At 73.1% G+C, this 56437-nt stretch carries 52 protein-coding genes (2 of these 52 only partly in view); 18 read left to right on the plus strand and 34 right to left on the minus strand.

Going from position 1 to position 56437, the window contains the following annotated elements; translation table 11 throughout:
- Window positions 1–1147, plus strand: partial view of a hypothetical protein gene (locus ACN27F_RS00430; RefSeq protein WP_421430543.1) — the 3' portion only. The gene continues 59 nt to the left of window position 1, outside the view; 1147 of the gene's 1206 nt are visible here — the last part of the coding sequence; its start codon lies off the left edge, out of view; it ends in the stop codon at window positions 1145–1147.
- Between the two features lie 925 nt (window positions 1148–2072).
- On the opposite strand, the gene ACN27F_RS00435 is transcribed toward ACN27F_RS00430, so the two are convergent.
- Window positions 2073–3032: a helix-turn-helix domain-containing protein gene (locus ACN27F_RS00435; protein ID WP_421430544.1), complete on the minus strand. Its 960-nt coding sequence runs from the start codon at window positions 3030–3032 to the stop codon at window positions 2073–2075.
- 240 nt (window positions 3033–3272) lie between these two features.
- Between ACN27F_RS00435 and ACN27F_RS00440 the strand changes: the two genes are divergently transcribed.
- The 12 genes from ACN27F_RS00440 to ACN27F_RS00495 all read left to right on the plus strand — a co-directional run bounded on the left by ACN27F_RS00440 (window position 3273) and on the right by ACN27F_RS00495 (window position 12337).
- Window positions 3273–4082 carry an AfsR/SARP family transcriptional regulator gene (locus tag ACN27F_RS00440; protein ID WP_421430545.1) on the plus strand — a complete coding sequence of 270 codons (810 nt, stop codon included), beginning with the start codon at window positions 3273–3275 and terminating at the stop codon, window positions 4080–4082.
- A gap of 108 nt (window positions 4083–4190) precedes the next feature.
- Window positions 4191–4370 (plus strand): hypothetical protein, encoded by a 180-nt coding sequence (locus ACN27F_RS00445; protein ID WP_421430546.1) that lies wholly within the window; start codon window positions 4191–4193, stop codon window positions 4368–4370.
- Window positions 4371–4460: 90 nt separating this feature from the next.
- Window positions 4461–5312 (plus strand): phosphotransferase family protein, encoded by an 852-nt coding sequence (locus tag ACN27F_RS00450; protein WP_421430547.1) that lies wholly within the window; start codon window positions 4461–4463, stop codon window positions 5310–5312.
- Entirely contained in the window at window positions 5296–6216 is a 921-nt protein-coding gene (locus ACN27F_RS00455) for a T3SS effector HopA1 family protein (RefSeq protein ID WP_421430548.1), read from the plus strand. The genes ACN27F_RS00450 and ACN27F_RS00455 overlap by 17 nt, the downstream gene beginning before the upstream one ends.
- Window positions 6206–6823 carry a flavoprotein gene (locus tag ACN27F_RS00460; protein WP_421430549.1) on the plus strand — a complete coding sequence of 206 codons (618 nt, stop codon included), beginning with the start codon at window positions 6206–6208 and terminating at the stop codon, window positions 6821–6823. Before ACN27F_RS00455 ends, ACN27F_RS00460 begins: the two co-directional genes overlap by 11 nt.
- 33 nt (window positions 6824–6856) lie before the next feature.
- Entirely contained in the window at window positions 6857–7504 is a 648-nt protein-coding gene (locus ACN27F_RS00465; protein ID WP_421430550.1) for a GNAT family N-acetyltransferase, read from the plus strand.
- Complete coding sequence (locus tag ACN27F_RS00470; RefSeq protein WP_421430551.1) at window positions 7501–7965, plus strand: nuclear transport factor 2 family protein; 465 nt, start codon at window positions 7501–7503, stop codon at window positions 7963–7965. Before ACN27F_RS00465 ends, ACN27F_RS00470 begins: the two co-directional genes overlap by 4 nt.
- A gap of 39 nt (window positions 7966–8004) precedes the next feature.
- Window positions 8005–8829 carry a class I SAM-dependent methyltransferase gene (locus tag ACN27F_RS00475; protein WP_421430552.1) on the plus strand — a complete coding sequence of 275 codons (825 nt, stop codon included), beginning with the start codon at window positions 8005–8007 and terminating at the stop codon, window positions 8827–8829.
- Window positions 8826–9407, plus strand: a complete 582-nt coding sequence (locus tag ACN27F_RS00480) for a DUF6624 domain-containing protein (RefSeq protein ID WP_421430553.1) — start codon at window positions 8826–8828, stop codon at window positions 9405–9407. Before ACN27F_RS00475 ends, ACN27F_RS00480 begins: the two co-directional genes overlap by 4 nt.
- A complete protein-coding gene (locus ACN27F_RS00485) occupies window positions 9404–10786 on the plus strand; it encodes a YcaO-like family protein (RefSeq protein ID WP_421430554.1) in 1383 nt (460 codons plus the stop codon). Before ACN27F_RS00480 ends, ACN27F_RS00485 begins: the two co-directional genes overlap by 4 nt.
- Window positions 10783–11526 (plus strand): TfuA-like protein, encoded by a 744-nt coding sequence (locus ACN27F_RS00490; RefSeq protein ID WP_421430555.1) that lies wholly within the window; start codon window positions 10783–10785, stop codon window positions 11524–11526. Before ACN27F_RS00485 ends, ACN27F_RS00490 begins: the two co-directional genes overlap by 4 nt.
- Entirely contained in the window at window positions 11486–12337 is an 852-nt protein-coding gene (locus ACN27F_RS00495; RefSeq protein WP_421430556.1) for a metallophosphoesterase family protein, read from the plus strand. Before ACN27F_RS00490 ends, ACN27F_RS00495 begins: the two co-directional genes overlap by 41 nt.
- 37 nt (window positions 12338–12374) lie before the next feature.
- Here the strand turns inward: ACN27F_RS00495 and meaB are convergent, their stop codons facing one another.
- From meaB to ACN27F_RS00610, 23 genes are all read right to left on the minus strand, one after another.
- Window positions 12375–13433, minus strand: a complete 1059-nt coding sequence (gene meaB / locus ACN27F_RS00500; RefSeq protein WP_421430557.1) for a methylmalonyl Co-A mutase-associated GTPase MeaB — start codon at window positions 13431–13433, stop codon at window positions 12375–12377.
- The gene (gene scpA, locus ACN27F_RS00505) at window positions 13430–15676 is read right to left on the minus strand and encodes a methylmalonyl-CoA mutase (RefSeq protein WP_421430558.1); all 2247 of its coding nucleotides are present in this window, start codon (window positions 15674–15676) and stop codon (window positions 13430–13432) included. Before scpA ends, meaB begins: the two co-directional genes overlap by 4 nt.
- On the minus strand, window positions 15673–17565 hold the full coding sequence (locus tag ACN27F_RS00510; RefSeq protein ID WP_421430559.1) for a methylmalonyl-CoA mutase subunit beta: 1893 nt from the start codon (window positions 17563–17565) through the stop codon (window positions 15673–15675). The genes scpA and ACN27F_RS00510 overlap by 4 nt, the downstream gene beginning before the upstream one ends.
- A 131-nt stretch (window positions 17566–17696) precedes the next feature.
- Window positions 17697–18575: an oxygenase MpaB family protein gene (locus ACN27F_RS00515; protein ID WP_421430560.1), complete on the minus strand. Its 879-nt coding sequence runs from the start codon at window positions 18573–18575 to the stop codon at window positions 17697–17699.
- Window positions 18569–19777: an MAB_1171c family putative transporter gene (locus ACN27F_RS00520; protein WP_421430561.1), complete on the minus strand. Its 1209-nt coding sequence runs from the start codon at window positions 19775–19777 to the stop codon at window positions 18569–18571. The genes ACN27F_RS00515 and ACN27F_RS00520 overlap by 7 nt, the downstream gene beginning before the upstream one ends.
- A gap of 5 nt (window positions 19778–19782) precedes the next feature.
- On the minus strand, window positions 19783–20334 hold the full coding sequence (locus tag ACN27F_RS00525) for a hypothetical protein (protein WP_421430562.1): 552 nt from the start codon (window positions 20332–20334) through the stop codon (window positions 19783–19785).
- 47 nt (window positions 20335–20381) lie between these two features.
- On the minus strand, window positions 20382–20855 hold the full coding sequence (locus tag ACN27F_RS00530) for an XRE family transcriptional regulator (RefSeq protein WP_421430563.1): 474 nt from the start codon (window positions 20853–20855) through the stop codon (window positions 20382–20384).
- A gap of 727 nt (window positions 20856–21582) precedes the next feature.
- A complete protein-coding gene (locus ACN27F_RS00535) occupies window positions 21583–23274 on the minus strand; it encodes a SulP family inorganic anion transporter (RefSeq protein WP_421430564.1) in 1692 nt (563 codons plus the stop codon).
- Window positions 23271–23612 carry an ArsR/SmtB family transcription factor gene (locus ACN27F_RS00540; protein WP_421430565.1) on the minus strand — a complete coding sequence of 114 codons (342 nt, stop codon included), beginning with the start codon at window positions 23610–23612 and terminating at the stop codon, window positions 23271–23273. The genes ACN27F_RS00535 and ACN27F_RS00540 overlap by 4 nt, the downstream gene beginning before the upstream one ends.
- 155 nt (window positions 23613–23767) lie before the next feature.
- Window positions 23768–24514, minus strand: a complete 747-nt coding sequence (locus tag ACN27F_RS00545; protein WP_421430566.1) for an SDR family NAD(P)-dependent oxidoreductase — start codon at window positions 24512–24514, stop codon at window positions 23768–23770.
- The gene (locus ACN27F_RS00550; RefSeq protein ID WP_421430567.1) at window positions 24511–25539 is read right to left on the minus strand and encodes an alcohol dehydrogenase catalytic domain-containing protein; all 1029 of its coding nucleotides are present in this window, start codon (window positions 25537–25539) and stop codon (window positions 24511–24513) included. The genes ACN27F_RS00545 and ACN27F_RS00550 overlap by 4 nt, the downstream gene beginning before the upstream one ends.
- A 20-nt stretch (window positions 25540–25559) precedes the next feature.
- Window positions 25560–26654, minus strand: a complete 1095-nt coding sequence (locus ACN27F_RS00555) for an alcohol dehydrogenase catalytic domain-containing protein (protein ID WP_421430568.1) — start codon at window positions 26652–26654, stop codon at window positions 25560–25562.
- Entirely contained in the window at window positions 26654–27778 is a 1125-nt protein-coding gene (locus ACN27F_RS00560; RefSeq protein ID WP_421430569.1) for a zinc-dependent alcohol dehydrogenase, read from the minus strand. Before ACN27F_RS00560 ends, ACN27F_RS00555 begins: the two co-directional genes overlap by 1 nt.
- Complete coding sequence (locus tag ACN27F_RS00565) at window positions 27771–28799, minus strand: SMP-30/gluconolactonase/LRE family protein (RefSeq protein WP_421430570.1); 1029 nt, start codon at window positions 28797–28799, stop codon at window positions 27771–27773. The genes ACN27F_RS00560 and ACN27F_RS00565 overlap by 8 nt, the downstream gene beginning before the upstream one ends.
- A complete protein-coding gene (locus tag ACN27F_RS00570) occupies window positions 28796–29887 on the minus strand; it encodes a class I mannose-6-phosphate isomerase (protein ID WP_421430571.1) in 1092 nt (363 codons plus the stop codon). Before ACN27F_RS00570 ends, ACN27F_RS00565 begins: the two co-directional genes overlap by 4 nt.
- Window positions 29887–31401, minus strand: a complete 1515-nt coding sequence (locus ACN27F_RS00575; protein ID WP_421430572.1) for a M81 family metallopeptidase — start codon at window positions 31399–31401, stop codon at window positions 29887–29889. The genes ACN27F_RS00570 and ACN27F_RS00575 overlap by 1 nt, the downstream gene beginning before the upstream one ends.
- Window positions 31386–32186 (minus strand): SDR family NAD(P)-dependent oxidoreductase, encoded by an 801-nt coding sequence (locus ACN27F_RS00580; RefSeq protein WP_421430573.1) that lies wholly within the window; start codon window positions 32184–32186, stop codon window positions 31386–31388. Before ACN27F_RS00580 ends, ACN27F_RS00575 begins: the two co-directional genes overlap by 16 nt.
- Window positions 32186–33394, minus strand: a complete 1209-nt coding sequence (locus ACN27F_RS00585; protein WP_421430574.1) for an enolase C-terminal domain-like protein — start codon at window positions 33392–33394, stop codon at window positions 32186–32188. The genes ACN27F_RS00580 and ACN27F_RS00585 overlap by 1 nt, the downstream gene beginning before the upstream one ends.
- Window positions 33391–34701: an aspartate aminotransferase family protein gene (locus tag ACN27F_RS00590; RefSeq protein WP_421430575.1), complete on the minus strand. Its 1311-nt coding sequence runs from the start codon at window positions 34699–34701 to the stop codon at window positions 33391–33393. The genes ACN27F_RS00585 and ACN27F_RS00590 overlap by 4 nt, the downstream gene beginning before the upstream one ends.
- A gap of 67 nt (window positions 34702–34768) precedes the next feature.
- Window positions 34769–35542 (minus strand): SDR family NAD(P)-dependent oxidoreductase, encoded by a 774-nt coding sequence (locus tag ACN27F_RS00595; RefSeq protein WP_421430576.1) that lies wholly within the window; start codon window positions 35540–35542, stop codon window positions 34769–34771.
- Window position 35543: 1 nt separating this feature from the next.
- Entirely contained in the window at window positions 35544–37499 is a 1956-nt protein-coding gene (locus tag ACN27F_RS00600) for an ABC transporter permease subunit (protein WP_421430577.1), read from the minus strand.
- Window positions 37500–37574: 75 nt separating this feature from the next.
- Window positions 37575–38762, minus strand: a complete 1188-nt coding sequence (locus ACN27F_RS00605; protein ID WP_421430578.1) for a sugar ABC transporter substrate-binding protein — start codon at window positions 38760–38762, stop codon at window positions 37575–37577.
- Window positions 38763–38920: 158 nt separating this feature from the next.
- Entirely contained in the window at window positions 38921–40420 is a 1500-nt protein-coding gene (locus ACN27F_RS00610) for a M81 family metallopeptidase (protein WP_421430579.1), read from the minus strand.
- 233 nt (window positions 40421–40653) lie between these two features.
- On the opposite strand from ACN27F_RS00610, the gene ACN27F_RS00615 reads away from it, so the two are divergent.
- The 4 genes from ACN27F_RS00615 (at window position 40654) to ACN27F_RS00630 (ending at window position 45537) form a co-directional block, all read left to right on the plus strand.
- A complete protein-coding gene (locus ACN27F_RS00615; RefSeq protein WP_421430580.1) occupies window positions 40654–41418 on the plus strand; it encodes an IclR family transcriptional regulator in 765 nt (254 codons plus the stop codon).
- Between the two features lie 22 nt (window positions 41419–41440).
- Window positions 41441–43036 carry an N-acyl-D-amino-acid deacylase family protein gene (locus ACN27F_RS00620; RefSeq protein ID WP_421430581.1) on the plus strand — a complete coding sequence of 532 codons (1596 nt, stop codon included), beginning with the start codon at window positions 41441–41443 and terminating at the stop codon, window positions 43034–43036.
- Window positions 43026–44360, plus strand: coding sequence for an alanine racemase (locus tag ACN27F_RS00625; RefSeq protein WP_421430582.1), 1335 nt, complete (start codon window positions 43026–43028; stop codon window positions 44358–44360). The genes ACN27F_RS00620 and ACN27F_RS00625 overlap by 11 nt, the downstream gene beginning before the upstream one ends.
- A 79-nt stretch (window positions 44361–44439) precedes the next feature.
- On the plus strand, window positions 44440–45537 hold the full coding sequence (locus ACN27F_RS00630; RefSeq protein ID WP_421430583.1) for a Gfo/Idh/MocA family oxidoreductase: 1098 nt from the start codon (window positions 44440–44442) through the stop codon (window positions 45535–45537).
- Between the two features lie 63 nt (window positions 45538–45600).
- Here ACN27F_RS00630 and ptsP read toward each other — a convergent pair whose 3' ends face one another.
- The 10 genes from ptsP to ACN27F_RS00680 all read right to left on the minus strand — a co-directional run bounded on the left by ptsP (window position 45601) and on the right by ACN27F_RS00680 (window position 55614).
- Window positions 45601–47244, minus strand: a complete 1644-nt coding sequence (ptsP, locus tag ACN27F_RS00635) for a phosphoenolpyruvate--protein phosphotransferase (RefSeq protein ID WP_421430584.1) — start codon at window positions 47242–47244, stop codon at window positions 45601–45603.
- Complete coding sequence (locus ACN27F_RS00640) at window positions 47237–47563, minus strand: HPr family phosphocarrier protein (RefSeq protein ID WP_421430585.1); 327 nt, start codon at window positions 47561–47563, stop codon at window positions 47237–47239. Before ACN27F_RS00640 ends, ptsP begins: the two co-directional genes overlap by 8 nt.
- A gap of 26 nt (window positions 47564–47589) precedes the next feature.
- Window positions 47590–48630, minus strand: coding sequence for a zinc-dependent dehydrogenase (locus tag ACN27F_RS00645; RefSeq protein WP_421430586.1), 1041 nt, complete (start codon window positions 48628–48630; stop codon window positions 47590–47592).
- Complete coding sequence (locus ACN27F_RS00650) at window positions 48627–49094, minus strand: PTS sugar transporter subunit IIA (protein ID WP_421430587.1); 468 nt, start codon at window positions 49092–49094, stop codon at window positions 48627–48629. Before ACN27F_RS00650 ends, ACN27F_RS00645 begins: the two co-directional genes overlap by 4 nt.
- Complete coding sequence (locus ACN27F_RS00655; protein WP_421430588.1) at window positions 49087–49395, minus strand: PTS lactose transporter subunit IIB; 309 nt, start codon at window positions 49393–49395, stop codon at window positions 49087–49089. The genes ACN27F_RS00650 and ACN27F_RS00655 overlap by 8 nt, the downstream gene beginning before the upstream one ends.
- Window positions 49396–49398: 3 nt before the next feature.
- Window positions 49399–50568, minus strand: a complete 1170-nt coding sequence (gene mtlA, locus ACN27F_RS00660) for a mannitol-specific PTS transporter subunit IIC (RefSeq protein ID WP_421430589.1) — start codon at window positions 50566–50568, stop codon at window positions 49399–49401.
- A gap of 69 nt (window positions 50569–50637) precedes the next feature.
- Complete coding sequence (gene pfkB / locus ACN27F_RS00665) at window positions 50638–51582, minus strand: 1-phosphofructokinase (RefSeq protein ID WP_421430590.1); 945 nt, start codon at window positions 51580–51582, stop codon at window positions 50638–50640.
- Window positions 51579–52340 (minus strand): DeoR/GlpR family DNA-binding transcription regulator, encoded by a 762-nt coding sequence (locus tag ACN27F_RS00670; RefSeq protein WP_421430591.1) that lies wholly within the window; start codon window positions 52338–52340, stop codon window positions 51579–51581. Before ACN27F_RS00670 ends, pfkB begins: the two co-directional genes overlap by 4 nt.
- A 263-nt stretch (window positions 52341–52603) precedes the next feature.
- Window positions 52604–53254 (minus strand): response regulator, encoded by a 651-nt coding sequence (locus ACN27F_RS00675; protein WP_421430592.1) that lies wholly within the window; start codon window positions 53252–53254, stop codon window positions 52604–52606.
- Window positions 53254–55614: a histidine kinase gene (locus ACN27F_RS00680; protein WP_421430593.1), complete on the minus strand. Its 2361-nt coding sequence runs from the start codon at window positions 55612–55614 to the stop codon at window positions 53254–53256. The genes ACN27F_RS00675 and ACN27F_RS00680 overlap by 1 nt, the downstream gene beginning before the upstream one ends.
- Before the next feature lie 160 nt (window positions 55615–55774).
- On the opposite strand from ACN27F_RS00680, the gene ACN27F_RS00685 reads away from it, so the two are divergent.
- A protein-coding gene (locus ACN27F_RS00685; RefSeq protein ID WP_421430594.1) for a CPBP family intramembrane glutamic endopeptidase crosses the window boundary here: on the plus strand, window positions 55775–56437 show its 5' portion. The gene runs 390 nt beyond the window's last position; 663 of the gene's 1053 nt are visible here — the first part of the coding sequence; its start codon is at window positions 55775–55777; the stop codon falls past the right edge of the window.

A 56437-nucleotide genomic window follows, 5' to 3' on the forward strand; every position in this document is an offset into this window, starting at 1 on the left:
GCTCGCTGCCGGATGCCAGTCGGCGCCGGCCGACGATCCGGTGCAGCCGCAGCGGGCCAGCTGGCAGTCCGTTTCGATTCCGGGCCGGGCCGACGGCGCGGCCCGGCCGGCGGTCCGCGACCTCACCTGGTGCGCCGGGCACTGGTACGCGGTCGGTGCCGACATCAGCGCGGCCGGCGAGACCAGCCCGGCCGCCTGGCACAGCCGCGACGGCGTCGACTGGCAGCGGATCGCTACCGCGCCGCGGTCGCACTACGGGCGGCTGAACATCCTCGACGCCGCTGCCTGCCGTGACGGCCGACTGGCCGCCGTCGGCGCGATGGCCGGTGGGGCGCACGGCAACCCCCGGACCAGCAGTTGGTGGCAGCGACCGGACGGCACCCTGGCCGAGGTGGCGGCCGGATTCGAACTGTACGGCGGCCCGGCCGCGGTCAGCGTGGGGCGGATCGCGGCCGGGCCGGCGGGTTGGCTCATCGTCGGCAACCGGATCAGCGGCGCGGCAGTGTGGATCTCCACCGATGCCGCCGGATTCGAAATCATCGAGGCCGAGCCTGCCCTGGCCAGCGACGAGCAGGGCAGGACCTGGGCGTACGACGCGGTCGCCGACGCCGACGCCGACGGCTGGCTGGCGGCCGGCACCCTGACCCGACCTGGGCGCATCGACCGCGACCCCGTGCTGTGGCGATCGTCGGACGGGCGTACCTGGCGGCGGATTCCGCTCGCGGCCGGACCGGACAACGAGGAGACTCAGCGACTGGCGTTGGCCGGTTCGGTGCCGATCGCCGTCGGCGTACGCGGCGACGTCTTCGGCGCGTGGCGCGGCGACGACGTCGGCCGTGGCGGCCGCGACGACGCGGACCACTGGCCGGCGACCGGCACGTTCGGCAGCACCGTGGGCACCGGCGTACCGCTGGTGCGTTCGCTGGCCGCCAGCGGCGACCTGGTCGTCGCGGTGACCACGACCGGGGCCGAACACCAGCTGTGGTGTTCGACGGACATGACCCGATCGTGGCGGCGGCTCGCGGCACCCGCCAGCCTGCCGGCCGGTGCCGACCGGGCGGCCGTCGTCGCTGCCGGCGACGGACAGGTGCTGCTGCTCGCCGATGACGGGACCGGCGTCCGGGGCTGGCGTTGGGTCGCGGAATGACCTGACTTGGGTCATGTGGTGCGTACGATGATCGGTGCGGCGTTTCCGCTGAAGGAGCACCTTCGCACTGGATAGCGGCGCGTCGGCTTGACGGATACTTCACGGCAGGTCGCCGCGCCGAGATCGGAAGGTGATCGTGGCCCGGGTCGGGGTTCACCATGCCGTCGCCGTGCTCGGCTGCCGGCTTACCCGTTGCCTGCCGCCGCTGAGCCCGTTGTGTCCGGCTGGACGGCGGCTGACCGTCGGTGGATGAGCCGGCGTAATCACGCACGGTCACGAATGTGATGTCACCTCCTGCTCATTTCGGGCACTGCGTCGTGCTGCCTCCGTCCAGCCATCGTCATGTCCGCGGCGAGTGGAGCCAGACTGACGTCATCCCTGGCTTTTGAGGTGTGCCAGAGTCCAGTCGCGATGGAGATCCCGTGGTTACCCGGGCCGGCTCCAACTCCCTGGTCACCGTGAGTGACCCGACTGGGGTCATGTGGTGCGTACGACGATCGGTGCGGCTTTTCCGCTGGTGGCAGCGGTGCCGCCCGTTGAGCGCCCCGGCTGGAGGAGCGCCTTCGCACGGGATGGTGGCGTGTCGGCGTGGGCGGATACCTGGCATCCGCCGGCGTGGGTCCTGGTGGGCACGTCGTGGTCGGCGACCTTGCGGCTCTTCCGGTAGGCTTGATCATCCACATCGGATGCTCGCGTCTCTTCCGGGGCGTAGGGAAGTCGCCAAGATGGAACATCGTGCCGAGGTCAGGGTGTCGGTTAGTGCGCAGATTTCGACACGGTCGCGAGCAACACGGCAGGTCACAGCGCCGAGATCAGAAAATGATCTTCAACGTGACCCAACTCGGGGCGACGGGCAGGTGCTGCTGCTCGCCGATGACGGGACCGGCGTCCGGGGCTGGCGTTGGGTCGCGGGGTGACCGTCGGTTCAGCCGGCCTCCCGTACCCGGCCACGCAGGCAGGCGGTCTGGGTGGCCACGGCGTCCGGGTCCTCCGGCATCTCGATGCGCACCTCGGCCCGTACGCAGTCTTTTGCGCTGTGTAACAGATTGCCGAAGATCCCGGTGCCCGCGAAATCCGCGCGGAAGCTCGCCGTCGCGCCGTCCGTCGGCCGGTGCACGTCGACGTGCACCGGCGTGCCGAACGGGATCCGCTCCGCGGTGTAGGGCAGAAAACGTGGCCAACTGACACCGCAGCGCGGCGAGTAGCGCAGCTCTATCCGGCCGAGGGCCTGCCGCTGCAGGTTGACCTCGACGGCGTCGACGGTCTGTACGTCCGGATCCTCGGCGCACCCGCTGTCCTTCGGGTCGGCGCCGTCGGCGATGGCGCTCATCGGCGACGGGCCCGGGAACGCGTCCGGGAGGTCCGGTGACCGGGTGTCGGTCACGGCGTGTACCGTGCCGGCCAGCGCGGCCAGCCCGGTCGCCGCGGCGGTGGCGATCCAGGACAGGGTCCGTCCGCGTCGCCTACGGGTCGACCCGCTGCGCCGTGGCCGGGCGATATCGGCGTCCGACGCGACGACGTCGACGGCCGGGGCGCTGTCGTGGGCGGTGGTCCGCCCGCCGGTCGGGTGGGCCGGGGTCGTAACCAGCTCGTCGGTGCCGGCGACCGCCGCCGCCACCCGCTCCCAGCGGCTGCGCCACGCGTCGAGGTCCCCGTCGCAGCCGGAGACGAACGCGGCCACCGTCTCCCACGTCGGGAACCGCCGTCCGCCGGCGGCTTCCGACAGGGCGGTCTGTGACCGGCCGGTACGGCGGGCGAGTGCGGCGTACTTCGGCCGGCCGGCGGCCTCGCGGAGCGCCCGGAGCTCGGCTGCGAACGCCTGCACCGGACCCGCGTCACCGTTGATCTGCCGTTCTGGTCGCCCCAACGTGGACTCCTTCAGCACCTGATTGATTATCCATGTTGATTCTTGCCCTGGTTGCGGTGCCGGACAACTCCGGTCCTCGGTAGAACGGGCACAGATGCAGGACCGCGAGCACATTTCCTGCGCTGGCGAGAAAGGAATTGCCATGGAAGTCGCGAGAGCCTCATGGCCGACTTATGGTCCTTTGTCAAGCTCACGTGGTGCGGCACCGTGCCCAGGCTCCAATGCGAATCGTCCGGTCCGGGGACCTGAGGGGGTGGCATGAGAGTCGACGTTCTTGGTTGGGTTTCCATCCAATCGGACGAGGGCGTACGAATCGCTCTCGCCGGTGAGAAGACCCGGTTGCTGCTCGCTCTGTTGGCCTGCCGGGCGAACCAGAAAACCTGCGTCGACATGGTCGTGGACGCGCTATGGGGTGCCCGGCCGCCTAAATCGAGTACAGCAAATATCCAGACCTATATATGGCGGATCCGACGGGCGCTCGGCGCCGCCGAACCAGGTGCGGACAACCGGTTGTCCTACCAGTCCGGCGGATACGGTCTCTGCCTCGCCCCCGGGGAAAGCGACATCCAGGAGATCCAGGCCCTCACCTCGGCCCCGCACCCGCATGGCGGGCGGGCCGACCCGGATCTCGCCGCCGAGTCCCTGCGTCGGGCCTACGCCCTGTGGCGCGGTCGGCCCTTTTCCGCCGACGCGGCCGGCCGTTCGCACGTCGTCGCCGGCGAGCTGTACCGGTGCGAGGAGCTCTACCTGCAAGTCTGCGAGGCGTACGCGGTCAGCGCCCTGGCCGCCGGAGCGCCCGGCGCGGTGCTGCCGGTGATGCGCCGTCTGATCGCCGAGTTCCCGATCCGGGAGCGCCTCTACGCCATGGCGATCCGCAGCCTCACCGCGATCGGGGACGGCGGTGCCGCCCTCGGTCTGTACCACCAGGCCCGTACCGTGCTCGGCCAGGAACTCGGCGCCGAACCCGGTGGCGAACTGCGTGCGCTGCACCGCAGCCTGCTGCGCGGGGAGCCGCTGCCGTCCGGTGCCGACGCGGGCGCGGCGGCCGACACGGCCGCAGCCGTGTAGTCGACGCGTAGCCGCCGCCGAGCCGCTGCGTAGCCGGCATGCAGAGCGCACCGACACCCTGAGACACGCCGGGACACCCGGCGTGAATCCCGCGAGGAGGGAGAGGCGATGCAGACGACCGTGGACAACACCGCCCAGGACGTGGCGGTCGAGATCGACGACGAGGTGCTGGCGTCACTGCTCGGTGACGACGAGTCGGTCGGCCAGCTGATCGAGGAGCAGGCGGACACCTCGATGCTGCCGTCGGCGGCCTCGGTGATCGTGCTCAGCATCGTGGTGAAGTGCTAAGCCAGACCACTGACCAGCCGGGCGGCCGTCACTGACGGCCGCCCGGCCCGGCCGGCCGACAGCCGGCCGACGTCACCAGCAGGAGGGGACGTGACCATCTCGGCGGAGTTGATCGCCGTCCGGCAGGCCGCGGCAGGCCCGGCCGCCGCTCTCGCGCCGCCCGTCGCCGGACAGCACGGTTCGCGGCCGCGGTTGCGCCGGATTCCCGGCCCTCGCCTCGACGACCGGGTCCTTACCGCCGGCCCGACGTCGAACGCGGCGTCGCGCACCGCCGGCGCGCTGCTGCGCCGCGCCGGCGCCCTGCTGGCCGCCCTGCATCAGCGCCGGTGCCCGGTCCCGACGTCGGCCGCCGGCCTCGGCTATCCATGGTCGTCGGTGCAGATCCAGACCTGGCTGGGACTGTCGTCCGGGCAACGACGACTCGCCGCCCAGTTCGCCGCCGACCCGCAGTTGTGCCATCGCGCGCAGCGGTTGGCCGACGGGCTGGCCGAGGGCCGGCACTGGCTGCACGGTGACGCACGGGCGGACAACATCTGCGTGACGTCCGACGGCCTGCCGTTGCTGATCGACTGGGAGTTCACCGGCACCGGCCGGCCCGAACGTGACCTTGGCACCCTCACCGCCAGCCTGATCGCGATCGCGGTGACCTCGACCTGCGTCACCAACGGCGACCCGGCGGCGGCCCGGGCCGAGTTGCGAAGCGGCATCGCCTGGGCCCGCCGACTGGTCAGCGCCGTCACCGGTGGCTACCGCCAGGACCAGCCGATCGACCTCGACCCGGCGCTGCTCGCCGGCGCCGCCGGACTCGCCCTGATCACCACCGCATGGGCCCGCTGTGCGCAGTTGTCGCTCGACCGCCGGAACCAGGCGTTGGTCCTGATCGGCACCGGGCTGGTGGACCACCCCGAACGCTGGAGACTGTTCGATGACGACGGTTGTTGACCTGACCACGGCAGCCCTGTCCCGGCTGCATCACCGGGCCGACCTGGTGCTCGGCGGCGTCGACGAGCCACGACCGGACGCGATCGACCCGTTGGCCCGGCAGATGTTCCTGACCGCGCACTGCGGGGTCGACGACGAGGGATACGCCGATCGGGCCGACGTCGACGCACTGGTCGACCGCTGCCGCGCCGAGCTGGGCGACCTGGCCGAACCGATCACGGGGTGGCGGCCGTTGGAGCGCCTGACGAGTGATCCGGACGCAGCGGTACCGATGCTGGCACCCGACGGGGTACGCGTCCTGGTGCCGGCCAGCTCGGCCACACCGGGGGCAACCGTCGGTACCGGCTGGACGGTCGCCACGCCGCTGCTGGCGACGCCGACCGACGGTCGCTGGCTGTACTGGTTTTCCGGCCAGCAGCACCCCGTGTACCAGTCCCGGCTCTACCTTCACCTGCCGGCGTCGACCGCGGTCGACGACTGGCTGCGGTTGATCCGCGAACTGGCCCGGTCCGGCCTTACCTGTCAAACCAAGATCAGCACCAGGCTCGCCAGCCGGCCACGGCTGGACGGAGTCGTCGTCTACCTCGTGGATCACGCCGCCACCCGCCGCGCCGTCGAGGTGGTCACCGAGCTGATCCCGGTGACCCGGCGGGGCACCGAGACCGCCGGATTCGCGCTGCCGCTCGCGCCGGGCGTCGCCCTGGCCGCCCGACCGGTCGCCGAACACCTGCGCGGGCTGCTCAGCGGCGCTGCCGACTTCGACCTGAGCTGGGGGTTCTGGTGGGCCCGGCGGCTGGCGGAGATCGCCGGGCACACCGACCGGGCCAGCCGGCTCGATCACGAGATCGGCCTGCTGGCCGACGCCTGGGTGCGTACCGAGCGGTGGTGGCGTCATGGCCGTTGACCGCAGCGCCGCCACCGAGTTGCCCGCTGACCTGCCGGTCCGGCGGATTCTGGTGATCGGCACCGGCGCGATCGGCGTGGCGTTCCTGCCCGCACTGGTGAGCACCCTCGTCTGGCAGTACCAGGCGCAGGTCCGGGTGGTGCTGACCCGGGCCGCGACCGACCTGGTCTCCGCGCAGAGTCTGGCCGCGATCAGTCGTCACCCGGTCGAGGGACCGGACTGGCTGGCTGACCCGTCGCCCGGACCCGCCCACGTACGGCTCGCCGACTGGGCCGAGCTGGTTCTGGCCTGGCCGGCCACGCTCTCCTTCTGTGCCCGGTGCGCGTACGGCATGACCAGCGACCTGGCCAGCGCGACGCTGGTCGCGGCCGACGCGCCGGTACTGGTCGCTCCCTCACTGGCCCGGTCGGTGGCCGGCGGCCCCACGTACCGCCGGATCCGCGCCCTGCTGACCGAAGCCGGGGTCACCGTGGTGGGGCCGACCACCGGGCGCGCGGTGGCCGACGACGTGGCCGGCCCCGGTGCCTGTGTCAGCGTCGCCGAATTGCTGCGCGCCACCGCGACCGTCACGGCGACCGCCATGGGCCGACCGGTGGCCTCCGAATGACCATGTCCCGCCCACCCGCACGGAAGGACGCCGATGAACCAGCGATTCACCGTACGCCCGAGTGACCTGACCGCCCGCGACCTGCCGCAGGTCGACCGGCAGGTGCTCGACGAACTGGTCGGACCCGCCCGGATGGCCACCATGGCACAGGCGGGGATGGCGATGGGCAACCCCGACGCGATGCCGATCGACGCTCTCATCGGCGCCGTCGAGGCCGGCATCTGCCGATCCTGGATCATGTACGCGCAGGACCCGCTGGCGCCCGGTCAGGACCAGGCGGTGGCGTTCATCATGTACGCGCCGTTCAGCATCCCCGGCGTGTGGGCTGGCGAGGTCATCCGTACCGGGGCAGCGCCACACCTGCGCGGGGTCGGCTTCGCGGCGATGGCCTACGCCCTCGACCTGATCTTCGCCGACCCGGCCGCCCGCCGGGTGATCGGGTTCGTGTCGGTACGCAACGAGGCGTCGGTGGCGATGGTCGACCGACTCGGCTACCACCGGGAAGGGCTGGCGCGGCGACTGATGTCCGTGCCTGATCCACAGGCCCCCGGCGGTGTCGCCGACGAGGTGGACGCCTGGCTCTACCGGATGCACCGCGACGACTGGGCGGGCGCGGCCACCCTCGAAGCCCGCGACTGGCCGGGCGCCGGCCTGGTCGCCGCGTCCCGAGGGCACGGATGACCGACACCGGCGCGGTCGCCACGTCCGCAGCGGGGACCACCCGCCTGCGGGCCTTCGTACAGACGGTCTGGTGCGGCGGGAACCTGGCCGAGCTGCCGCGCTTCGTCCATCCGGATGTCGTGGTCCGGGCCGGAACCGACGGGCCGTGCATCCGCGGCCTGCCGGCGATGGCCGGCGCGATCCGGCAGGCCCGGGAGCCGTTCGACCACTACGAGATGAGCCTTGTCGAGGCAGTGGAGCAGGGGTCGGTGGTCGCCACCAGGTGGACGGTACGCGCCCGGCTGCGCGATCCCGGGCTGCTGGGCGAGCACCTGCGGGCGCTCGCCGGCGAACTGACCGATCTGTTGTGGCTCGGCTTCGGCGGGATGAGTTTCACCACCTTCCGGGACGGGCTGATCGTGCAGGAACAGACCGAGAGCAACCCCGCGACCGCCCGGGCGCAGCTCGGACTGCCCGGCTGACCCGCAGCCCGCCGCGCGTGCACAGGCAGGAGACGACTGATGAGTGGATCGACCTTCTTCGGGCCGTTCAGCGTGCTGGCCCGGTTGCCGGACCTGCGGGTGGAGATGGAGCTGCCGTTCCAGGGGTTCTCCGGGGCGGTGTACCACCGCATCGTGGAACGCGGCGGTGGGGACGAATCCTGGTATCTGCGGCAGGTGCCGGCGGCCGGGCGGATGCTCGACCTGTGCTGTGGCGCCGGTCGGCATCTGCGGGCCTTTGCCCAGGCGGGCTGGTCCGCGACCGGGGTGGAGCTGGCGGGTAGCGCCCTCGACCGGGCGTACCAGCTGCGGGCCGCGCTGCCCGCGGCCACCGCGGCCCGGATCCGCCTGCACCGCGCCGACGCCCGGCACGCCAGTCTCGGGGAGCTTGTCGACTGTGTTCTGATCGGCGGGCTTTCGTTCGGGTTGTTCGGTCGTTCCGACCGGCAGGCGCTGCTGCGCACCGCCCGCTCCCACCTGCGTCCCGGTGGGGTCCTGCTGCTGGACTTCTCACCACGTCAGGAACAGGTCGACGACCAGCAGGACGTCGTCGGTGTCCCGCTACGGGGTGCGGCCGGCACCGGCTTCGCGTGGATCGGCTGGCGGCGCAGCGACCAGGCGGGAGTGCAGCACACCAACATCTACGGCGAGTTGGTCCGGCCACCCGCGCCGACCCGGCGGTACCTGTCCACCGTCACGATGGAACTGATCGACGAGGTCGAGTTGACCACCGATCTGGACGGATCCGGCTTTCGGATCGCGGACCGGTCCGACCGGACCATCGCCGCGGGCGCCGAGACCATGGCCATGCCGGTGCACATGCTGGCGTGCGAGGCGCTGCGATGACCGGGCCGGCCGTCCACCGGCCTGCCGCCGGTCGGCCCGCCAGCGGACCGTCCGGCCCGGCACTCGCTGCCGAACTCCTCGCCCGCGCGGCGCGCGACCAGCAGGTCCGCGGCCGCCTCGACAAGAGCCCACCGGACTACCAGCGCTGGCGCGAGGTGGACGCCGACAACCTCGCCTGGCTCAAGCGCCACGTCGCCGACCACGGGTGGCCCGGGCCGGCCCGGGTGGGCGAGCTGGCGGCCAGCGCGGCCTGGCTGCTGGTGCAGCACGCCGACCACGACTGGCAGTTCCAGCGGGACTGCCTGCGGCTGCTGCGCGACGGCATGGCGCGCCAGGCGGTTCCGGTCTGGCAGGTGGTCTTCCTCGCCGACCGGGTCTTCGCCAGCGCGGGCGCTGCCCAGCCGTTCGGCACGCAACGCGAGACGGCGGCTCCCGGGCCGGCGGGTTCCGGGCCGGCGGGTTCCGGGCCGGCGGGTTCCGGGCCGCGACACGGCGCGCGGGCGGACCGGCAACCCTGGTGGGATCAGGCGACGCCGGCGCTCACGGCCCTGCGCGCGGCGCTGGCGGACCGGTCATGAGGCTGCGCAGCACAGTCGCCAAAGCCGATCCGGGCGGTGTCCACCGGGAGACGTCGGCGATGGACACGTACCGGCGTATCGAGCCGCATCTGCGTCGGATCGGCCTGACCCGGATCGCGGACATCACCGGCCTCGACCGGATCGGCATTCCCGTGTTCAACGCGATCTGCCCTCGGGCCAACGACACCGTTTCGGTGTACAGCGGCAAGGGGACCAGCCCCACCGACGCTCGGACCTCGGCGGTGATGGAGGCGGTGGAGCGCTTCTGCGCCGGTCTGCCGCTGCGACCCGAGGCGGTGGACAGCTACACCGACCTGCGTCGGCAGGGCCGCCCTGCGGTGCCGCCGGCGGAGTTTCTCATCGAACGTTCGCCCGGCTACCACGACGGGCAGGTGATCTCCTGGGTGTCCGGGTACGACCTGGTCGCCGACGCTGCGGTGCTGGTGCCCGCGCACGCCTTGGCCTACGGTGCCGCCGGGTTCCACGAGCCCGGCTGCTTCGCCTACACCACGACCAACGGCCTGGCCGCGGGCAACAGCCTGGAGGAGGCGATCTGCCACGCGCTGACCGAGGTGATCGAGCGTGACGCGTACACCCTGGCCGAGGTGGTGGACCGGCAGTTGCCGGTGGTGCTGCGACGCCGGCTCGGTGCCGAGGCCGGCCGGCGGATAGCGGCCAGGCTGCCCGGACGTCCGCCGCTCGACCCGGGCAGCCTGCCCGCCGCCGCGACCGATCTGGTCGAGCGGTTCACCGCAGCGGGCGTCGCCATCCACCTGACCGACATCACGTCCGACCTGGGCATCCCGACGTTCCGGGCGATCAGCGTGGAGGATCTCGGGTCGCGGACCTCGGCCGGGCACCATGGCGTCGGCACCCATCCGGACGCACAGGTCGCGCTGGTGCGGGCGCTGACCGAGTGCGCCCAGTCGCGTGCCGTGGACATTCAGGCCATGCGTGAAGACATCCACCAGCCGGGCGCCGACGTTCCGGACACCCTGCTGCACGTGCGCCGGGCCACCCCACGGGAACTGGCCGACCACCTTCCGCCACCGGGCGGCGAGCCACGCCGGTTCGACGAGATCCGTTCGTATCGGCACGACGACCTGATGGCGGACATCGGGTTGCTGCTCGAACGGCTGTGCCGGGCGGGCTGTCGCCAGGTCGTCGCGGTCGACGTGAGCGCGCCCGACCTGCCCGCGACCGTGGTGCGGGTGCTGGTCCCCGGCGCGGAGTCGTGGGGCATCGACCGGGGCCGGCTCGGCCGGCGGGCGGCGCGGGCCTGGCGTACCGCCCTCGCGGGGATCACCGGGCAGCCCGGCGACGTCGCCCCGACCGCGGCTGTCGTGCTGGTCGAGCCGGCCGTGGAGGCACTGCGGTGACCGGGCGGCAGGCACCCGGGCAGGCCGTCGTCTTCGCCGGTCCCAGTGTCGACCGGGCCACCCGGCGGATCCTGCCCGCGCAGTACCGCCCACCGGTGGTACGCGGGGACATCGACGAGCTGCTACGTCGGCCGGTGCGGCCCCGGATGATCGGGGTGATCGACGGGAAGTTCCTGCAAAGCATGGCGATCTCTCCGAAGGAGATACTGCGGGCGCTGGACGTCGGCGTCGCCGTCTACGGGTCGTCCAGTATGGGGGCACTGCGGGCGGTCGAGTGCGAACCGTGGGGGATGATCGGAGTCGGCCGAGTCTTCGCGGCCTACCGTACCGGCACGGTCGACGCCGACGACGAGGTGGCCATGGTCTACGACGATGACGACCGGCCGCTGTCCGAACCGCTGATCAACCTGCGGCTGGCGCTGGCCGACGGGATCGCCGCCGGCGAGGTCGAGCCGGACCACGCGCGGGCCTTCCTGGACGCCGGTCGGCGGCTGTACTTCCCGCACCGTAGCGTCCGGGCGATCCTGCGGATGCTGCGCGAGGATCTGGCCGACACCGACGTGGCCCGGCTGGCCGACTACCTGACCTGCCGAGGCGCCGACGCCAAGCGCGAGGACGCCCGGGAGTTGCTGTTTCGGATGCGTGCGGATCTGTCCGGCGGGCTACCGCGGCGGGCGGTGGTGACGCATGATCGGACAGGTGGCGGACCGGACCCAGCCCACCTTGTGGGCGATCAGTGACCTGCACATCGCGTACCCGCAGAACCGGCAGATCGTGGCCGACCTGGCGGCTCCGTCCCCTGACGACTGGCTGATCGTGGCCGGCGACGTGGCGGAGACCGTCGTCGACATCCTGTGGGCGCTCGGCACGCTGCGCGAGCGGTTCGCCGCGGTGATCTGGGTGCCGGGCAACCATGAACTGTGGACCACCGCGAACGACCCAATCCAGTTGCGCGGCGAGTCGCGCTACACCTACCTGGTCGAGCGGTGCCGGTCACTCGACGTGCGAACGCCGGAGGACCCCTACCTGGTGTGGTCCGGTGCCGGCGGCCCGGCGACCGTCGTACCGTTGTTCACCCTGTACGACTACAGCTTCCTGCCGCCGGGCACCGGCAACAAGACCGAAGGCATGGCGTACGCGCAGCAGACCGGGATCATCTGCACCGATGAGATGATGCTGCACCCGGACCCGTATCAGAGCCGGGAACAGTGGTGCTGGCAACGGTTGGCCTACACCGAGCAGCGGCTCGCCGCCACCGAGCCGCAGCTGCCGACCGTTCTGATCAACCACTATCCGCTGGTCCGCACCCCGATGGACGTGTTGCGCTATCCGGAGTTCGCGATGTGGTGCGGCACCACCCGGACGGCCGACTGGCACCTGAGACACCGGGCCGCGGTGATGGTCTACGGGCACCTGCACATTCCGCGTACGACGTACTACGACGGGGTGCGCTTCGAGGAGGTCTCGGTCGGCTACCCACGCGAGTGGCAGCGCCGCCCGGCACCGCCTGGCCAGCTGCGGCGCGTCCTGCCCGCACCGGCACGGCCCTGATCGGGGCCGGACCGGTGCCGGGCGGGATCCGACCGGCTCAACCGTTGCCGTCCTCGCCGACGGTGCCGGCACCGAACGCGTCCAGCAGTCGCGTCGCGGCCTGGGCCGCGGTGATCTCCCCGGTGAGTACCCGGGCTTCGACGTCGGCGCTCACCGCGGCTACCGCGGGGTGGGTCCGCAACCGGTCGAGCAGCGTGTCCTGCACCATCGACCAGACCCAGCGCAGCTGCTGGCGCTGCCGCCGGCGGTGCAGCTCGCCGTCGGTCCGGATTCGGTCCTGGTGGGCGGTGACCTGTTGCCAGACCTCGGACAGGCCGACGTCGTCGCGGCCGCTGGCGGTGAGTACCGGGGTGGTCCAGCCGCTGTCCGCCCCGCGCAGCATCCGTAGCGCTCCGGCCAGTTCCCGGGCGGCGGCCCGGGCCTCGGCGGCGTGCTCGCCGTCGGCCTTGTTGACCACGATGACGTCGGCGAGCTCCAGCACGCCCTTCTTGATGCCCTGCAGCTGGTCACCGGTGCGGGCCAGGCTGAGGAGCAGGAAGGTGTCCACCATGTCGGCGACGGTGGTCTCCGACTGGCCCACCCCGACGGTCTCCACCAGCACGACGTCGAACCCGGCGGCCTCCACCACCACCATCGCCTCCCGGGTGGCGCGGGCCACGCCACCGAGCGTCCCGGCGGTGGGGGAGGGACGTACGTAGGCTGCCGGATCGACGGCGAGTCGGGCCATGCGCGTCTTGTCGCCGAGGATGCTGCCGCCGCTACGCGCCGACGACGGGTCCACGGCGAGCACCGCCACCCGGTGCCCGGCGGCGGTGAGCCGCGAGCCGAGTGCGTCGATGAAGGTCGACTTGCCGACCCCGGGGACGCCGGTGATCCCTACCCGGCGAGCGGCCCCGGTGTGCGGCGACAACGCCACCAGCAGTCGCTGGGCCAGCTCACGGTGGTCGGCCCGGGTGGACTCGACCAGGGTGATCGCCCGCGCGATCCAGGCCGGTGCCCCGGCCCGCACTCCGGTGACGTACTCGTCGATGTCGGGCGCTCGGCGGCGTGCACCACCGGTGGCGGGCGCCTCGGCGGCGCGCCGGCCGGCGGTCATCCGGCCCCGGCCCTGGCCACGTCGTGACCAAGCCGGTGGGACAGCTCGGCCAGCAGGCCGCAGGCGGCGTCGGCGAGGACCGTCCCCGGCGGGAAGATCGCCGCCGCGCCGGCGGCCCGTAGCGCGTCGAAGTCCTGCGGCGGCACCACCCCGCCGACGACGATCATGATGTCGTCGCGGCCGAGGGCCGCCAGCTCGTCGCGCAGCGCCGGCACCAGGGTGAGGTGACCCGCGGCCAGGGAGTTGACCCCGACCAGGTGCACGTCGGCGTCGACCGCCTGGCGGGCGACCTCGCCCGGGGTCTGGAACAGCGGGCCGACGTCGACGTCGAATCCCAGATCGGCGAAGGCGGTGGCGACCACCTTCTGGCCCCGGTCGTGACCGTCCTGCCCGATCTTGGCGACCAGGATTCGCGGCCGGCGCCCTTCGGCCTCGGCGAAGGCGGTGGACGCCGCCCGGGCCCGGTCGATGGCGGCCACCGCGCCGGCCTCCTGTCGGTACACCCCGCTGATGGTACGGATCTGCGCCGCGTGCCGGCCGTACACCCGCTCGAGCGCGGCCGAGATCTCACCGACGGTGGCCTTCGCCCGGGCCGCGTCGACCGCCCGGGCGAGCAGGTTCCCGGACAGGTCGCCACCACCGGGCGACGTCTCGGTCGCGGCGCGGGTCAGCGCAGCCAGGGCGTCCGCCCAGGCCGCTTCGTCCCGGTCGGCGCGCAGCCGGCGCAGCTTCTCCACCTGGGCCGCGCGCACCGCCGTGTTGTCCACCTTGAGCACTTCGATCGGCTCGTCGGCGTCGGGCCGGAACCGGTTGACCCCGATCACCGGCTGGCGACCCGAGTCGATCCGGGCCTGGGTGCGGGCGGCGGCCTCCTCGATCCGCAGCTTCGGCAGACCTTCGTCGATCGCCCGGGCCATCCCGCCGGCGGCCTCGACCTCGCGCAGGTGTGTCCAGGCGCGCCGGGCCAGGTCGTGGGTGAGCCGCTCCAGGTAGTAGCTACCGCCCCACGGGTCGATCACCCGGTTGGTGCCGGACTCCTGGGCGAGGAACAACTGGGTGTTGCGGGCGATCCGGGCCGAGAAGTCGGTCGGCAGGGCGAGCGCCTCGTCCAGGGCGTTGGTGTGCAGCGACTGGGTGTGCCCCTGGGTGGCGGCCATCGCCTCCACGCAGGTGCGGACCACGTTGTTGAACACGTCCTGTGCGGTCAACGACCAGCCGGAGGTCTGGCTGTGCGTGCGCAGGCTCAGCGACTTCGGGTTGCGGGCCCCGGCGTCGCGGACCAGTCGGGCCCACAACAGCCGGGCCGCGCGCAGCTTCGCCACCTCCATGAAGAAGTTCATGCCGATCGCCCAGAAGAACGACAGCCGTGGCGCGAAGGCGTCGATGTCCAGCCCGGCGGCCTGCCCGGCCCGCAGGTACTCCACGCCGTCGGCGAGGGTGTAGGCCAGTTCCAGGTCGGCGGTGGCGCCGGCCTCCTGGATGTGGTAGCCGGAGATCGAGATCGAGTTGAACTTCGGCATCCTGGCGGAGGTGTACGCGAAGATGTCGGAGATGATCCGCATCGACGGCCCGGGCGGATAGATGTAGGTGTTGCGGACCATGAACTCCTTGAGGATGTCGTTCTGGATGGTCCCGGCCAACTGCTCGGGCGTCACCCGCTGCTCCTCGGCGGCCACGATGTAGAGCGCGAGCACAGGTAGCACCGCGCCGTTCATGGTCATCGACACGCTCATCCGGTCCAGCGGGATGCCGTCGAACAGCTGCCGCATGTCGAGGATGGAGTCGACGGCGACGCCGGCCATTCCGACGTCACCGGCGACCCGGGGATGGTCCGAGTCGTAGCCACGGTGGGTGGCCAGGTCGAACGCGATGGACAGGCCCTTCTGCCCGGCGGCCAGGTTGCGCCGGTAGAACGCGTTGGACTCCTGCGCGGTGGAGAACCCGGCGTACTGGCGGATCGTCCATGGCTGGGTGGTGTACATCGTCGGGTAAGGCCCGCGCAGGTACGGCGCGATGCCCGGCCAGGTGTCGAGGAAGTCCAGTCCCGCCGTGTCCGCCGCGGTGTACAGCGGTGCCACCGGGATGCCTTCCGGTGTCTCCCAGGCCAGCTCCCCGGCCGACCGGCCGGTCTCGGTCAGTAGCGCCGCCGCCCAGGTCGCCGCGTCATCGCCACGGTGCGCGCCGACGCTGTCACCGGTGGCATCGGTTGCCACCAGGCTCGCCTGTGCGAAGTCCGGGATCATCGGGGTGCCCCCAGGTCGTCGAGTACGGTGTCGAGCGCAGTCAGCGCGTCGCAACCGTTGTATATGTATCCATCGATATCCGGATAATCGGCCGGCCGGCCCGCCAGCCAGATCCGTCGGGCCCCGGCGCGGGTCAGCGCCGCGGCGAGTGGTCCCGCCACCGTGGCGTACGCCTGGTCGGTGCCACAGATGCAGGCCACCGTGGCCGGGTCGACGGCGAACGTCGCGGCGATCGCCGCCGGGTCGTCGTCGGGCGCGCCACCGCGGGTGGTGGTGATGCCGCCGGCGGCGAACAGGTTCGCGGCGAAACCGGCGCGGGCGCTGTGCGCGGCGAGCGGCCCCAGCGTGGCCAGGAACACCGCTGGACGGGCGCCGGTGGCCCGCATCTGGGCGTCGGCGCGGTCCCGGCGGGCCTCGAATCCGGCGGCGTAGTGGCGCCGGGGCAGCCCACCGCCGGGCGGCGGCGGGGCCGGCGTACGCGACGGTAGCTGCTCGTCCAGCAGCGGGAACTCGCTCACCCCGGTGACCGGATCGTGCCGGTTCGCCAGGTTGGCCGCGCGGCGTTGCCAGGTGGTCTCGATCCGGTGTGCGACGAGTCCGCTGTCCAGTGCGGCGCCCGCCCCGCCGGCCCGCTCGATCTCGGTGAACCAGTCCCAGGCCGCGGCGGCCAGGTCCGCGGTCAGCTGCTCGACGTACCAGGAACCGCCGGCCGGATCGAGCACCCGGCCCAGGTGCGCCTCGGCCAGCAGTACCGACTGGGTGTTGCGGGCGATCCGGCGGGCGAATCCGGCGGGCAGTCCGAGCCGGGCGTCGAACGGTGCGACGGTGATCGCGTCGGCGCCGCCCACACCGGCGGCGAAGCAGGCCACCGTGGTCCGCAGCATGTTGACCCACGGGTCGCGGGTGGTCATCATCGCCGCCGAGGTGACCGCGTGCTGGCGTTGCCGGCCGGCCTGCGGCACCCCGCACAGCTGCGCCACCCGGGCCCAGGCCTGCCGGGCCGCGCGAAACTTGGCGATGGTCAGGAACTGGTCCGCGGTCGCCGCGTAGCGGAACTCCAACTGACCGAAGGCGGCCGGCGGGTCCAGCCCGGCGTCGGTGAGCGCGCGCAGGTAGGCGACGCCGGTGGCCAGCGCGCAGCCGATCTCCTGCGCGTCGCTGCCGCCGGCGTCGTGGTAGACGGTGGCATCCACGGTGACCGTCCGCAGCCTCGGCGAGCCGGTGACCCGTCGGGCCAGGCGGCCGAGCACGGTCAGGTCGGCCGGTGCCGCCGTACGGGCCCGCCAGCCGAGCGGGTCGGCACCGAGGTTGCCGGCCAGCTCGGCCCGGTCGGTGCCCCGCTCGGCGGCCAGCGCCAGCAACGCCTGCACCGCGTCGTCGTACGCCCCACCGGGGTCGAGCACGATCGGTGCCAGATCGAGGAACACCCCGTCGAGCGCTTCCGGCAGGTCGCCCGGGGCCAACCCGCTCGTACCGAGGTCGAGCCAGACCGAGGTGGCCCCGCCCGCCAGGTCGGCGAGCACCGCCTCGCGGGTGGCCTTGGCGTCCGGCTCGACGTACCGCTGCCGGACGTCCCAGCCGGCGACGGTCTCGGCCGGTGTCGTCGCGCCGGCCCCGCCGCCGTCGCGCGCTGTTCGGGCGCCACGGATGAACGGTGCGGATCCCGGCACACCGAGCCGCGGCGGCGCCGCCGGGCGGGTGTGTAGCGGCGCGATCCGGATGCCGTCGTAGGTTTCGACGGCGAGCAGTTCGTCGGGTGTCTCGGCAGGCGGATTCCGGTCGGCGATGCCCGACTTGCGTAGCACGCCGAGGACGAGTTGTCGCCAGCCGTCCGCTGACGCCGGTTGGAAGCCGGCCGCCAGGGACAGCGTTTCGGGTGGCTCCGTCATAGCCGGATGGTACGGCCGGTCGCGGTGCCGACGGGAATCGGCCGGCACCTGTGACGTGGGTCCACCGACCGGGCGACGCCGGCCGCGGTAGCGCGGGCGGGCACGGGCGACGCGGGCCGCCACGGCGCCGGTCAGCGATCGGCGGGGCCGAGCCGGGAGATCTGGTAGCCGTCCGGGTAGGTCCGGGTGCGGATCCCGTCGGCGAAGATCGGGGTACGGCGTGGCCGGGCCGCCAGGCGCAGCAGGTGCGCCCGTAACCGGAGCCCGGTGTGCAGGCCCCAGCGGATCGCCAGCGGGGGTGTGGGGACCCCGCTCGCCGCCCGCAGCCGTTCGTCGTACATCGCCCCGACCAGGGCGTCGGCGAGCGGGCTGAGCAGCCGTGGGACCCGGCCCCGCAGCAGGGTCCGGGTGGCGCGTTCGATCGCCGCCGCGTCCGGGCTGAACCGGAGGTGGGTACGGTCGTACTCGTCGAACCAGGTGGCGAGGTCCTGATAGGAGCCGGGAATGTCCCGGATGCCCATGCGCAGACCCAGTTCCCGGTAGTAGTGGTAGGTGGCGGCTCGCTCGTGACAGCAGGGCCGGCGCCAGCCGTAGCGGTGCAGCCACCGCATCGGCACGACCACCAGACAACCGAGTACGTATCGATAGTCGTCCTCGGCGATGTCGTACTGCCGGTGGATCTGGTTGGTCCGGCGTACCGCCGCCCGGCCTTTCGGATGTTCGAAGCCGTGCAGCAGCATCTCGTACATCAGCAGTCCGGTGTCGTCGATCCGCTTGCGGGTGTGTCGCAGCAGCTCGCCGGTGCGGGTATGCAGGGCGGCGATACGCGGCAGTGAGAACGACCGGTTGAACGCCAGGTTCAGGCCGAGCTTGCTGTCCCACGGAAACTCGTAGCGCACCATCGTCTGGTATATGTCCAGATAGTCGCGTTGTGGATCGAGGGTGCGGATGCGTCGCAGGTTGGCGTAGCGGTCGGTCGCGCCGACCGGCCGGCGAATACGGGTCAACATGGTGGCGCCGCCTCGGCCGACGCCTCGTGTACGGCCTGCTCGACCAGCTCGCGCCGGGCGTACCAGTGGGCCACCCGGCTCAGCCACGCGACCTCGCCCGGATAGCCGCCGGGCGGATCGTGCGGTTCGGTGAAGTCCGGCTGCCTCGCCGGCGCACCGGCCCGGGCCTGCCGACTGCCGGCGGCGATCATCGTCGCCTCCACCAGCGCGGTCCGGCTGTCGCCGACCAGGCCGGCGGTGGCGGCCAGGCGGCCGGCCGCCGCGGCGACCCGCTCGTCGATGTACGGGCGTAGCGCAAGCCGACCGTCCCTGATCTCGGTGATCCGCCGGTGCAGCGCGTAGTCGATGTCGCGAAACGCGACGATGCGGTGGTGGGCGCGCTCGTCGAGTACCAGGTGCGGCGCCGCGACGGCGACCGCGTGCCACAGCGGGGCCAACCGCCGCCACGACCGCTGCCGTTGCACCCAGACCCGCCCGCGGTCCACCGCAGGTCCCCAGGTGGGTAGCGTGAAACCGGCGAGCATGGCGAGTGCGCTGGTGGTGACCAGCACGGCGGCGATCTCCTGTTCTCCGCCGGGGCGTCGCCCCAGCCAGTAGGCCAGCAGGTAGCCGGCCTTGACGGCACAGTACAGCAGCCCGGTGACCGCGCCCACGGCGGCGACCCGCAATCCGCGGCGCAGCCAGCGCCTCGGCGTGACGTGGGAGAAGTGCCAGCAGAGCCGGGCCACATCAGCGCAGTAGTAGACGAACACGCCCAGATACACCAGCAGATAGCTGGCGACCGTCGGATGCCGGGCGTCCTCGACCGCCAGCCGCACCGGCTGCGAGGATCCGAGGGTGGCTGTCCACAACGCGGTGAGCAGGCCGAACGCCAGGACCGAGGCGAACACCCGTCGTCGGGCCCGACCGGCCGCGACCCCTGGCGGCCTGGCGAGGAACAGCAGCAGGATCTGCGAGTTCGCGGCGATCCCCATGACTCCGGCGTGTGCCGCCAGCTTGGCCAGGTTGGCCAGGCCGGTCGCCCGATCGACCGCCTCCGCGACCGGTCCGACGGCGAAGGTGACCCCCGCGGCGAAGGCGAAGAACGCGTACACCATGGCCCGCAACACCCGGTTGTCCCGATCCCGGCGCAGGTCGATCAGCTTGTAGCCGAAGGCCAGCCAGCCGGCGGCCGCACACAGCGCGTACAGCGGCGTGTCCACGACGGTCAGCGCGGCGGTGGTTCGAGGCCCTGCCGGAGCCTGGCCTCCAGGGCCGCGTCGGCGACGCGGGTCGTCGGCTCAGGTCCGGTCGGACCGCCGAGTTCGTCACGACTGGCCGACTCCAGCAGGATGGTCGCCATCATCTCGGCCTCCTGCTCCTCACCTCGGCTGTAGACACCGGTGCGGTTGAGTACCCGGTGCACCAGCGTCGAACGCAGCGCGGGAAGCAGCAGCTCACTGGCGTGCCGGTCGTCGAGGGCGAGCGCGCGGTGCCCCAGCAGGACGTGGCTGAGTTCGTGGGCGATGATGTGGTCGCGGTGCACCCGGCTGGTGCGCTGTTCGTACGCGATGACGTGGCCGGTGTCGGTGAAGAAGGTCATCCCGAACGGGGCACCGGGCGGCATCGGCATGCCGACGAGAGCGATGTCCCGGCCGAGGACGTCGCTGGCCTGCCGGCACAGCGCGACCGCGTCGAACGGTTGGGGCAACCGCAGGCCGCGTGCCATCAGCTGATCCAGCCGGGCCAGGCAGGTCTGGCGCAACGGGGATGGCTTCATGTCGGTGTGCCCCTCGGCATTGTCCGTCCGTCGCCACTGCATGACGATCACGGCGTCGGCTGTTCGTCGATGCCGGCACCGACGCCGGTGCCGCTGGCTTGGGCCTGTAGCGCCTGTACCACCCGGTCGAGGATGTCGCCGACCGCGTCGAGTTGCTCCTCCGGCAGTGCACTGAGCCGGGTCGCCACCGCCCGCACCTTCAAGTTGCGCATGGCACGCAGGGCATGCAGGTCCCGTTCGATCTCGCCGGAGCGTCGCCGGTCGAAGAAGAACGCCGGATCGACGTCGAAGAAGTCGGCGAGCGCTTCCAGGTGCTCCTTCGTGGGGTTGGTACGCCGGCCGGTGCGCAACTGCCAGATGTAGACGTCCGAGATGGAGCCACCACGGTCACGGATGGCGTCGGCGACCTCACGTGAGGTGTAGGCGTCGCGTCCGGCTGGGCGTACTGTCCCGAAGAGCAGGTTGAGCTTGTCGGCCAGGGTCGATCCCGGTCCGGCAGGGGGAGTGGTGCCGCCCGTCACGGCCACCTCCGTCGATCTACAGCTGTCGGATGTGCAGCCGAAGTTAGCGCTCGTCCTGCGTCGGTTAATATCAGTTGACGGCAGTACGCGCCGTCAGTATACGATCACCACACGAGGTTGACCAAGCTGCCGACCGCTCGAACCGTCGGGCCGGCCGTGTTCCCGGCCCGACGCACCGTCAGCCTTCGTGCCACCGGTGGGGTGAGGGGCGCGGAACGGGGGCGCCCCTCACCCCACCGGCCTTCGTCGCCAGTGCCTTGTCGTCCAGGGTGCGCCGGGCGGGTGGCCGCGGGCGGGCCGGGCCACCCCGCACGCCATGACCGCAGCGCCGTCAACTGGCGGGCGTGGGTGGCTCGTCGGCGCTGCCGCTCGCTGCGTGCCCAGAGCTCTGGCGCGAGAGCTGTCCGTTGCAGGAACGCAGCGCTGATCGAGAAGGTCAGCAGAAGAAACCTCGGTGCCGAGCAGAAGCACGACCACTGCCGAGCCGAGTGGTCGATAGCCGCAGGGTGGCTCGGGCTCCGCCGCGGCGCTCACCAGGCTGTCCGCGACCCACGTCGCCGCACGCGGTCGGCGGACCGTTGGTGTCGCCACAGTAAATGGCTGACAGTCATGTCCCGAATCCACAAAGTCATATCCGCATCATGCACTGGCCGAGAGCTTTCTGCAAGTGCATCTGCAAGTGCATCTGCACGCAGTGCAGCGGACTCCCCGGTCGACGGGGCCTGGGTCACCGATCGGGGTCGAGCGCCTTGTCGCTAACCGGATCCCGGTTCTGCGCCGCCGGATCGAGCAGTTGCCGGGCGGCGGCGATCGCGGCCGGGGTGTCGGCACAGGCCCGTCCGGCGGCTTCGATCCTCGGCAGTAGGCCGACCGCGGTCAGCGCCTTGCGATGCGTCGTCTGGACACCCGACAGGTAGACCGCGATGCCTCGCCGTTCCAACCGGTCGACCGCGTCGCGCAGCACGAGCGCGCCGGAGGCGTCGATCGTCGAGATCCGGGACATCCGGAGGATCACCGCCCGCACATCGGCCACGTCGGACAGTTCGAGCAGAAAGCGGTGGGCGGCGGCGAAGAACAGCGGACCGTCCAGCCGGTACGCGACGATGTGCTGGGCGAGCAGGGCCTGCTCCTCGGCCCGATGGTCGCCGGTGTCCAGCGGCACCCGGTCCACCCGTACCGCTTGGGCGATCTTGCGAAGCGCCAACGCGCCGGCCGCGACCAGCCCGAGCAGCACCGCGGTGACCAGGTCGAGCAGGACGGTGGTCGCCGCGGTCAGCACCATCACCAGGCCGTCCGACCGTGACGCGCGGGCCAGCGCGGCGAGCGCACCCACCTCGACCATCCGGATCGCGGTGGCGATCAGCACCCCGGCGAGCGCGGCCAACGGGACGTGGCCGACCAGCGGCGCGGCCACCAGCATGATGACCGCGAGAATCACGGCGTGTGACAGCGCAGCCAGCCGGGACCCGGCTCCGCAGCGGACGTTGACCGCCGTCCGGGCGATCGCGGCGGTCGCGGGTACCCCACCGAACAACGGCGTGACCAGATTCGCGACGCCTTGGCCGAAGAGTTCGCGGTCCGGATCGTGCCGCTGCCCGACCGACATGCCGTCGGCGACGGTGGCCGACAACAGGCTCTCCAGGGCGGCCAGCGCCGCGACCGCGATCGCGGCGCTGGCCAGCGCGGGTACGGCGGCCAGGTCGAAGAACGCCAACGACGGCACCGGCAAGGTGGCCGGCAGCGTGCCGATCGTCGCCACCGGCAGGGCGAACCCGGCCGTCACCATGGTGGCCACGGTGACCGCGAGCAGCGAGAACGGGATGCCGGGGCGCCAGTGCGCGCCGGCCAGCATGGCCGCCGCCACGGTGCCCGTGATCAGTAACGCCGTCCACTGCGGCTGCCGGACGAACGCCGCTGTCGCCTGCCAGGCGAGACTGAGTACCCGGTCGCCCTCGGCGGTGACGCCGAGCGCGGCGGGCAGTTGCTGCAGCAGGATCACACCCGCGATGCCGGCGGTGAAACCCTCGATGACCGGAGCCGGCACATACCGGATCAGCTGACCCGCCCGGGCGAGCGCCAGCAGGACGAGGATCGCCCCGGCCAGCAGCCCGACGGTGAGCACCCCGCCCGAACCGAACTGGGCGACGATCGGTACCAGGACCACGGTCATCGCCCCGGTCGGACCGGAGACCTGCAGGTTCGATCCGCCGAACACGGCGGCCAACGAGCCGGCCACCACGGCGGTGACCAGCCCGGCCGACGCGCCCAGGCCGGAGGCGACACCGAAGCCGAGGGCCAGCGGCAACGCCACGATCGCCACGGTCAGTCCGGCGAGCAGATCCCGGCGTGGCTGGCTGCGTACCGACTGCCAGTCGGCTCGCCGTGGCAACAACCCACGGAGCGCGGCGAGGGCGGTCACCGGGTGCCCGAAGCGGGTTCGCGCAGCGCTGCCAGCAACTCGGTCTGGTCGACGATCATCTCGGTGAGGATCCGTCGGGCCGCCCGCATCAGATCCGCCACGTCCGGTCCGGCCAGCGTGTAGGTGACGGCGGAACCGTCCCGGCTGGACATCACGATCCCGGCCCGGCGCAGCACGGCCAACTGCTGGGACAGGTTCGACGCCTCGACGTCGATCTCGGCGAGCAACTCGCGGACCTGACGCGGCCCGTCACCGAGCAGTTCGAGCACCCGGATCCGGACCGGGTGACCCAGCATCCGGAAGAACTCGGCCTTCTTCTGGTACAGCGGAACTGGCATATGAACAATTGAAGATTGCTTCAACTTCTCATGCCGGGTCGGGGGTGCTCGCTGTGGCCCCGGTCACCGCGGTGGCATCCGGCGACGACGGCGACGGCGACGCGCGCGACGCCGACCACCCGACCGCCGGTGACGCCGAACGCACCTGTTGGGCGTCAGCGTAGGACCAGACCTCCGCCGACCTCGATCACCTGGCCGGTGACCGCGCCGGATTGCGGGCTGGCCAGGAAACGGACCGTGGACACCAGATCGTCCGGGTCGAGCCGGCGCCGCACCGCCTGCCGGGCCAGGATCGCCGCGTCCTGCGCCGCCTCGTCGACCGGCCGTCCGGCGGCGAGCTCCCGCTCGCCCTCGGTGCGGACCGCGCCGGGGGACAGGGCGTTGACTGTGGTGCCGTCCGGGCCGAGGGCGTGGGCCAGGGCACGGGTGAGGCCGATCAGGGCAGCCTTGCTCGACACGTACGACGGCCCGGACGGCCCGCCCATCCGTACCGTCGCCGAGGTGACGTTGATGATCCGGCCACCGCCGCGGCGCCGCATGCCGGCGGCGAGAGCCTGACTGAGCAGCATCGGCGCGGTCACGTTGACCGCGAAGGTGGCCTCCCACTCGGCCAGTGACAGCTCGTCGAGCCACACGTTGGATGCCCGGGCGGCGTTGTTGACCAGCACGTCCACCGGGCCGGCAGCCTCGGCGAGCGAGTGCACCTGCGCCGGCGCCGACAGGTCGGCCTCGACGACGCGGGCCTGCGCTCCGGCCGCCCGGCACTGCTCGGCGACCGCGGCGACCTCGTCGGCGGCGGCCAGATGGTGCAACACCAGCGCGACGTCGGGCCCGGCGAGTCCCACCGCGAGCGCCGCGCCGATCCCGCGTCGGGCGCCGGTGACCAGAATCGTACGGGTCATCGGGACACCTCCGGTCCAGGTGACGGCCGGTCCGGCGGACCGGGAGCCAGCACCGTCTTGATCGTGCCGCCGGTCCGCACCAGGGTCAACGCGGCGTCGACGCCGTCCAGCCCGAACCGGTCGGTCACCAGTGGCGTCAGTCGGGCGGCGTGCCTGCGTACGGTGTCCATCGCGGCGGGGAAGCTGTGCAGGATCGCCATCGACCCGACGATGGTCAGCTCGTCGGCGTAGATCCGGTACGGCGACACCGTGGCGGTGGCCAGCGGTGCCGCCACCCCGAAGACCAGCAGGTGACCGGCGCGGGCCACCCGGTCCAGGGCCTGTTCGAAGGCACGTGGGTCGCCGGTCGCCTCGATCACCCAGGGCGCGGTGCGCCCGGCCAGTTCCTCGGGGGCACGGACGTCGGCCGGGGTCAGCCGGGCGGCCAGCGCCCGCCGCGCCGGGTTGACGTCGACCACGGTGACCGGCCCGACCCCGCGTGCGTCCAGCAGGATCGCCAGGACCAGGCCCATCGTGCCGGCGCCGAACACGATCGCCGGCTGGTCTGGGCGGGGCGCCAGCCGGTCCAGCCCGCGTACCGCACACGCCACCGGCTCGGCCAGCGGCACCGCGGCGAGCGGGTAGTCGGGCTCCAGTCGGTGCAGGTTCGCGGCCGGCGCGGCCATGAACTCCGCCCACGCCCCGGGACGGGTCGCACCGAGCGCGCCCCAGCGCCGGCACATGTTGCCCTGCCCCCGCCGGCACGGGTCACAGCCGCCGCAGTGCAGCGACGGGTCGACGGCGACGAGGTCACCGACCGCGTGTCCGTCGACGGCACGGCCCACCGCGACGACCTCGCCCCACGCTTCGTGCCCCGGGACGAGCGGGAACCGGTCGGTGCCCAGCTCGCCGTCGACCAGGTGCAGGTCGGTGCCGCAGATCCCGCAGGACCGGACCGCGATCACCACCTCGTCCGGTGCCGGCACCGGATCCGGCCGGTCCCGCACCGCCAGCACCCCGGGGGCGCTCACCTCCACCGCGCGCATCGCATCCTCCGTCCTGCGGATCAGTCGAAGACGATCAGGCCGCGGGTGGCCACACCGGCCCGCAGCGCCTCGTACGCCTCGTCGACCTGGTCCGGACGCCACCGTCCGGACACCATCGCGGCCAGGTCCAACCGGCCGGCCAGGTAGAGATCCACCAGATCGGGGAAGTCGACCGGCGGGTTCGACGAGCCGTACTTGGCGGCCACGATCCGCCGTTCGCCGTTGAGCAGATGGCCCGGGTCGATGCTCAACGCCGCCCCGTCGGGATAACCGGCGATCAAAACGCACGTGCCGCGCCGGGCCAACGACGCCACCGCCATCGGGAAGGCAGCCGCCGCGCTGCTGGTGACGAAGGCGTGGTCGACGCCGCCGCCGGTGATGTCGAGGATCTGGGCGAGCGCGTCCGGCGCGGTCGCGTCCACGCAGTGCGTCGCGCCCATCGCCCGCAGCGCCGCAAACTTGGCCGGTACCACGTCGACCGCGACGATCGGGTAAGCGCCGGAGATCGCACCGGCGTGCAGCGCGGCCACCCCCACCCCGCCGCAGCCGATCACCGCCATCGACTCGCCCAGCCGGACCCGGGCGGTGGTGCGCACCGCGCCGACACCGGTGGCCACCGCGCAGCCGATCAGCGCGGCCAGATCGAGCGGGACCGCCGGGTCGACCGGTACGGCGGCCCGCGCGTCGACCACCGTGTACGGCGCGTTGGTCGCCGGCCCGTAGTGCCAGACCTCGGTGTCGCCGTGGCGGAACCGGCTGGTGCCGTCGGCCATCCGGCCCAGCGGCGGCTGGTCGCCGCAGAGTGCGGGCGCGCCCTGGCGGCAGATCCGGCAGCGGCCGCAGCCGGGAGCCCACGAGATGACGACGTGGTCGCCAGCAGCGAGTCCGGTCACGCCGGCCCCGACGGACTCGACCACGCCGGCGCCCTCGTCACCGAGCACGATCGGGGCGGGTACGGCGGCGTGCTCGCCGTCCATCGCGTACAGGCAGCTGTGGCAGACCCCGGACGCGGCCATCCGGACCCGGACCTCGCCGGCGGCCGGTGGCGCCACGTCGAGTTCGACGATCCGGTGCGGGCTGCCGGGGGAGAAGAACACCGGTGTGGGTACGCGCATCAGGGCCTCCACGACGCTCCTCGCCGGCCGGCCGGTCCGGCGAGCTGGATCTTGATCTCGGCGCCGGTGGCGGCCGCCCGCAGCGCGGCGGCCGCGTCACGGATCGGCCGCACCGAGGTGACCAGCCGCCGCACCGGGGCGCCGGCGGCGACCAGCCGTTCGGCGGCGGCGAAGTCCGCCGGCAGGTACATCGCCGATCCGGCGATGCGGACCTCGTCGTCCTGGATGGTCTCGATCGTCACGTCGAGCGGGCCGTGCCCGGCACCGACTACCACCACCGTCCCGCCACGGGTGGCCAGCCGGACCGCGACCCGCAGCGACGCCGTGCTGGCCACGCAGTCGACCACCAGGTCCGGCCGGCCGGACAGCCGCCCGGCGATCTCCGCCTCGGTCCGGGGATCGGCCGGGTCGAACGCGGCGACGGCACCCGTCGCGACGGCGAGGTCCCGTTTGGACCGCACCGGGTCGGTGAGCACCACGTCGTGCGCGCCGGCCGCCCGGACCGCGAGCAGCACGCACTGCCCGATGGTGCCGCCGCCCAGCACGGCGACCGTGGCCCCGGCCAGGTCGCCGGGCGGCCCGGCCGCCACGGCGACCGCGTGGATCGCGGTGGCCAGTGGCTCGATCATCGCCGCCGTGGCGAGCGACACCCCGGCCGGCACCGGGGCGAGCGCGACCGCCGGCACCGTGAAGTACCCGGCGAACGCCCCGGGGCGGTGCGAGCCGACTCCGATCAGGCCGGCGCACAGGTTCGGCCGCGAGCGGGCACAGTAGAAGCAGTTCCCGCAGGCGATCGCCGGTCGCAGGTAGACCGGATCACCGACGCCGAGCAGGGTCCCGGTGGCGCCCGTGGCCGAGCTACCGCCGGCGGCCGAGCTGCCCGCGCCGGCGGCCGGCAGCGCGGCGACCGTGCCGGCGGCCTCGTGACCGGGCGGGATCGGGTACGGCAGCCACGGATGTCCACGCCGCAGGGTGTGCAGGTCGGATCCGCAGATCCCGGCGTACCCGGTGGCGACCAGCACCTCGCCGGCCGCCGGCACCGGCACCGGCACCCGCCGCACCTCGACCTGCTCCGGTCCGGTGATCCAGACCTGCTCCATGCTGCGGTGTCCGGGATCAGCCATCGGTGGCACCTCCGTCGATCGGGCCGCCGGTCGGGTCCGCCGTGCCCAGCCGGTCGGTCGGTCGGCCGCGCCCGCCGACGTCGAGCAGGTGCACCCCGCCGCCCGGACCGCCGGGGTCGACGTCGTCGGCGGCGGTGGTGACCGCGAGCAGCGTCAGCTGCGCTCCGGCGAACGCGCACGAGGTGACGTTGCGTTCCGACAGCTCGACCCGGCCGGTGACGGTCCCGTCCGGGGCCAGCCGCAGCAGGCAGTTTCCGCCCCAGACCGCCAGCCACAGCGTGCCGTCGGCGGCCACGGCGAGGCCGTCGGGGATCCCCACCGACGGGTCGATCCGCAGGATCACCGTCGGGTCACCCGGACCGGCGGCGCGGTCGAACGCGGCGCGGCTGAGCGTGCCCGCGCCGCTGTCCACGACGAACACGGTGTCGCCGCACGGGCTCCAGCCGATGCCGTTGCCGTGGCTGATCCCGCCCCAGTGCCGGCGCAGCCGGCCGTCGCCGTCCATCGACCACAGCGCCCCACCGCCGGATCGGCCCGGACTGACCGTGCCGATCCACAGCCGCCCGTCCGGCCCGACCCGGGCGTCGTTGCACCGCACCCCGGGCGGGTCGGGCGCCAACTCGGCCAGCAGGCGCGGCGGGCCGGTCCCGGTGGCGGTGCGGGCCGCCCGCCATACCCGACGGCCGGCGGTCAACAGCAGTGCACCGTCACCGGTGGCGTTGACCGCGCTGAGCGGGCCGCCGCCGGCGAGCGCCGGCGCGACCCGGCGATGCGTCGCACCCACGGGCCAGGTCGCGGCGCCGGCCGCGCGGGTCGTCGTGGCCGGCCATGACGCGGTCGGGCCGCCCGGCCCGGCGAGCGCCTGCACCTCGTCGCGGTCGGCGTCGACCCACACCAGCCCGCTGCCGGGCAGCCACAACGGGCTCTCCGCCAGGGCGCACCGGGCGTCCACGGTCCGCACGAGCGGTGCCGGCAGCCGCTCGACCCGGTCCAGCCGGCTCAGCACCGGCGCGGCGCTCACGCCGGCTCCGGCGGCAGGCAGACGAGCACGCTCACCGTACCGGTGAACCGCAGCGCACCGGCGGCGGCCGGCACGACCAGGGTCTGCCCCCGGGTCACCGGCAGCGCGCCGTCGTCCCAGCCCAGTTCGCCGGTGCCGGCGACGACCACCAGCACCGCGAAGCTGGGCTGCGGCAGGGTCACGGTCCGCGCGCAGTCGACGCGCCAGGCACGGAAGTAGCCGTCGGCACCGGCGGGGAACAGCGACGTGACCCGCCCACTGGTGTCCTCCCGCAGCAGCCGTGGCCGCGGCGCCAGCTCGGCCAACCGGTTCCGGTAGCCGCCCAGGTCGAAGCAGGACAGGGCGAGGTCCCAGCCGAGGCCGAGGGTCGCCGGCCCGGCGGCCACCCCGAACGGTTCGTGCTCGGCCAGCACCGAGAACGACGTCGGTTCCTGCAACTCGGCGAGCAGCACGCCGGGCCCGATCGCGTGCGGCAGCCCGGCCGGTACGTACACCACGTCACCGGCGTGGACCGGTAGTTCGTTCATGGCGGCGAGCATGGCCGCCGCGTTCTGCCGGTCGATCCACCGGCGCAGGTCGGCCCGGTCCACGTCGTCGGCCATGCCCAGCCACACGGTGGCGCCCGGCTCGGCGTCGAGGATGATCCAGCCCTCGGTCTTGCCGAACAGGCTGTCCAGGTGGCTGCGGGCGAACGCGCGTGTCGGGTGGCAGTGCACGGGGAGCCGTTCGCCGGCGTCGAGCAGCTTGACCAGCAGGCCGCTCTGCCCGCCGTAGGCGGCGGCCAGCTGCGGGCCGAGCCAGCCGGCCGGGTCGGCGGCGACCAGGTCGGTCAACGTTCCCGCCGCGGTGCGCGACACCCCGGCGTCGACCGGATGTCCGGCTGGGATGAGCGCCGGGGGCAGCGCGGACAGCGAGCCGACCCAGTCCTCGGGCCCCACCGGTGCCGGCGGACCGGCCGGGTCGGGGCGGGCGTCGCCGGCCCGGAACCGGCTGATCCGCTCGCCGCCGGCGTAGTAGACCGGCACCCGGTTGTCGCCCAGCCGTAGCGGACGCGGCGGGCCCTGCGTGGTCATCGCGGCCTCGTCCATCACGGCACCTCGTCGATCGGGTACAACGGCCGGGGTGCCCGCTCGAAGCGCAGGTAGTCGAAGCGGGGTGTGCTGGCGCCGGGCAGGTCCAGCAGCACCGCGCCACGATGGCAGCCCTGATAACCGGCGCGGTACATGGTGGCCGAGCGGACCAGCACGGCGTCGGCGTCGGCCGGGTCGAGCCCGGCGTGCCGGTAGCCGGCCGGGTCGAAGGTGGGCACGGGGCGTTCGGTCACCAGCACCACCAGCCCACGGCCGGTGTCCACGCTCGCCCAGCCACCGATGGCGACCGGCTGACCGGTCATCGACGCGCCGGTCAGCAGCACCGGCCCGGCGCCGGTGCGCCGGACCGTGCCGGCCAGCCGCACCGGCCGGGACCATCGGTCGTCCAGGGTGGCGCCGACCTCGATGTCGACCCGGCCGCCGGTGCCGGCCGCCCGGCTGGCGGCGACGGCCGGCGCGTCGACGACGGTGGCGTACACCCGCAGGCCCCGGTCGTCGTGCAGCAGCGCGCCGATCACGGTGGCGTCGTCGGCCGTCGCCCCGGCGGTGGGCGAGTCGGCCGACTGGACCAGCAGCAGCGGTCCGGCGCCGGCGGCCGGCGTGATGCGGCGCACCGCCTCGTCGACCGGGACCGGGTGCACGGCGAAACCGGAGCGCCCGGCCCAGGCGGCGTCGGCGATCCGCTCGGCTGCCTCGCCGGCCGTGATCCGGGCCGTCGCCGGGTCGCCGTGGTGGGTGACGGTCACCGCGAAGCCGAGCTCCGGCACGTCCAGCCACGGCTGGACGGGAAACAGCGACACGTCCAGCACGTCGCCGCCGGTGGCCGCGTCGGCCAGCTCCCGCAGCCGCCGCATCGGCGGGTCGGCGACCGCCTGCGATTCGGCCGGCACCAGCATCGGCCGCTTGGCGAGCACGGTGCCGAGCCGTTCGCCGGCCAGCGCGCGCAACACCAGCGCGGCGCCGCGCCGGCCGGTGTCGCCCTGGTCGACGTGCGGGTACGTGTGGAAGCCGAGCACCGCGTCGGCGGCGGCGACGATCCGGGCGGTGACGTTGGCGTGCAGGTCGTGGGTGACCACCAGCGGCCGGTCCGGGCCGAGCACGGCGCGGGCCGCCTCGACGAGGGCCGCGTCGGCGGCCGGCTCGCCGTCGGCGACCAGGGCGCCGTGCAGGCACAGCAGCGCGGCGTCGGCCCGCGCGGCGGCGAGGCCGTCGACCAGCAGACCGCGCAGCACGGCGAAGGCGTCGCCGGTGAGGGTGCCGCCGGACATCGCCCAGGCGCGCAGCAGCGGCACCGGTTCGGCGCCGGCGCCGGCCAGCGCGGTGAGCGCACCGGCGATCTCGGTGTTGGTGCCCCGGGAGCACCGGTCGGCCTCGGCGCCGGTCCACAGTCCCTGCGCGGTGAAGTCGTCCAGCGTGGTCGCTCGCGGGGAGAAGGTGTTGGTTTCCTGGATGACGCTGGCCACCGCCACCCGGGCGGGGCGGGCCGGCGCGGCCATCAGTGCATCACCCATCCACCGTCGACGACGAGCAGCTGCCCGGTGACGAAGCCGGCGTCCGGGCCGAGCAGGAAGCTGGTCGCCGCGGCCACGTCGGCGGGTTCGCCCCGGCGGCGCAACGACTGCACGGCCGCCATCGCCGCCGCGAGTTCGGCCTCGTCGCCGTAGACCGCCTCGGCCGGGGTACGGATCGCGCCGGGGGCGAGCGCGTTGACCCGGACCCCGTCCGGTCCCGCCTCGCGGGCCAGCGCCCGGGTCAGCCCGATCAGCGCCGCCTTGGACGTCACGTAATGCAGGTTGCCGGTGCGGCCGAGCAGCGGGGTGACCGACGACATCACCACCACCGCGCCCCGCCCGCCGGCGGCCAGGTCCGGGTAGCCGGCCTGGACGCACAGGAACGTGCCGGTGACGTTGACCGCGAGCACCCGCGACCAGTCGGCGGCGGACAGCTCACGCCAGTTCCGTCGGGCCGCCACGTCGGCGGCGGCGTTGCAGACCAGCGCGTCCACCGCGCCGAGCCGGTCGCGGACCAGGCCGTACATCGCCGCCACCTGATCGGGTTCGGTCACGTCGGCGGGGACCGCTATCGCCCGGCCACCGGCGGTGGTGATTGCGGCGGTGATGTCGGCCGCGTCGGCGGCCTCCCGCGCGTCGGGTCGGTGGTGCACGGCGACGGCCGCGCCGTCGACGGCCAGCCGGGCGGCGATGCGCCGGCCGATGCCGCCGGCCGCGCCGGTGACCAGCGCGACCCGGCCGGTGAGCGGCCGGTCCGCTGCGGTCGGTGCGTCGCCGGCCGCCATCAGAACCTCGGGAACTTGGCGCGGAAGCCGGCCTGGGCTGGGTCGACGAACTCGCTGCCCTCGCCGACGGTGCGGTGGTGCTCGGCGTAGTGGCGCAGCTTGTCCCGGTCGATGTCGACGCCGAGTCCGGGGCCGGTCGGCACCGCGATCCGCCCGTCGGCCACGGTGAACGGCTCGGTGACGATGTCGTCGGCCTGCTCCAGCAGGTGGGTGTCGATGGCGTGGCTGACCATGGGCTCGGCGGCGGCCAGGTGCAGTACGGCGGCGGTGGAGATGCCGAGTTCCCGGTCGCTGTGCAGGCTCAGCCCGAGGTTGAACGTCTCGCACACCTTGGCCAGCTGCAGCACCGAGGAGGGGCCGCCCCAGAAGTGCACGTCGCCGAGGATGACGTCGACCGCCCCGGCGCGTACCGACAGCGGGATCTGTTCGAAGGTGACGCAGCACATGTTGGTGGCCAGCGGCACCGGGGTGCGCTGGCGGACCAGGGACATGCCCTCGATCCCCCAGGTCGGGTCCTCGCAGAACTCCAGCCCGTAGTCGGCGAGCTCGTTGAGCACCCGGACGCTGGTCGCCACCGACCACACCGCGTTCGGGTCGATCCGCAGGTAACGTAGCCGGTCGCCGAGGCGTTCGCGCATCATCCGGACGGACGCGATCTCCTGCTCCGGGGTGAGCACCCCGTTCTTGAACTTGATGTCGCGAAAGCCGTACCGGTCGAACAGTTCCTCGGCGTGCTCGGCGGCGTCCTCGGGCTGGTCGCCGCGGCCGATGTCGTCGATCGCGGCGTACCGGTAGAACACGTAGGCGGCGAACTCGACGGACTCGGTCTCGATGCCGCCCCACAGGTCGCCGCAGCGCTTGCCGAGCGCCTTGCCGACAATGTCCCAGCAGGCCATCTCGACGGCGGCGCCGGCCAGCTTGGCCGCGCCGACCAGGGCCAACTGCTCGCTGGTCATCCGGAACACGCCGAACCGGCGGGTGATGCGCCACACCTCCATCGGGTCGACCCCGAGGTACAGGTCGCGGTGCAGGTGCAGGGCCCGGACCACCTCGTCGCCGCCCCGGGTCTCACCGACACCGACGATCCCCTCGTCGGTGATCAGCTCGACGATGGTCCGGGTGGTCGACACCTCCACCCCGAACGACCAGCGCAGCGGGCGGCGCAGCGGCACGGTCACCGGGGTCGCGCGGATGTCCACGATCCTCATCGGGCGCTCTCCCCGGTCGCGGCCCGCAGCGCGCCGTCGGCCAGGACCGCCCGCACCGCGGCGAGGGTGGCGTCGACGTGGGCGGCCTCGTGGGCGGCGGACAGGAACCAGGTGCCGCGCGGCAGCACCCGTACGCCGTGGTGCAGCAGTGCGGCGGCGAACCGGGCGTACCCGGCGCGGTCGGCCCGCTGCGCCTCGCGGTAGTCGCGTGGGTCCGCCGCGCCGAAGCGGACCTGGAACACCGCCGGGTAGCCGACGACCTCGGCGGTGATCCCGGCGTCGGAGAACTCCTTGCGCAGCCCGTCCATCAGCCGTTCGCCGACCGGGTCGATGTGCCGGTACGGTCGCCCGCTGGCGATCTCGTCGAGCGTGGCGACGGTGGCGGCCATGGCCACCGACTGGGTGTTGTAGGTGCCGCCGTGCAGCACCCGCTGGTCGGCGATCAGCTGCATGTACCGGTGCCTGCCGACGACGGCGGCGACCGGGAACCCGTTGGCCAGCGCCTTGCCGAGGATGGTCAGGTCGGGAGTGACGCCGAGCCGTTGCTGCGCGCCACCCGGGCCGACCCGGAACCCGGTGATCACCTCGTCGAAGATCAGCACGGTGCCGGTGTCGTCGCAGATCGCCCGCACCGCCTCCAGGTAGCCGGGCCGGGGCAGGATGCCGGCGTTGTTGAACATCACCGGCTCCATGATCACCGCGGCGACGTCGCGGCCGGCCAGCCGCCGGCGCAGCAGGTCGGCGTCGTTCCAGGGCAGCACGGCCACCGCCGGGTCGGGCCGCTGCCCGGCGGAGCCGGGCACCGGGACGGGCTCCTCCGGCCGTCCGGCGACGGTCAGATCGGGGGACACGCTCCACAGCACGTTGTCGAACCAGCCGTGGTAGTGCCCCTCGAACTTGACCAGGGTAGACCGGCCGGTGGCGGCTCTGGCCACCCGCAACGCGGCCTGGACCGCCTCGCTGCCGGAGACCGAGAACCGGACGAGTTCCGCGCCCGGCACCAGGTCGACCAGCAGCCGGGCGGCGGCGTACTCGGTCTCGGTCTGCCCCGCGACCAGGATGCTGCGCTCCAACTGGGCGCGGGCGGCGGCTACCACGGCGGCCGGCCGGTGGCCGAGCAGCATCGGTCCCATGCCGAGGAAGTAGTCGATCAGCTGGTTGCCGTCGATGTCGGTCAGGATCGGGCCGTCGGCGCTCGCGAAGACCAGTGGGTGCGGGCTGACGCCCAGCCGGAAGGCACTGTTGACGCCGCCGGCGACGAGCGTGGCCGCTTCGTCGATCCGGCGACGGGACGCCTCGAACTGCATTGCTTCTGCTCCTGTCGCGGTAAGCACCGAAGGACGGGTCGGGGGCTGTCACGCGGGCGGGGTCAGGTCACCAGATCGTCCATCCGCCGTCGACGACCACGGACTGACCGGTGACGAACGAGGATCCGGGCGCGGCCAGGAACAGCACGGCGGTGCGCAGTTCGCGGTCGCTGCCGAGCCGGCCCATCGGGGTGCCGTCGGACAGCGCGGCGACCACCTCCGGGCGCAGCGCGTCGTCGTTGGCCGGGCTGGGGAACATGCCGGGGCACAGCGCGTTGACGGTCACCCCGCTGGCCGCCACCTGGGCGGCGAGGAACCGGGTCAGCCCGATCAGGCCGTGCTTGCTGGCGAAGTAGGAGGCGATGTCGAGCCCGACGCCGGGGTAGCGGCCCGGGTCGCCGGCGACCAGGCCGTAGATCGACGCCACGTTGATCACCCGGCCCCAGCCGCGCGCCATCATGGCGGGTACGAACCGCTGGCAGAGCCGGAACGGGGCCTCCACGTTGAGGTTCATGATCCAGCGCCAGTCGTCCGGGCGTACCTGCGGCCACGGGTCGCGGTGTGCCAGGCCGGCGTTGTTGACCAGGACGTCGACGTCACCGGCCGCGGCGACCAGGGCGTCCACGTCGGCGTCGGCGGTGACGTCGGCGCGCACCGGGATCACCTCGCCGCGACCGGCGAGGTCGACGGCGGTCCGCTGCAGCGGTTCGCCGCGCCGGCCGCAGATCACCACGGTGGCACCGGCGTCGACGAACGCCTCGGTCAGTTGCCGCCCGAGCCCGTCGCCGCCGCCGGTGACCAGCACCCGTCGTCCGGTCAGGTCGAAGTCGCCCAACGTCATGTCACACCGCTTCCCGGTGCCCGGCCGTACCGGCGGGCACCGACCCGGTGGCGTCGCCGTCCGGCTCGTCCACCGTTTCCAGACCGGCCATCAGGTGCAGCAGCCGGGTATGGGTGATCTGGTCGACCGGACCGTCGAAGACGACCTCGCCGAGGCGCAGCACGACCACCCGGTCGGCGACCGCGAAGACCGTCCGGATGTCGTGGCTGATCAGGATGACCCCGGCGCCGTTCTCCGCCGCCTGGCGGGTGATCCGCAGCACGTTACGGGTCTGGGTGACGCCGAGCGCGGCCGTCGGCTCGTCGAGGATGACCAGCTTGACGTGGTCCTTCATGGCCCGGGCGATGGCCACCGACTGGCGTTGGCCGCCGGAGAGCCGGCCGATCGAGCGGTTCATGTCGGTGAGCGTGATGCCGAGCGAGGCCAGCCGGCTCTTGGTCCGTTCGACGGCTTCCCCGTCGTCGCGGACCGGGAGGATGCCGAACAGTCGCCGGCGTGGCTCGTCGCCGAGGACCAGGTTGTGCGCGACGCCCAGGTTCGGGCAGACCGCCAGGTCCTGGTGGACGGTTTCGATGCCGGCCCGTCGCGCGTCGCTCGGGCCGTGGAAGGCGACCGGCCTGCCCTCCAACGCGATCCGCCCGGAGTCCGGCCGGTACACCCCGGAGACCAGCTTGATCAGCGTCGACTTGCCGGCGCCGTTGTCCCCGACGATGCAGACGACCTCACTGGCGCGGACCGAGAAGGTGCCGTTGCGCAGCGCGAACACCGACCCGAAGCGTCGGGACAGGCCGGCGCAGTCGAGGACGACGTCACCGGGCGCCCGGGTGCGGGTCAGGCCGCTGCCGTACTCCTGTTCGGTCGCCGATCCGCCCGCTGACCCGGCGGCCGACCGGACCGGCTGCCCCGGCCGGTCCGGTCGGCCTGGTGGCCCGCCGGGCGGTGCCGCGCCGGCGGACCGTTCGGTGTCGGTCGCTGGTGCCTCCTGACGCACCGCCCTGGCCCGTCGGTGTGCCGCGTACTGGTCGGCGCCGAGCGCGAGCAGCAGCACCAGTCCCTTGCTGATCTGCTGCCACCAGTCCTCCAGGCCGGCGAAGATCAGCCCGGAGCTGAGGATGCCGATGGTGGCCACCCCGGCGAACACCCCGATCGGGTGCCCGCTGCCGCCGGCGAAGCCGACGCCGCCGAGGATGACCGCGGTGAGCACGTCCAGTTCGAAGCTGAGCCCGATCTGCGGGGTGCCGCTGCCGAGCCGGGCGGTGGTCAGCACCGCCACCACCCCCATCAGCAGGCCGTTGAACACGTAGAGCTTGACCACCAGCCAGTCGACGTTGACCCCGGTCAGCCGGGCGGCCTGCTGGTTGCCGCCGATGGCGTACAACCGCAGACCGGTGCGGCTGTGCAGCAGGAACAGCCCGCCGGCGATGAACAGCACCCCGGCGATGATCACCGGCATCGGTACCTCGTTGATCCTGGCCCGGCCCAGGAAGATGAACCCGTCGGCGAAGCCGAACACCGACCGGCCCTCGCTGACCAGGTAGGCCATCCCCTTGTAGACGGCCATGGTGCCGAGAGTGACGATCAGCGGGGAGATCTTCATGTACTTGACCAGGATCCCGTTGACCAGACCGAGCAGCACGCCGGTGAGCAGGCCGGCCAGCACCGCGACCGCGACGTTGCCCTGGTCGCGGGCGAACTGTGCGGTGACCACCGAGATGAGCGCGTACTGCCCGCCGATGGACAGGTCGACGTTGCCGCTGACGAGCAGGTACATCGCGCCGATCGCCGCGATCGCGATCGCCGAGACGTTCATCAGGATGGTCAGGCCGTTGGAGACCGTGAAGAAGTTGTCGTAGGAGAAGCCGAAGTAGGCGACCAGCACGGCGCAGAGCACGCCGAGTCCGGTGCGCCTGCTCGGCTCGCCGGGGACCAGGTAGCGGCGGTTGGCCGCCGTGGACATGATCGACAACGCGACCCCTCAAGGTGTCGTGGCGCGGTGCCGGCCGGGTGCCGGCGTGCCCGCTCGGGCGGCTACTCAGGCGGCGTAGTTGATGAACTGGTCCCGCTCCTGGTAGCGGATCGAGCCCAACATCGTGAAGTACTTCTCGGCGGCGGTCCACGTCTCGGCCACCGCGGCCATGTCGGCCTGGTACGCGTCGATGGTTTCGGCGGAGTTGAGCTCGATCGCGTTGAACTGCATCACCTGCGGAACCGGCTTGCCCTCCAGCCAGTCGGCGGCGAACTGCCCCCAGGCGTAACCCATCAGCGGGTACGCGAAGGCGAAGCTGGCCTTGTACGCCCCGCCCTCGCGGATCGCGGCCAGCGCCTGCTCGTCACCGTCGATCCCGGACAGGTACATGTCCGGCCGGGCCTTGCCCGCCGCCTCCAGCGCGGCGAGCGCCCCCAGGCAGTACGTGTCCCCGCCGACCACCACGTCGACGTCCGGGTTGGCCTGCAGGATGGTGTTCATCGCGTTGAACCCGCCGTCCTGGGTCAGCGCCTCCGGCTGGACGTCGGCGACGATGTTGACCCCGGCGCCGGCGGTCGCCAGCCCGTCGAGCCCGCCCTGGTGGCGGGCCTTGAGCACCTCGATGGTGTCGGTGTTGAAGTAGACGACGTTGGCCTGGCCGCCGAGCTGCTCGGTGATGTACTTGGCCGCGGCCAGTCCCTGCACGTTGCCCACCTGATACTGGTCGGCCACCACCTGGCTGGTGCTGGGCGGGGTGACCAGGGAGAACACCGCGGCGCCGGCCTCGATGGCCCGTTTCATCACCGGGGCCTGCGCGTTGGCGTCCAGCGGTTGGATGCACAGCGCGCCGATACCGCGCTGCAGGAAGGTCTCGATCTGTTCGATGTTGCGCGCCGAGTCGTCGTTGGCGATCGCGGTGATGAACTCCAGGCCACGGGCGGTCGCCGCGGCCTCGATCGAGCGGGTGATCTGAAGGAAGAACTCGGCGTCGGAGGTGTTGGCCCAGGCGATCCGCTTCGGCAGATCCGGTACCTCGCCCGCCTCGCCGTCGAAGTCGAACGGTTGCAGATCCTGCTTCTCGGTGAGCCCGTCGCCGATCGGCTCGCCCTCGCCGCTGGTGCCGGTTCCGTCGTCGACCGAGCAGGCACCAAGCAGTGGTACGCCGAGGGCGAGCCCCACCGAGGCGGCGGCACCGAGCCGCAACATCCCCCGTCGGTTGAGCTGTCCCCGACCAAACGCAGTGTCGTCAGGCATTGCCACTCCTCTGGGTCGGAGAATCCGCTATGCGGACTCCGATTCTGCTATGCGGACGAAGGTAGGAGCTGGTCCGACGGCCTGTCAATCGTTTGTCGGGCCGGGACATCGGACCGGTACACGCCTGTAACCAGCCACGACGTCGCCGGGGTGGCGATTCAGCCGGCCGGCTGACCCGTGCTGAGCTGACCGGTCACCGACGCCTCCCACGTCGGGTCCTGCTCCAGCGGATAGAGCGGGCGTGGCCGGGTGCGGTAGGTGAGCTGGTCGAGCCCGGCGGGGCAGTAGCCGGGAGTACGGACGTACACCGTCTGTCCGGCATATTGCGCGAAAGCGGCCTTCCACGCGATAGCCCCTTTGGCTACGATCGCCCGCGCGGTCGGTGCCGCCACCTCCACCGCCCGGAGATGGTCGTCGTCGAACGGCACCACCCGGTTCTCGGTCAGCACGATCGAGCCGACCGGGTCCGCGACCACCGCCACCCGACCCATGTCGACCCGCTGGCCCCGCATGTACGAGCCGGTACGCAGGTAGCTGACCGGCCCGTACCGGCGGACCCGCCCGGCCGCCGGGTACGGCGGCCCGAGCAGCGGATCGCTGTGCCCGCCGACGGCCAGCGCCAGGTGCTCGCCGGTGCCGCGGTGGGCCCGGTCCACCGCGGCCGGGTCCCACAGCACCGCCACCGCGCCGCCCACCCGCTGCCCGGCCAGGGCGTGCAGCAGCGCGGTGCCGTCGCCCGGCGACCCGCCGCCGATGTTGTCGGCCACGTCCACCAGTACCGTCGGGGCCGGGCCCCGGGCCGCCGCCGCGACCGCCGCCGCCGGGGCGACCAGCGGCGCGGCGAAGTCCGCGCGCCGCCGCCAGACCAGCCCGGCCAGCTCACGGGCCGCCTCGGCCGCCCGGTCGTCGGCGGCCACGTAGACGGCGAAGCCGAGCCGGTCGCCGTCGGCGTAGGCGAAGCCGGGCAGCGCGCTGGCCGTCCAGACGCCCGGCCGGGCGCACAGTTCGTCGGTGGCGGCGAGGACGGTGCGCATCGGCTCGCCCGCGTCCTCCTGTGCCGGCGGGACGGTGAGCAGCGGAAGCTTGACCAGCTGTCGCTGCGGGCGGCGGCCGGCGCGGGCCATCCGCACCACCATCGCGAGGGCGTCGGCGCCCCGCTCGGCCATGTCGGTGTGCGGGTAACTGCGGTAGCCGACCAGCACGTCGGCCAGGCGGGGCAGGTCCGTCCCGACGTTGGCGTGGTAGTCCAGGCTGACGCCGATCGGCACGTCGCCGACGACGGCCCGCAGGGCCGCGACGACCTCGGCTTCCGGATCGGGATGTCCGTCCACCACCATCGCACCGTGCAGCGACAGGACCAGACCGTCCAGCGCAGGCGCGGCCCTGGCCTGCGCGTTCAGGATGGCCAGCATGGTCTCGAAGGCGCCGCGTTCGACGACCCCGGCCGGTAGCGCGGCACCGAAGTGCAGCCCGACCGGCGTGACCCGGTGCGCGCCGGCCGCCTCGATCGCCCCGCCCAGCTCGGTGCCGGTGCCGCGCAACGCCGCGACCAGCTCGCCGCCGGTGAAGAACTGGTACCGGCGGAAGTGCTCGAGGGTCGTCGGCTCGGGCACGAACGTGTTCGTCTCCTGCCAGATGCCGCCCAGTCCGATCCGCATGACGCTGGCCTTTCGCTCGTCGTCGTGTACGCTTCCCGAAAACTAGTTCCGCGAAGCGGACTAGGCAATGACCCCGGGGGCCGACTGCGGCGACCCGGCCGGCCAGCGGGAAGGAGGCGAGAGTGGCGCTCGTGCGGCCCGGCGCGCGCTTCGTAGGATCCGTGCCCGACACCCATCAACGGGATCCCCGCGACACGCACGCACGGGACCTTCACGAACGGAGCGCGGCACCGGTGACGAACGAACGGCGGTCCGACGAGGTCGGCGTACTGGTCAAGGCGCTGGACATTCTCGACCGGATGGCGACCGACGCCCCCTGCACCGTGGCGCACCTGTGCCAGCACACCGGGGTGACCAAACCCGCCGCGTACCGCATCCTCAAGACCCTCGACCAGCGTGGCTACGTGGTCCGCGACGACGTCCGCCGGGAGTACTCCCTCGGCCCCGCGCTGTACGGCCTCAGCCGGGCGGCCCGCAACTCCACCGACCTGGTCCGGCTGGCCCGGCCCAGCATGCAGGTCCTCAACGACGAGTTCGGCGAAACGGTCAACCTCGGTGTGATCAGCCACGGCCAGGTGGTCTACCTGGACACCATCGAGAGCGCCCAGCGGCTGCGCAGCACGGTGCAGCTCGCCCTGCGCGATCCGGTGCACTGCACCGCGCTCGGCAAGGCGATCCTGTCCGCGCTGCCGATCGTCGAGGCGCGCGAGCAACTCGCCGAGACCGACTGGAGCCGGCTCACCCCCAACACCGTGCGCTCGGTCGAGTCACTGCTGGCCGACCTGGCCCGCTACCGCCGTGACGGCTACGCCCTCGACGACGAGGAGAACGAACTCGGCTCGCGCTGCGTCGCCGCACCCATCCTCGACGGCACCGGCCGGCCGGTCGCCGCGATCAGCATCTCCGCGCCCACCCCGCGGATGACCGACGACACCGTCGCCGCGGTGGGGCGGCGCCTGGTCGAGGTCTGCGCGCACCTCGGCAACGTGCTGACCTGAACCCGCGCGACGAGGGGGGACCGTGGCGGAGAAGTTGTTGCTGCGCAACGCGTCGGTGCTCGACGGCACCGGATGCCCGGCCCGCCCGCTCGACGTGCTGGTCGCCGGTGACCGGATCACCGAGGTGACCCCGCCCGGGGTCCTCGACGCGGCCGGCGACCGGCTCGACATCGACCTGACCGGGCTGGTCCTGGCGCCCGGCTTCATCGACATCCACACCCACTCCGACGTCAGCCTGCTGTCCGCGCCGGCCGGCGAAAGCAAGATCCGGCAGGGTGTCACCACCGAGGTCGTCGGCAACTGCGGTTTCTCGGCGTTTCCGGTGCATCCGGACCGACGGGCCACGCTGACCGATCATCTGGCCCGCCTCGGTGACCCGCCGGTCGACGTGACCTGGGACGATCTCGACGGCTACGCCGCCGCGCTCGCGGCGGCCCGGCCCGGCCCGCACGTCGTGGCACTGGTCGGGCACGGCGCGCTGCGCATCGCCGCGATGGCCGACCCGTACGCCCCGGCCGGCCCCGACGACGTGCGCGCGATGCGCCGGCTGCTCGCCGGGGCCCTCGACGCCGGCGCGTACGGGCTGAGCACCGGGCTCACCCACACCCCGTCGTCGATCGGCGACGCCGCCGAGGTCGAGGCGCTGGTCGAGGTCTGCGCCCGGTACGGCGCGCTGTACGCCACCCACGCCCGGGCCGCCGCCGGGCGGGAACTCGCCGCCGTCGACGAGGCGATCGAGACGGTCCGCCGTACCGGTGGCCGGCTGCAGTTCTCCCACCTCGCGTTGAACGATCCCGCCTGGTGGGGTCGGGCCGACGACGCGCTGGCCCGCTTCGACGCGGCGAACGCCGCCGGCCTGGACGTCGCGTTCGACGTCTACCCGTACGACGCGTCGTCGTCGACCCTGCTGCAGTACCTGCCCGAGTGGGCGCAGCAGGGCGGCAGTCCGGTCATCCGGGCCCGGGCCGGCGACCCCGGCTGGCGCCGTCGCGCCCTGGCCGGCATCCGGGACGGCTTCTTCGGCGGCATCCCCTGGCACTGGGACCGGATCGTGATCACGTCGGCACCGGGACGGGACGACCTGCCCGGACGGTCGCTCGCCGACCTCGCCGCCGAGCAGGCCCGCCCGCCCGAGGAGGTGATGCTCGACCTGTGCGCCGAGATCGGCAGCGCGGTGCAGGTCGTGCTGCACTACCGCACCGAGGCGGACATGACCGCCTTCCTGGCCCACCCGCTGGCGGTGGTCGGTTCCGACGGCAACGCGCTGCCGCTGGCCGGCGCGGACCGCCCGCACCCGCGTGCGTTCGGCACCTTCCCCCGGGTCCTCGGCCGGTACGCCCGGGACCGGGGCACCCTGCCGCTGGCCGAGGCGGTCCGCAAGATGACCAGCGCGCCGGCCGACCGGCTCGACCTGACCGACCGTGGCCGGATCCGGCCCGGCCTGCTGGCCGACCTGGTGGCGTTCGACCCCGGCACGGTCACCGACCGGGCCACCTTCGCCGACCCCCGGCAGGCGCCGGCCGGCATCGCGCTGACCATGGTGGCCGGCCGGGTGGTGCTGCGCGACGGCGTCCCCGGCACCGACCGTCCCGGCACGGTGGTCCGCCATGGCCGGTGACCGGCCCGCCGGCCAGTTCGGCCCGGCCGACTCGCCGGGCGGGCGCGGCGCCGGCCGGTGGGACAAGGGGCTGCCACCCGGTCGTGAGGCGCTCGGGGCGGACCTGTTCGGCGGCGACTTCCCGCTGCCCGTGGCGGTGCTGTCCGCCGAGGCCGTCGACCACAACATCGCGACGATGGCACGCTACTGCGCCGAGCACGGCGCGCTGCTCGCCCCGCACGGCAAGACCAGCATGAGTCCGCAGCTGATCGGCCGCCAGCTGGCGGCCGGCGCCTGGGCGGTCACCGTGGCCACCGCCTGGCAGGCCGGGGTGCTCGCCGGGCACGGGGTGCGCCGGCTGCTGCTGGCCAACCAGGTCGTCGACCCCGGCTCGCTGCGCCTGCTGGACCGGCTCCTGCACACGGTCGACGACCTGGTGCTCTACTGCTACGCCGATTCCGACGCCGCGCTCGACGCGCTGGCCGGTGGCATCGGCCCGGCGGCGCGGCCCCGGCTGCGGGTCCTGGTCGAACTCGGCGTACCGGGCGGGCGTACCGGCCTGCGCGACGACGACGCCGCGCTGGCGCTGGCCCGGCGGGTCGTCGCCGGGGAGCTGCGCTACGGCGGCGTCGCCGCCTTCGAAGGTGTCATCGTCGGCACCGACCTGGCCGACACCCTCGGCCAGGTCGACCGGCTCGCTGACCGGCTCGGCGCGCTGGCGAGCGCGATCCACGCCGCCGGACTCACCGGTTCGTCCGATGGTCCGATCGGCGAGTCCGGCGGCGAGTCCGGCGACGACCCGGTGCCGGTCGGCGCCGGCCCGATCGTCACCGTCGGCGGCAGCGCCTACTTCGACCGGGTGACCGCCCGGCTGCCCGGCGCGCTGGCCGGCACCGGGCACCGGCTGGTGCTGCGCAGCGGCTGCTACCTGACCCACGACGCCGGTACGTACCACCAGCTGTCGCCGTTCGGTGCCCGGCCCCGCGCGGCGTACCGGCTGCGGGAGGCGCTGACCGTGTGGGCGCCGGTGCTGTCCCGGCCCGAACCCGGTCGTGCCCTGGCCGGGCTGGGCCGCCGGGACGCCTCCGCCGACGCCGGCCTGCCGGTGCCCCGACTGGTGCGCGACCGCGCCGGTCGGGTCCGTGCCGCCGACCCCCGGATACGGGTGCCGGCGGTCAACGACCAGCACGCGTTCCTGGACCTGCCGCCGGAGGCGCCGCTCGCCGTCGGCGACCTGGTCGGCTTCGGCATCTCCCATCCGTGTACGACCTTCGACAAGTGGCGGGCCATTCCGATCGTCGACACCGCGAACACCGTCGTCGACGTCGCCCGCACCTACTTCTGATCCCCTCGACCTGCTGATCCCCCCGACTCGCGACATCGGCGCGATTTCTCCACCCTCGACAATCGGAAAGGATCTGAACGTGACGACCAAACATCGGCTGGCGGTCATCGGCTGCGGCGACATGGAAGATGCCCACCAGCAGGTCTTCGACGAGCTCAGCGACCGGGTCGAGGTGGTCGGCACCGCCGATGTCGTACTCGACCGTGCCGAGCACGCCGCGAAGGTGCTCGGCGCCCGCCGCGCGGTCACCGACTACACCGAACTGCTCGACGACGTCGACGCCTGCCTGGTGGTCACCCCGCACGACCTGCACCATGAGATGGGGGTGCGCTGCCTGCGCGCCGGCAAGCACGTGCTGATGGAAAAGCCGATGGCGACCAGCGAGGCCGGCTGTCTGGATCTGATCCACACCGCCGCGCAGCAGGGCGTGACCCTGATGACCGCGTACCCGCTGCGGTTCCATCCGCTGGTGCCGATCGTCCACGAGCTGGTCACCTCGAAGGCGTACGGCGAGGTGTTCCAGCTGTCCATCTACACCGAGCAGCACACCGAGCATCCACCGGGGCACTGGATCCGCTCGGCGGCCCGGCTCGGCGGCGGGCAGTTCTTCAGCCACGGCTGCCACTACGTCGACCTGCTGCTGTGGATGCTCGGCCGGCCGGTACGCGGCACTCACCTCGGCACCCGGCTGGGTACCCCGTGGATGGAGATGGAGGGGACCAGCAACGCCACCATCGAGTTCGCCAGCGGCGCGCTCGGCTACCACTTCGGCACCTGGGGTGCGCGGGCCACCCGGCACGGGTACGCCATCCACGCGCACTGCGAGGGCGGCATGATCGAGGCCGACCTGACCGGCGGAGTGCTCTACCACCACAAGCCGTGGCCCGGGGAGGCACCGCGTGGCGGGCTGTCCGGCCGGCTGTCCCCGGATCCGGCCGACGCCGAGGTGCTGACCCGTGTCGCGGCCGACTCCAAGCACCTCGGCGGGGAGCTGCGGCACTTCGTCGACTGCCTGGACCAGGGCGGCACGCCGCTGACCGACGGCCCGGGCAGCCTGCAGGGGCTACGGGTGATCTGGCGGCTGTACGAGGCGGAACGGCGCGGCGTGCTCGCCGACCTGCGCGGCCTCGGCCTCGACGAGCAGTGGGACCGCGCCGGGCTGGCCGCACTGCCGTGACCACTGCGCCGTGACCACTGCTGTGCCGGGCGACCATCGGATCCCGGCCGTCCGACCGCGACGTCAGCCGGAGAGCTGGCCCGCGACGGCGCGGGCGGCGGCCGCGTCCGGGGCGGCCAGCGCGGCGGCGGCCAGCTGCTGGCACTCGGCCAGGGTGCGGTCGGCCAGCGCGGAGCGGACCGCCGGGATGGCCCGCGCGGACATGGACAGGCTGGTCACCCCGAGACCGGTCAGCACCACGGCGAGTGCCGGGTCGGCCGCCGCCTCGCCGCAGACGCCGACCGGTTTGCCGGCGGCCACCCCGGCCCGGGCACAGCCGCCGATCAGCTCCAGCAGCACCGGCTGCCACGGGTCGAGCAGGTCGGCCAGGTCGCCGCAGAGCCGGTCCGCGGCGAAGGCGTACTGGCTAAGGTCGTTGGTGCCGATGCTGAGGAAGTCGACCTGGCGCAGCAGTACCTCGGCCCGCAGCGCGGCGGCCGGCACCTCCACCATCGCGCCGGCGGTGGGTAAACCCAGCGCCCGGGCCTGCCCGGCGAACTCGGCCGCCTCGGCCGGGGTGGTCACCATCGGTGCCATCACCCACACGTCCGCGCCGGTGGCGCCGGCCGCCTGGGCGATCGCGGCGAGCTGGGTGGCCAGCACCTCCGGGCGGCGTCGCGCGGTGCGCAGGCCGCGCACCCCGAGCGCCGGATTGGGCTCGGCACCGGCGTGCAGGAACGGCAGTGGCTTGTCGGCACCGGCATCCAGCGTACGCAGCACCACCTTGCGTCCCCCGGCGGCGGCGAAGACCTCGGCGTACGTGGTCACCTGCTCGTCCAGACCGGGCGGCTCGGTGCGGTCCAGGTAGAGCAGTTCGGTGCGGAACAGCCCGACGCCTTCGGCGTCGTCGACCAGATCGGCGGCCGAGCCGATGTTGGCGAGCAACGCCACCGGGTGCCCGTCGGCGGTGCGTCCCGGACCGCTGGTCGCCGACAGGCGCTCCCGGCGGCGCCGCTCCCGTCGCCGGGTTTCGGCGACGGTGCCGGCGTCGACACCGATGGTGACGTCACCGCTGGCGCCGTCCAGGGTGACCAGGGTGCCGTCCGGCACGTCGAGGATGCCGGGGCAGCGCACCACCGCCGGCAGGCCCAGCGCCCGGGCCACGATGGTGGTGTGGCTGGTGGGCCCGCCATCGGCGGTGACCAGTGCGAGCACCCGGGCCGGATCCAGGCCGGCGGTGTCGGCGGGAGCGAGGTCGCGGGCGCCGAGGATGAAGGGCTCACCCGGATCCGGTATGCCGGGCATCGGTTCGCCCAGGCACACCGCGACCGCCCGGTCCCGCAGGTCGTCGAGGTCGGCGACCCGCTCGGCCAGGTAGCCGCCGGCGGCGGTGAACGCGGCCCGGTGCTCGGCGAGCGCGGCGTCGATGGCGTGCGGCGCACCCGTACCGGACTTGACCCGCTCGGTGACCGCCTCCCGCAGCACCGGGTCCTCGGCCATCATCACCTGGGCCCGCAGGATCTCCGCCGCCGTCGGGTCGGTGGCCGCCTCGGCCCGACGGGCAAGCTCGGCGGCGACCGAGGTCAACGCTCCCACCGCCCGTTGCGCCTCGGCCGCGGGATCGGCCACCGGCGTCGGCCTGGGCAGCTGCGGCGCGGCCGCGACCCGGTGCACCGGTCCGGCGGCCAGCCCGGCGCTGACCCCGAGGCCGGTCAGCAGCTCAGCCATGGCTGGCGGCAGTCGTCCCGGCGGCACCGTCGGACCCGGCCGGGGCGTCCGGTTCGGCGTCGAGGTCGCGGGCGAGCAGCGCGGCCAGGTCGTCGAGGGCGCTCTCGGCGCCGTCGCCCTCGGCCTCCAGGGTGACCTCGGTGCCTCGCTTGGCGCCGAGCGACAGCACCGAGAGCATGCTGCGGGCGGGCACCGCCGGCCGGCCGGCGGTGCGGATGGTGACCGGGACCGCCGCGGTGGCGGCGGCGGCGACGAACAACGCGGCCGGTCGGGCGTGCAGGCCGCTGGCGGAACCGACGGTGACGGTACGGGTGGGCATGGTTCGCCTCCTTGTCCCTGGTGGGGTCAGGGCTCGATGGTGACTTTGATGGCTTCGCCACGGGCGACCACGTCGAAGGCGTCGAGTGCCTGGTCGAGCGGCAGCCGGTGGGTGATCAGGTCGGCGACCGGCACCGCGCCGCTGGCGATCAGGGCGAGCGCCTCGGCGTTGTGCGTTGGGCTCGAGCCGTTCGCGCCGACGATGGTCAGCTCGCGGTAGTGCACCAGGTTGGAATCGCAGGCGATGATCGGCTTGTCCTTGGGAAGCCCGCCGAAGAAGCTGATCCGGCCCTGCCGGGCGGCCATCTGCAGGGCCTGTTCCTGGGCGACGCCGGCGGCGGTGGCGGTGATCACCACGTCCGCGCCGCGTCCGTCGGTCAGCTTCTTGATCTCGTCTATCACGTCGGTCTTGGCACCGCAGACGGTGGCGTCGGGGTGCACCAGCCCGGCGGCGAGGTCGAGACGTTCCTGATTGACGTCGACCAGGAACACCCGGGCGGCACCGCGCGAGCGGGCCAGTCGTACGTGCAGGCAGCCGATCGGTCCGGAGCCCATGATGACCACGTCGTCACCGGTGCCGACGCGGGCGAGGTTCTGACCGTTGAGCACGCAGGCGAGCGGCTCGGCGACCGAGGCCTCGGCGTAGCTGATCTGCTCCGGGATGCGGTTGAGCCCGTCGACGGCCAGCACCTTGGCCGGCACTACCATGTGTTCGGCGAACCCACCGTCGTAGTGGTAGCCCATCGACTCCTGGTTGGGGCAGACCGTCATCCGGCCCCGCCGGCACTCGCCGCAGGTCCCGCACGGGATCGCGGCGATCACCTGGACCCGGTCGCCGGGTTGCCAGCCGTCCACCCCGACGCCGACGGCTGCCACCTCGCCGGCGATCTCGTGGCCCATCACCCGGGGTGGGGCGATGTGGTGGTGTCCGAAGTTGCGGATCTTGACGTCGGTGCCGCAGGTGGAGCAGGCCCGGACGCGGATCAACACGTCGCCGGGACCGGGCTGCGGCTGCGGCGCCTCCTCGATCCGTACGTCGCCGGGGGAGTGGAACCGGACGACCTTCATGTGGAGCTCTCCTCTCGCACGGGCGCCAGCAGCCGGAGTACGTCGTCGATCTCGCCGGCCTCGCGTAGCGCGCGGGCCTGGTCGGGGTCGAGCAGGATCTGGGCGAGGGCGGCGAGCAGTTCGACGTGGCCGTCGCCGCGGGCGGCGATGGCCACGCAGACGGTCACCGGCATGCCGTCCCAGTCGACCCCGTCGGGGAAGCGCAGCACGGCGAGTGCGTCCCGGCGTACCGCCTCCTTGCTGGCCAGGGTGCCGTGCGGGATGGCGACACCCTCGCCGACGTAGGTGGAGACGGACTGCTCGCGTTGCAGCATCGCGGCGACGTACTCGTCGGTCACCGCACCGATCTCCACCAGTACCTCGCCGCAGCGACGGATCGCCGCGCTCCGGTCGCCGGCGGACTCGTCGAGCCGGACGGCCCGGCGCTCGAGCAGAGCGCCGGGCTCCAGCGGCTGGTCAGCCATTGAGCTGGCCGCCGGTCTGCACGGTCGAGACCAGCCGGGCGACCGCCGGGTCGCCGATGAAGATCTGCACCGGGACGATCACCTTGCCCGGGGCGCTGCTGCGCGCCCGGTCGGCGAGTCCCTGGTGACAGACGATCACGTCGGCGTCGGCGGGGATCGAGTTGACCGGGGTGTGCTCGACCGTGACCTGCTGCTTCTTCAGCTGTTTGCGCAACTGGCTGGCGAGCATGACGCTGCTGCCCATGCCGGCGTCGCAGGCGACGACGACCTTGCGAATGTCCTGGGCGTTGATGGTGGCCATGGATCATGCCTCCGTAGCGGCGGGACGGGTGGAGTGGACGGCGTGGGTGCCGGCCGGGGCGGTGGTGGCGGTCGCCTCCACGGTGGCGGCCTGCGGCCCGGTGCCCTCGTCGACCGGTTCCTCGCCTTCACCGCGGCCGAAGCCGAGCAGCACGGACGCGACGGCGAAGGTCACCGCGGCGGAGATGACCACCCCCAGCAGGACGGCGAACCAGCCACCGCGGGGGGTGACTGCCAGGTAGGCGAAGATGCTGCCGGGCGACGGGGTGGCGACCAGTCCGGCACCGGTGATCATGAAGGTCAGCACGCCGGAGGCACCGCCTACGATCATCGCGATGATCAGCCGCGGCTTCATCAGCACGTACGGGAAGTAGATCTCGTGGATGCCGCCGAGGAAGTGGATGATGATCGCCGCCGGGGTGCTGGCCCGCAGCAGGCGGGGGCCGAAGAGCAGGAACGCGGTCAGCAGGCCGAGGCCCGGGCCGGGGTTCGACTCGATCATGAACAGGATCGACTTGCCGTCGGTGGCCGCCTCGGCGACGCCGAGCGGGCCGAACACGCCGTGGTTGATGGCGTTGTTGAGGAACAGCACCTTGGCCGGTTCGACCAGGATCGACACGAACGGCAGCAGGCTGTGGGTGACCATCCAGTCCACCGCGGAGCCGGCCGCGTCGGTGACGGTGCGGACCACCGGGCCGATCACCCAGACACCGACCAGCGCCATACCGCCACCGATGATGCCGGCCGAGAAGTTGTTGATCAGCATCTCGAAGCCGGCCGGGACCTTCTCCTCGATCAGGTCGTCGAAGAGCTTGAGCAGGTACGCGGTGAGCGGACCGATGATCATCGCGCCGAGGAACATCGGTACGTCGGCCCCGACGATGATGCCGACGGTGGCGACCGCGCCGACCACCGCACCGCGCTGGCCGTGGACGAGACGACCGCCGGTGTAGCCGATCAGGACCGGCAACAGGCTGAAGATGATCGGGTCGACCAGCTGGGCCATGGTCTCGTTGGGTATCCAGCCGGTCGGGATGAACAGGGCGGTGATGAGACCCCAGGCGATGAAGGCGCCGATGTTGGGCATCACCATGCCGGCGAGGTATCCGCCGATCCGCTGGATGGAGGCCTTGACCCCGGTGCCTTGCACCGGTGGTGTGTAGTCGGTGGCCATGGTCTGCTGCTCCTTCTATGTGCGGGGGTAGGGGTAGATGATCGGCACTGGGCCATCGAGGTGACGGGTCTATTTCTGATTGACGAGTTGCTGCAGGTCGTCGGGACGGGGATGCAGGCGTACCGCTTGCCGGCGCAGGTCGCCGGGCCCTGGCATCCTGCTTCCGGGCAGACTGACCGCCGCCGCTCCCCAGGCGAGTCCCTCGGCCAGCGCAGCGGGCCCGTGGGCGCCGGCGGCCAGGAATCCGGCCAGCAACGCGTCGCCGGCGCCGACCGTGCTGCGCGGCTGTGGCACCGGGGAGTCGCCGGTGTGCACGCCAGCGGTGTCCACCAGGACGGCTCCGTCCGCCCCGAGGCTGGCCAGCACTGTGTCGGCTCCCCAGGCGAGGACCTGTTGGGCGGCGGCCACGACCTCGTCGAGAGTGCCCAGCCGGCGTCCGACGACCTCGCCCAGCTCCTCCCGGTTCGGCTTGACCAACGCGGCGCCGGCCTCGGCCGCGGCGCGCAGCGGCGGCCCACTGGTGTCCACGGCGAGCCGCAATCCGGCGTCGACCAGGCGGCGGCACAGCCGGGCGAAGGCGTCGACGGCGAGCCCCGGCGGCAGGCTGCCGCACAGCACCACCCAGTCGGCCGAACCGGCGGTGTCGAGCAGCCGGGCGGTGACGGCCTCGAATTCGACCACGCTCAGGCTCGGCCCCGGTTCGTTGACCTTGGTGACGGTCCCGTCCGGCTCGGCGAGGGTGATGTTGGACCGGGTACGGCCCGCGATCGGTACGGTGATCACGTCGACGCCCTCGTCGGCCAGCAGCCGGACCAGCTGACCGCCCTCGTCACCGCCGCAGGGCAGCACCGCGACCGACGGGACGCCGTTGGCGAGCAGCGCCCGGGACACGTTGACGCCCTTGCCGCCCGGGTCCAGGTGCGCGCTGGTGGCCCGGATGACCTCACCGCGTACCAGTTCGTCGACCTCCACGGCCCGGTCGAGGCTCGGGTTGAGGGTGAGGGTGAGGATCATGCCCGCACCACCCGGGGTCCGGCCGTCTCCACCTCGGCGACCAGGTCGGCGTTCAGCCCGATATCGGTGATCAACAGATCGATGTCGGCGAGTCGGCCGAACCGGGCAAAATAGTCATTGCCGATCTTGGTGTGGTCGGCGAGCACGATCGATCGGCGGGCGGCGCCGATCATCGCCCGCTTGACCGCCGCTTCGGCCGGGTCCGGAGTGGTCAGGCCCCGTTCCACCGAGCAGCCGTTGGTGCCGAGGAAGGCCACGTCGACGTAGATGTCGGCGAGCGGGCGCAGCGCCCAGTCGTCGACCGTGGCGATGGTCCGACCGCGGACCCGGCCGCCGAGCAGCAGGACGTTCAGATTGCTGCGCACGCCGAGAGTGGTCGCCAGGACCGGGGAGTTGACCACCACGGTGAGCTCCCGGTCGCTCGGCAGTATCCCGGCCAGCCGGGCGGTCGTGGTGCCGGCGTCGAGGATGATCGCGCCCTCCTCCGGCAGCTCCGCCAGGGCGGCCTTGGCGATGCGCTCCTTCTCGGTGATCAGCACCGCGTCGCGGGTGGCCAGGGCCGGTTCGAAGCCGATCCGCTCGACCGGGATGGCGCCGCCGTGCACCCGACGCAGCACGCCGGCGCGCTCCAGCGTGGTGAGGTCCCGCCGGATGGTTTCGGCGGTGACGTTCAGCGTCTCGGCCAGCGCTGTCACGTCGACCCGTCCGTCAGCGCGGGCGAGCCGGACGATCTCCTGCTGCCGTTCCTCGGCGTACATGTGGTTTCACCACCGTTTCGTTTTGCTTCAGGTTTGTTTACGCCCGAGTCTGTGGGGATGTCAAGAGCCTGGCTCGACGAGATTTTGATCTTGGACACCTGGTTGAGCAGCGCATCCCGCTGCCGACCCGATGACCGGTGGACCGCGGCGGCCCTGGACGTGCCGGTGACAACCGGGCATGGCTACCGGCGTGGTGGCGGCACCGGGCGGCGCTGCGGACCGGACGCCGGCAGGGCGATCGATCGACGGGCGGCCGAGGACGGTCAGCGCTGCGGGCTGACCAGTCCGGCGTCGTACGCGACGATGGTCGCCTGCACCCGGTCCCGCGCCCCCAGCTTGGCCAGCAACGCGTTCACGTGCGACTTGACCGTGCCGACACCGACGCCCAGCGAGGTGCCGATCTCGGCGTTGGACAGCCCGCTGGCGATCAGCCGCAGCACGTCTCGTTCCCGTGGCGTCAGGCCAGACAGCTCCGCCCGCCGTTGCGGTGCCGGCGCGGCACCGTCGGTGCCGGCCACGAACGCCTCGATGAGCCGCCCGGTCACCGCTGGGGCGAGCAGGGCCTCGCCAGCGGCGATCACCCGGATCGCGGTGAGCAGTTGGGCTGGCTCGGCGTCCTTGAGCAGGAAACCCGAGGCCCCGGCGCGCAACGCCGCGTAGACGTACGCATCAAGATCGAAGGTGGTCAGCACGAGTACCTTCGGTCCCGGCTGGGCGGTCAGCAACCGGGTGGCGGTCAACCCGTCCACACCGGGCATGCGGATGTCCATCACCACGACATCGGGCGACAACTGCCCGGCGGTGGCTACCGCCACAGCACCGTCGGGCGCGGTGCCGACCACGGTCAGGTCCGGCTCGGCGTCGATGATGGCGGCGAACCCGGCCGCGACCACCGGCTGGTCGTCCACGACCATCACCCGGATCGCGATGACGTCACCTCCCGGGCGACCGGTGACGGCGGCTGCGGCAGCCAGATCTGCACCGTGCCACCAGCCTGCGCGGTGAACTCGCCGCCGAGAGCGACGGTGCGGGCCCGCAGCACCGCCGCCGGTGTCCCCCGTACGGCCGACGGCACCCCGCGTACTTGCAGATAGACACCGGCGCCCGGCGGCGCGGCCAGCCGGACCCAGGCCGGGCCGGTGTCGCCGGCCGCCAGCGCGGTCTCCACCAGGCGGTACGCCGACACGTCCAGCGCCGCCGGCAGGCCGACCGGCTCGGTCGGCAGGTCCGTGGCGACGGGCCGGCCAGCCGCCCGGTACGCGGCGCAGAGTGCGGCCAGCGCCGCCACGGTGGGCACGGGCAGGTGCTCGGCGTCGGTCTCGCCACGCAGATCGACCAGCAGGTCCCGCATCGCGGCCAGGGCCTGCCGCGCCGTGGCGGCCACCAGCGCCAGGTGCTCGGCCGGGTCGCCGTCGTCGCGACGGTCGGCCACCAGGGCCACCTCGCCCGCCAGCGGCAGCACCGCCTCGCTCAGCCTGGTCGCGATCTGCCGGCGTGCCGCGTAGGCGATGCTCTCGGCCGCCACGGTGGCCGAGAGCACAGCGCTGCGCTCGCCCCGTAGCACCCGGCCACGACGGCGCCGCAGCACCGTTCCGACCACCCAGACGGCGGCGAGCAGCATCCCGGCGGGCACCGCGAACACGACCGCGACGAGCCCGATGGCCAACAGATGCGCAGCTCTCGGCGCTGGTGTGGCAGCCGGCGCGCCGACGGCCGGATCGGCGGCGAACCCGACGGCCGCCGAAACGCCGATCGCCAGCGCCGCGGCCGGCACCGCCAGCCAACTGGTCCGCGTCGACGTCCGGCTGGCCACCGTGTATACCGCGACGACCTCCGCCAGATGACCCAGCAGCATCACCGCCAGCAGTTCGGTCGGCAACAGCTCGGTGTGCAGCGCGACGGGCCAGAGCAGGCAGCCGGCGCCGGTCGCCGCGAGCGTCCACCATGGTGCCCGACGTCGCCACAACAGTGGCGACGCGTGCACCATCGCCAGTACCGCCAGCACGGCCGCCGCTGGTGGGTCGACCTCGGCCGCCCGACGGGTCTGCGTGTCCAGGACTGCCGCGGCCACCGGAATCGTCGTCGCGAGCAAAGCCACCGTCACGTCGGCCAGCTCTGCCCGGTACCCGGTGGTACGGCGGTCGGCACCCGGTCCGGCCGGCGCCGGTAACGTCAGACACACCTGCCACCCCCCGGCGGGGGTGGCACCGGCGTCGAGCTCGCCGCCACAGGACCGCGCCCGGGCCCGGATTCCGGCCAGCCCGCCGCCCGAACCGGTCACCGCGTCGTCCGACTCGCCGCGGCCCGGGTCGTTCACCACCGTGACCACGAGGTGGCCGCCCTGCACGGCGGTGCCGACCCGGGCCGCGGCACCGGGGGCGTAGCGGACCGCGTTGGTCAGTGCCTCACGTACACACGCGAACACCAGGTCGCCGGCGACGTCGGTGGCCGGTCCGGCGGCGGTCAACGTCACCGGCGTGCCGAGTCGACGGAACCCGTCCACGAGCTCGGTCAACCGACTGCCGAGCGCCGCCTCCACCGGATCGCCGTGCCGCAGCACCCCGACCAGCTGGCGCAGGGTGCCGGAGGTCTGACGAGCCGCGTCGGCGGCGAATCGCAACGCCTCGTCGACCAGTTCCGGTCGCTGGCACGCCAGCCGTCGCGCGGCGTTCACGGTGACCACGATCCCGGTGAGATGGTGGGCCGAGACGTCGTGCAGTTCGCAGGCGAGCCGATGCCGCTCCCGCGCCGCCGCCTGCTCGCGCGCGGCCCGGGCCGCCGCCAGGTGCCCGGCCGCCCGCCGCCGGCCGGTCCGCCACCGCTGACGGCCCCGGCCGAGCCCGACCGCCAGCAGGAACGTGAGCACGTCGACGAGTACCCCACCCAATGTCTCACCGGTCAACCCGTGACCGAGTACCGTGGTGCCGGCGCTGCCGATCGTGACGAACACCGTCACGGTCACCGCGCCGCCGAGCCGCCGGTGCGCACCGACCGAGTAGAGCGCGATCAGTTCCGCGAAGCTCAGCACCGTGAGCGCGCCGGTCGGTACGAGCGCCATCGCGCACCGCAGCGCGGTCACCGCCACCGCGGTCGACCGATACGGGTGCGGCCGGCGCCACAGCAGCGCGGCCGAGACCACCACGGTCGCCGTGCCGCTGACGGCGACCGCCACCGCCGGCGGCCGGTCGCCGGCGAGCAGCGTCATCCCGGGCCACGTCGCGAACTGGCCGAACGCCAGCAGCACGGGCAGCGGCCAGTCACGCCATTCGAACATCAGTCACGCCATCCGAACATGTCGAAGCAGACTCTAGAGCCCAGCGCCGTGTCCGGGCACATCAGCTGCCGGGGAGGAGCCGACCCCTATCCATGGTTATAGGTCGGGTTCGTGCCCCGGGCCGATGCCACCGCGGCTGGCCACCGGCACGCTCGATGCCATGACCCCGCCTTCTGACCCGGTGACCGCGCCACCCGCGTCCGCCCGGCCGCCGATCACCGACGCCGGTACGCCGTACCACCGGTTGGCCCGCACCAGCGCGCACCGTTGGTGGCGCCCACCGGTCGGCACCGTCACGGTGCTCGTCCTGCTCCTGCTGGCGCAGTTCTGCCTGACCGGGTTGTTCCTGGCCGGCGCGTTCGTCGCCGGACGGCCCACGGGCGACACCGGGGTTCCGGTGCTGCCCGAATCCGCCGATGTCGCCCTGGTGCTGCTGGCCATCGGGTCCGGCCTGCCGGCGGTGTTGGTGACCACCCGACTGGTGCAGCGCCGCCGGCCTGGCACGGTGTCGTCGGTCGCCGGCCGGCTGCGCTGGTCCTGGCTCGGCCGATGCCTGCTGCTGGCCGCACCGGCGGTCGCGATGCTCCTGGTCGGCGGCTACGGGCTGATCAGCCTCACCACCGCCGACGCCGATGCCGGCGGTGGACCCGCCGGCGGCCCGAGCTGGGTCGGTCTGGCCCCGTTCCTGGGCAGCGCCCTGCTGCTGACGGTCCTGGTGCCGATCCAGGCCGCGGCCGAGGAGTACCTGTTCCGCGGCTGGCTGGTGCAGGCTCTCGGGGCGTACCTGCGTAGTCCCTGGTTGATCGTGGCCGTCCAAGCGGTG

The organism is Solwaraspora sp. WMMB335 (assembly GCF_049179075.1).
Lineage (GTDB): Bacteria > Actinomycetota > Actinomycetes > Mycobacteriales > Micromonosporaceae > Micromonospora_E.

Bases quoted from the DNA above. Each gene is read 5' to 3' on its own strand.
- ACN27F_RS00440 (WP_421430545.1), top strand. From the start codon at position 3,273: ATGAGAGTCGACGTTCTTGGTTGGGTTTCCATCCAATCGGACGAGGGC.
- ACN27F_RS00445 (WP_421430546.1), top strand. From the start codon at position 4,191: ATGCAGACGACCGTGGACAACACCGCCCAGGACGTGGCGGTCGAGATC.
- ACN27F_RS00455 (WP_421430548.1), top strand. From the start codon at position 5,296: ATGACGACGGTTGTTGACCTGACCACGGCAGCCCTGTCCCGGCTGCAT.
- ACN27F_RS00460 (WP_421430549.1), top strand. From the start codon at position 6,206: ATGGCCGTTGACCGCAGCGCCGCCACCGAGTTGCCCGCTGACCTGCCG.
- ACN27F_RS00465 (WP_421430550.1), top strand. From the start codon at position 6,857: ATGAACCAGCGATTCACCGTACGCCCGAGTGACCTGACCGCCCGCGAC.
- ACN27F_RS00470 (WP_421430551.1), top strand. From the start codon at position 7,501: ATGACCGACACCGGCGCGGTCGCCACGTCCGCAGCGGGGACCACCCGC.
- ACN27F_RS00475 (WP_421430552.1), top strand. From the start codon at position 8,005: ATGAGTGGATCGACCTTCTTCGGGCCGTTCAGCGTGCTGGCCCGGTTG.
- ACN27F_RS00480 (WP_421430553.1), top strand. From the start codon at position 8,826: ATGACCGGGCCGGCCGTCCACCGGCCTGCCGCCGGTCGGCCCGCCAGC.
- ACN27F_RS00485 (WP_421430554.1), top strand. From the start codon at position 9,404: ATGAGGCTGCGCAGCACAGTCGCCAAAGCCGATCCGGGCGGTGTCCAC.
- meaB (WP_421430557.1), bottom strand. From the start codon at position 13,433: ATGACCGCCGGCCGGCGCGCCGCCGAGGCGCCCGCCACCGGTGGTGCA.
- scpA (WP_421430558.1), bottom strand. From the start codon at position 15,676: ATGATCCCGGACTTCGCACAGGCGAGCCTGGTGGCAACCGATGCCACC.
- ACN27F_RS00510 (WP_421430559.1), bottom strand. From the start codon at position 17,565: ATGACGGAGCCACCCGAAACGCTGTCCCTGGCGGCCGGCTTCCAACCG.
- ACN27F_RS00515 (WP_421430560.1), bottom strand. From the start codon at position 18,575: ATGTTGACCCGTATTCGCCGGCCGGTCGGCGCGACCGACCGCTACGCC.
- ACN27F_RS00525 (WP_421430562.1), bottom strand. From the start codon at position 20,334: ATGAAGCCATCCCCGTTGCGCCAGACCTGCCTGGCCCGGCTGGATCAG.
- ACN27F_RS00540 (WP_421430565.1), bottom strand. From the start codon at position 23,612: ATGCCAGTTCCGCTGTACCAGAAGAAGGCCGAGTTCTTCCGGATGCTG.
- ACN27F_RS00545 (WP_421430566.1), bottom strand. From the start codon at position 24,514: ATGACCCGTACGATTCTGGTCACCGGCGCCCGACGCGGGATCGGCGCG.
- ACN27F_RS00550 (WP_421430567.1), bottom strand. From the start codon at position 25,539: ATGCGCGCGGTGGAGGTGAGCGCCCCCGGGGTGCTGGCGGTGCGGGAC.
- ACN27F_RS00555 (WP_421430568.1), bottom strand. From the start codon at position 26,654: ATGCGCGTACCCACACCGGTGTTCTTCTCCCCCGGCAGCCCGCACCGG.
- ACN27F_RS00560 (WP_421430569.1), bottom strand. From the start codon at position 27,778: ATGGCTGATCCCGGACACCGCAGCATGGAGCAGGTCTGGATCACCGGA.
- ACN27F_RS00570 (WP_421430571.1), bottom strand. From the start codon at position 29,887: ATGGACGAGGCCGCGATGACCACGCAGGGCCCGCCGCGTCCGCTACGG.
- ACN27F_RS00575 (WP_421430572.1), bottom strand. From the start codon at position 31,401: ATGGGTGATGCACTGATGGCCGCGCCGGCCCGCCCCGCCCGGGTGGCG.
- ACN27F_RS00580 (WP_421430573.1), bottom strand. From the start codon at position 32,186: ATGGCGGCCGGCGACGCACCGACCGCAGCGGACCGGCCGCTCACCGGC.
- ACN27F_RS00585 (WP_421430574.1), bottom strand. From the start codon at position 33,394: ATGAGGATCGTGGACATCCGCGCGACCCCGGTGACCGTGCCGCTGCGC.
- ACN27F_RS00590 (WP_421430575.1), bottom strand. From the start codon at position 34,701: ATGCAGTTCGAGGCGTCCCGTCGCCGGATCGACGAAGCGGCCACGCTC.
- ACN27F_RS00595 (WP_421430576.1), bottom strand. From the start codon at position 35,542: ATGACGTTGGGCGACTTCGACCTGACCGGACGACGGGTGCTGGTCACC.
- ACN27F_RS00600 (WP_421430577.1), bottom strand. From the start codon at position 37,499: ATGTCCACGGCGGCCAACCGCCGCTACCTGGTCCCCGGCGAGCCGAGC.
- ACN27F_RS00605 (WP_421430578.1), bottom strand. From the start codon at position 38,762: ATGCCTGACGACACTGCGTTTGGTCGGGGACAGCTCAACCGACGGGGG.
- ACN27F_RS00610 (WP_421430579.1), bottom strand. From the start codon at position 40,420: ATGCGGATCGGACTGGGCGGCATCTGGCAGGAGACGAACACGTTCGTG.
- ACN27F_RS00625 (WP_421430582.1), top strand. From the start codon at position 43,026: ATGGCCGGTGACCGGCCCGCCGGCCAGTTCGGCCCGGCCGACTCGCCG.
- ptsP (WP_421430584.1), bottom strand. From the start codon at position 47,244: ATGGCTGAGCTGCTGACCGGCCTCGGGGTCAGCGCCGGGCTGGCCGCC.
- ACN27F_RS00640 (WP_421430585.1), bottom strand. From the start codon at position 47,563: ATGCCCACCCGTACCGTCACCGTCGGTTCCGCCAGCGGCCTGCACGCC.
- ACN27F_RS00645 (WP_421430586.1), bottom strand. From the start codon at position 48,630: ATGAAGGTCGTCCGGTTCCACTCCCCCGGCGACGTACGGATCGAGGAG.
- ACN27F_RS00650 (WP_421430587.1), bottom strand. From the start codon at position 49,094: ATGGCTGACCAGCCGCTGGAGCCCGGCGCTCTGCTCGAGCGCCGGGCC.
- ACN27F_RS00655 (WP_421430588.1), bottom strand. From the start codon at position 49,395: ATGGCCACCATCAACGCCCAGGACATTCGCAAGGTCGTCGTCGCCTGC.
- mtlA (WP_421430589.1), bottom strand. From the start codon at position 50,568: ATGGCCACCGACTACACACCACCGGTGCAAGGCACCGGGGTCAAGGCC.
- pfkB (WP_421430590.1), bottom strand. From the start codon at position 51,582: ATGATCCTCACCCTCACCCTCAACCCGAGCCTCGACCGGGCCGTGGAG.
- ACN27F_RS00670 (WP_421430591.1), bottom strand. From the start codon at position 52,340: ATGTACGCCGAGGAACGGCAGCAGGAGATCGTCCGGCTCGCCCGCGCT.
- ACN27F_RS00675 (WP_421430592.1), bottom strand. From the start codon at position 53,254: ATGGTCGTGGACGACCAGCCGGTGGTCGCGGCCGGGTTCGCCGCCATC.
- ACN27F_RS00680 (WP_421430593.1), bottom strand. From the start codon at position 55,614: ATGTTCGAATGGCGTGACTGGCCGCTGCCCGTGCTGCTGGCGTTCGGC.